Source organism: Micromonospora sp. WMMD1274 (assembly GCF_049179035.1).
In the GTDB taxonomy this organism is placed as follows: Bacteria; Actinomycetota; Actinomycetes; order Mycobacteriales; family Micromonosporaceae; genus Micromonospora; species Micromonospora tulbaghiae.
Map to the genome: position 1 here is coordinate 403700 of NZ_JBMHMG010000001.1, position 57392 is coordinate 461091.

General features: G+C 68.2%; 50 protein-coding genes, 3 pseudogenes and 5 riboswitches (2 of these 58 running past the window's edge). Of the genes and pseudogenes, 26 read left to right on the plus strand and 27 right to left on the minus strand.

Features of this window, described 5'->3' with window-relative positions; translation table 11 throughout:
- The 6 genes from ACN27D_RS01475 to ACN27D_RS01500 all read right to left on the minus strand — a co-directional run.
- Positions 1-316 carry the 5' end (the start) of an ABC transporter ATP-binding protein gene (locus ACN27D_RS01475; protein ID WP_244933291.1) on the minus strand. Its footprint begins 362 nt before the window's first position, so the window shows 316 of its 678 coding nt (coding positions 1-316); the start codon lies at positions 314-316; its stop codon lies off the left edge, out of view.
- A gap of 4 nt (positions 317-320) precedes the next feature.
- Positions 321-1124, minus strand: a complete 804-nt coding sequence (locus tag ACN27D_RS01480) for an ABC transporter ATP-binding protein (RefSeq protein WP_162959062.1) — start codon at positions 1122-1124, stop codon at positions 321-323.
- Positions 1121-2068 (minus strand): branched-chain amino acid ABC transporter permease, encoded by a 948-nt coding sequence (locus ACN27D_RS01485; protein ID WP_358177778.1) that lies wholly within the window; start codon positions 2066-2068, stop codon positions 1121-1123. The genes ACN27D_RS01480 and ACN27D_RS01485 overlap by 4 nt, the downstream gene beginning before the upstream one ends.
- A gap of 77 nt (positions 2069-2145) precedes the next feature.
- On the minus strand, positions 2146-3021 hold the full coding sequence (locus ACN27D_RS01490) for a branched-chain amino acid ABC transporter permease (protein ID WP_120569265.1): 876 nt from the start codon (positions 3019-3021) through the stop codon (positions 2146-2148).
- Between the two features lie 59 nt (positions 3022-3080).
- The gene (locus ACN27D_RS01495; protein WP_120569264.1) at positions 3081-4292 is read right to left on the minus strand and encodes an ABC transporter substrate-binding protein; all 1212 of its coding nucleotides are present in this window, start codon (positions 4290-4292) and stop codon (positions 3081-3083) included.
- 25 nt (positions 4293-4317) lie between these two features.
- Complete coding sequence (locus ACN27D_RS01500; protein WP_421498320.1) at positions 4318-4800, minus strand: hypothetical protein; 483 nt, start codon at positions 4798-4800, stop codon at positions 4318-4320.
- Between the two features lie 140 nt (positions 4801-4940).
- On the opposite strand from ACN27D_RS01500, the gene ACN27D_RS01505 reads away from it, so the two are divergent.
- Positions 4941-5531 carry a TetR/AcrR family transcriptional regulator gene (locus ACN27D_RS01505; RefSeq protein WP_120569262.1) on the plus strand — a complete coding sequence of 197 codons (591 nt, stop codon included), beginning with the start codon at positions 4941-4943 and terminating at the stop codon, positions 5529-5531.
- A 121-nt stretch (positions 5532-5652) separates the two neighbouring features.
- Here ACN27D_RS01505 and ACN27D_RS01510 read toward each other — a convergent pair whose 3' ends face one another.
- A complete protein-coding gene (locus ACN27D_RS01510) occupies positions 5653-6141 on the minus strand; it encodes a MerR family transcriptional regulator (protein ID WP_120569261.1) in 489 nt (162 codons plus the stop codon).
- Here ACN27D_RS01510 and ACN27D_RS01515 point away from each other — a divergent pair.
- Positions 6091-6879 (plus strand): MBL fold metallo-hydrolase, encoded by a 789-nt coding sequence (locus ACN27D_RS01515; RefSeq protein ID WP_421498321.1) that lies wholly within the window; start codon positions 6091-6093, stop codon positions 6877-6879. The two genes, ACN27D_RS01510 and ACN27D_RS01515, sit on opposite strands and share 51 nt — an antisense overlap.
- Here the strand turns inward: ACN27D_RS01515 and ACN27D_RS01520 are convergent.
- Positions 6874-7719 (minus strand): hypothetical protein, encoded by an 846-nt coding sequence (locus ACN27D_RS01520; RefSeq protein WP_421501087.1) that lies wholly within the window; start codon positions 7717-7719, stop codon positions 6874-6876. The two genes, ACN27D_RS01515 and ACN27D_RS01520, sit on opposite strands and share 6 nt — an antisense overlap.
- A 166-nt stretch (positions 7720-7885) precedes the next feature.
- On the opposite strand from ACN27D_RS01520, the gene ACN27D_RS01525 reads away from it, so the two are divergent.
- Positions 7886-7951, plus strand: coding sequence for a hypothetical protein (locus ACN27D_RS01525; protein WP_244933449.1), 66 nt, complete (start codon positions 7886-7888; stop codon positions 7949-7951).
- A 521-nt stretch (positions 7952-8472) separates the two neighbouring features.
- Positions 8473-8692: riboswitch (cobalamin riboswitch) on the minus strand.
- 535 nt (positions 8693-9227) lie between these two features.
- Here the strand turns inward: ACN27D_RS01525 and ACN27D_RS01530 are convergent.
- The 3 genes from ACN27D_RS01530 to ACN27D_RS01540 all read right to left on the minus strand — a co-directional run bounded on the left by ACN27D_RS01530 (position 9228) and on the right by ACN27D_RS01540 (position 11245).
- Positions 9228-9488 carry a superoxide dismutase gene (locus ACN27D_RS01530; protein WP_120569260.1) on the minus strand — a complete coding sequence of 87 codons (261 nt, stop codon included), beginning with the start codon at positions 9486-9488 and terminating at the stop codon, positions 9228-9230.
- Positions 9485-10108: a superoxide dismutase gene (locus ACN27D_RS01535; RefSeq protein ID WP_120569259.1), complete on the minus strand. Its 624-nt coding sequence runs from the start codon at positions 10106-10108 to the stop codon at positions 9485-9487. Before ACN27D_RS01535 ends, ACN27D_RS01530 begins: the two co-directional genes overlap by 4 nt.
- Positions 10109-10606: 498 nt before the next feature.
- On the minus strand, positions 10607-11245 hold the full coding sequence (locus ACN27D_RS01540) for a hypothetical protein (RefSeq protein WP_162959058.1): 639 nt from the start codon (positions 11243-11245) through the stop codon (positions 10607-10609).
- 1105 nt (positions 11246-12350) lie between these two features.
- On the opposite strand from ACN27D_RS01540, the gene ACN27D_RS01545 reads away from it, so the two are divergent.
- Positions 12351-13235, plus strand: coding sequence for a cytochrome c oxidase assembly protein (locus tag ACN27D_RS01545; protein ID WP_421498322.1), 885 nt, complete (start codon positions 12351-12353; stop codon positions 13233-13235).
- A 232-nt stretch (positions 13236-13467) separates the two neighbouring features.
- A complete protein-coding gene (locus ACN27D_RS01550) occupies positions 13468-14931 on the plus strand; it encodes a PepSY-associated TM helix domain-containing protein (RefSeq protein WP_421498323.1) in 1464 nt (487 codons plus the stop codon).
- 97 nt (positions 14932-15028) lie between these two features.
- Here the strand turns inward: ACN27D_RS01550 and ACN27D_RS01555 are convergent, their stop codons facing one another.
- A complete protein-coding gene (locus tag ACN27D_RS01555) occupies positions 15029-15922 on the minus strand; it encodes an IS5 family transposase (protein WP_120569255.1) in 894 nt (297 codons plus the stop codon).
- A gap of 340 nt (positions 15923-16262) precedes the next feature.
- Between ACN27D_RS01555 and ACN27D_RS01560 the strand changes: the two genes are divergently transcribed.
- The gene (locus tag ACN27D_RS01560; protein ID WP_421498324.1) at positions 16263-16727 is read left to right on the plus strand and encodes a hypothetical protein; all 465 of its coding nucleotides are present in this window, start codon (positions 16263-16265) and stop codon (positions 16725-16727) included.
- A gap of 489 nt (positions 16728-17216) precedes the next feature.
- On the plus strand, positions 17217-18530 hold the full coding sequence (locus ACN27D_RS01565) for an MFS transporter (RefSeq protein WP_421498325.1): 1314 nt from the start codon (positions 17217-17219) through the stop codon (positions 18528-18530).
- Between the two features lie 321 nt (positions 18531-18851).
- Here ACN27D_RS01565 and ACN27D_RS01570 read toward each other — a convergent pair whose 3' ends face one another.
- A complete protein-coding gene (locus ACN27D_RS01570) occupies positions 18852-19541 on the minus strand; it encodes a hypothetical protein (RefSeq protein ID WP_421498326.1) in 690 nt (229 codons plus the stop codon).
- Positions 19542-20231: 690 nt separating this feature from the next.
- On the opposite strand from ACN27D_RS01570, the gene ACN27D_RS01575 reads away from it, so the two are divergent.
- Positions 20232-20582, plus strand: coding sequence for a hypothetical protein (locus ACN27D_RS01575; RefSeq protein ID WP_421498327.1), 351 nt, complete (start codon positions 20232-20234; stop codon positions 20580-20582).
- A gap of 469 nt (positions 20583-21051) precedes the next feature.
- On the opposite strand, the gene ACN27D_RS01580 is transcribed toward ACN27D_RS01575, so the two are convergent.
- The 3 genes and pseudogenes from ACN27D_RS01580 to ACN27D_RS01590 form a co-directional block, all read right to left on the minus strand.
- On the minus strand, positions 21052-23616 hold the full coding sequence (locus ACN27D_RS01580; RefSeq protein WP_421498328.1) for a collagenase: 2565 nt from the start codon (positions 23614-23616) through the stop codon (positions 21052-21054).
- A 227-nt stretch (positions 23617-23843) separates the two neighbouring features.
- Positions 23844-24284: pseudogene (locus ACN27D_RS01585) on the minus strand (serine/threonine-protein kinase); the annotation flags it as partial.
- A gap of 386 nt (positions 24285-24670) precedes the next feature.
- Complete coding sequence (locus ACN27D_RS01590; RefSeq protein ID WP_421498329.1) at positions 24671-24937, minus strand: transposase; 267 nt, start codon at positions 24935-24937, stop codon at positions 24671-24673.
- Positions 24938-26105: 1168 nt separating this feature from the next.
- Between ACN27D_RS01590 and ACN27D_RS01595 the strand changes: the two genes are divergently transcribed.
- Positions 26106-27743: a hypothetical protein gene (locus ACN27D_RS01595; protein ID WP_421498330.1), complete on the plus strand. Its 1638-nt coding sequence runs from the start codon at positions 26106-26108 to the stop codon at positions 27741-27743.
- 130 nt (positions 27744-27873) lie between these two features.
- Here the strand turns inward: ACN27D_RS01595 and ACN27D_RS01600 are convergent, their stop codons facing one another.
- Both ACN27D_RS01600 and ACN27D_RS01605 read right to left on the minus strand, forming a co-directional pair.
- Positions 27874-28260 carry a DUF7144 family membrane protein gene (locus ACN27D_RS01600; protein ID WP_421498331.1) on the minus strand — a complete coding sequence of 129 codons (387 nt, stop codon included), beginning with the start codon at positions 28258-28260 and terminating at the stop codon, positions 27874-27876.
- 684 nt (positions 28261-28944) lie between these two features.
- The gene (locus ACN27D_RS01605) at positions 28945-29544 is read right to left on the minus strand and encodes a hypothetical protein (protein WP_421498332.1); all 600 of its coding nucleotides are present in this window, start codon (positions 29542-29544) and stop codon (positions 28945-28947) included.
- A 965-nt stretch (positions 29545-30509) separates the two neighbouring features.
- Between ACN27D_RS01605 and ACN27D_RS01610 the strand changes: the two genes are divergently transcribed.
- On the plus strand, positions 30510-31010 hold the full coding sequence (locus tag ACN27D_RS01610) for a hypothetical protein (protein WP_421498333.1): 501 nt from the start codon (positions 30510-30512) through the stop codon (positions 31008-31010).
- A gap of 88 nt (positions 31011-31098) precedes the next feature.
- Here ACN27D_RS01610 and ACN27D_RS01615 read toward each other — a convergent pair whose 3' ends face one another.
- From ACN27D_RS01615 to ACN27D_RS01630, 4 genes are all read right to left on the minus strand, one after another.
- The gene (locus ACN27D_RS01615; RefSeq protein ID WP_421498334.1) at positions 31099-31230 is read right to left on the minus strand and encodes a hypothetical protein; all 132 of its coding nucleotides are present in this window, start codon (positions 31228-31230) and stop codon (positions 31099-31101) included.
- Between the two features lie 686 nt (positions 31231-31916).
- Complete coding sequence (cobF, locus tag ACN27D_RS01620) at positions 31917-32681, minus strand: precorrin-6A synthase (deacetylating) (RefSeq protein ID WP_421498335.1); 765 nt, start codon at positions 32679-32681, stop codon at positions 31917-31919.
- A complete protein-coding gene (gene cobN, locus ACN27D_RS01625; protein WP_421498336.1) occupies positions 32678-36274 on the minus strand; it encodes a cobaltochelatase subunit CobN in 3597 nt (1198 codons plus the stop codon). Before cobN ends, cobF begins: the two co-directional genes overlap by 4 nt.
- Positions 36271-36915 carry a (2Fe-2S) ferredoxin domain-containing protein gene (locus ACN27D_RS01630; RefSeq protein WP_421498337.1) on the minus strand — a complete coding sequence of 215 codons (645 nt, stop codon included), beginning with the start codon at positions 36913-36915 and terminating at the stop codon, positions 36271-36273. The genes cobN and ACN27D_RS01630 overlap by 4 nt, the downstream gene beginning before the upstream one ends.
- A 123-nt stretch (positions 36916-37038) precedes the next feature.
- A riboswitch (cobalamin riboswitch) is annotated at positions 37039-37220 on the minus strand.
- 47 nt (positions 37221-37267) lie between these two features.
- Between ACN27D_RS01630 and ACN27D_RS01635 the strand changes: the two genes are divergently transcribed.
- The 3 genes from ACN27D_RS01635 to ACN27D_RS01645 are packed head-to-tail and all read left to right on the plus strand — an operon-like array spanning position 37268 to position 40307.
- Positions 37268-38146 (plus strand): sulfite reductase subunit beta, encoded by an 879-nt coding sequence (locus ACN27D_RS01635; RefSeq protein WP_421498338.1) that lies wholly within the window; start codon positions 37268-37270, stop codon positions 38144-38146.
- On the plus strand, positions 38143-38808 hold the full coding sequence (locus tag ACN27D_RS01640) for a precorrin-8X methylmutase (RefSeq protein WP_421498339.1): 666 nt from the start codon (positions 38143-38145) through the stop codon (positions 38806-38808). Before ACN27D_RS01635 ends, ACN27D_RS01640 begins: the two co-directional genes overlap by 4 nt.
- Positions 38805-40307 (plus strand): precorrin-2 C(20)-methyltransferase, encoded by a 1503-nt coding sequence (locus ACN27D_RS01645; protein WP_421498340.1) that lies wholly within the window; start codon positions 38805-38807, stop codon positions 40305-40307. Before ACN27D_RS01640 ends, ACN27D_RS01645 begins: the two co-directional genes overlap by 4 nt.
- Here ACN27D_RS01645 and cobM read toward each other — a convergent pair whose 3' ends face one another.
- On the minus strand, positions 40308-41063 hold the full coding sequence (cobM, locus tag ACN27D_RS01650; protein WP_421498341.1) for a precorrin-4 C(11)-methyltransferase: 756 nt from the start codon (positions 41061-41063) through the stop codon (positions 40308-40310).
- The gene (gene cbiE, locus ACN27D_RS01655) at positions 41060-42268 is read right to left on the minus strand and encodes a precorrin-6y C5,15-methyltransferase (decarboxylating) subunit CbiE (RefSeq protein ID WP_421498342.1); all 1209 of its coding nucleotides are present in this window, start codon (positions 42266-42268) and stop codon (positions 41060-41062) included. Before cbiE ends, cobM begins: the two co-directional genes overlap by 4 nt.
- A 70-nt stretch (positions 42269-42338) precedes the next feature.
- Positions 42339-42482, plus strand: a riboswitch (cobalamin riboswitch).
- Between the two features lie 46 nt (positions 42483-42528).
- On the opposite strand from cbiE, the gene ACN27D_RS01660 reads away from it, so the two are divergent.
- The 7 genes and pseudogenes from ACN27D_RS01660 (at position 42529) to ACN27D_RS01690 (ending at position 49804) form a co-directional block, all read left to right on the plus strand.
- A complete protein-coding gene (locus tag ACN27D_RS01660) occupies positions 42529-44532 on the plus strand; it encodes a VWA domain-containing protein (RefSeq protein WP_421498343.1) in 2004 nt (667 codons plus the stop codon).
- On the plus strand, positions 44532-45146 hold the full coding sequence (gene cobO / locus ACN27D_RS01665; RefSeq protein WP_120569212.1) for a cob(I)yrinic acid a,c-diamide adenosyltransferase: 615 nt from the start codon (positions 44532-44534) through the stop codon (positions 45144-45146). Before ACN27D_RS01660 ends, cobO begins: the two co-directional genes overlap by 1 nt.
- Positions 45140-46468, plus strand: a pseudogene (locus ACN27D_RS01670) (cobyrinate a,c-diamide synthase); the annotation flags it as partial. The gene cobO and the pseudogene ACN27D_RS01670, both read left to right, overlap by 7 nt.
- Before the next feature lie 60 nt (positions 46469-46528).
- Positions 46529-47530 (plus strand): Rv2231c family pyridoxal phosphate-dependent protein CobC, encoded by a 1002-nt coding sequence (gene cobC / locus ACN27D_RS01675; protein WP_421501088.1) that lies wholly within the window; start codon positions 46529-46531, stop codon positions 47528-47530.
- A gap of 152 nt (positions 47531-47682) precedes the next feature.
- Positions 47683-48498: a uroporphyrinogen-III C-methyltransferase gene (gene cobA / locus ACN27D_RS01680; RefSeq protein WP_421498344.1), complete on the plus strand. Its 816-nt coding sequence runs from the start codon at positions 47683-47685 to the stop codon at positions 48496-48498.
- A 72-nt stretch (positions 48499-48570) separates the two neighbouring features.
- Positions 48571-48646, plus strand: a riboswitch (adenosylcobalamin (AdoCbl) riboswitch).
- 48 nt (positions 48647-48694) lie between these two features.
- Positions 48695-48901, plus strand: coding sequence for a CbtB domain-containing protein (locus tag ACN27D_RS01685; RefSeq protein WP_120569210.1), 207 nt, complete (start codon positions 48695-48697; stop codon positions 48899-48901).
- 93 nt (positions 48902-48994) lie between these two features.
- Positions 48995-49804, plus strand: coding sequence for a CbtA family protein (locus ACN27D_RS01690; RefSeq protein ID WP_421501089.1), 810 nt, complete (start codon positions 48995-48997; stop codon positions 49802-49804).
- A 59-nt stretch (positions 49805-49863) separates the two neighbouring features.
- Here ACN27D_RS01690 and ACN27D_RS01695 read toward each other — a convergent pair whose 3' ends face one another.
- Complete coding sequence (locus ACN27D_RS01695) at positions 49864-50604, minus strand: cobalt-precorrin-6A reductase (protein WP_421498345.1); 741 nt, start codon at positions 50602-50604, stop codon at positions 49864-49866.
- Between the two features lie 160 nt (positions 50605-50764).
- Positions 50765-50947, plus strand: a riboswitch (cobalamin riboswitch).
- A gap of 31 nt (positions 50948-50978) precedes the next feature.
- Here ACN27D_RS01695 and ACN27D_RS01700 point away from each other — a divergent pair.
- The 3 genes from ACN27D_RS01700 to ACN27D_RS01710 are packed head-to-tail and all read left to right on the plus strand — an operon-like array spanning position 50979 to position 53793.
- On the plus strand, positions 50979-51977 hold the full coding sequence (locus ACN27D_RS01700; RefSeq protein ID WP_421498346.1) for an ABC transporter substrate-binding protein: 999 nt from the start codon (positions 50979-50981) through the stop codon (positions 51975-51977).
- Positions 51978-52015: 38 nt separating this feature from the next.
- Positions 52016-53035, plus strand: a complete 1020-nt coding sequence (locus ACN27D_RS01705; protein WP_421498347.1) for a FecCD family ABC transporter permease — start codon at positions 52016-52018, stop codon at positions 53033-53035.
- A complete protein-coding gene (locus tag ACN27D_RS01710) occupies positions 53035-53793 on the plus strand; it encodes an ABC transporter ATP-binding protein (RefSeq protein ID WP_421498348.1) in 759 nt (252 codons plus the stop codon). The genes ACN27D_RS01705 and ACN27D_RS01710 overlap by 1 nt, the downstream gene beginning before the upstream one ends.
- A gap of 819 nt (positions 53794-54612) precedes the next feature.
- On the opposite strand, the gene ACN27D_RS01715 is transcribed toward ACN27D_RS01710, so the two are convergent.
- Positions 54613-54957 carry a histone-like nucleoid-structuring protein Lsr2 gene (locus ACN27D_RS01715; RefSeq protein ID WP_358177301.1) on the minus strand — a complete coding sequence of 115 codons (345 nt, stop codon included), beginning with the start codon at positions 54955-54957 and terminating at the stop codon, positions 54613-54615.
- A gap of 305 nt (positions 54958-55262) precedes the next feature.
- Between ACN27D_RS01715 and ACN27D_RS01720 the strand changes: the two genes are divergently transcribed.
- Together ACN27D_RS01720 and ACN27D_RS01725 are read left to right on the plus strand one after the other, a co-directional pair.
- Complete coding sequence (locus ACN27D_RS01720) at positions 55263-55409, plus strand: BBE domain-containing protein (protein ID WP_421501090.1); 147 nt, start codon at positions 55263-55265, stop codon at positions 55407-55409.
- Between the two features lie 3 nt (positions 55410-55412).
- Positions 55413-55484: pseudogene (locus ACN27D_RS01725) on the plus strand (hypothetical protein); the annotation flags it as partial.
- Here ACN27D_RS01725 and ACN27D_RS01730 read toward each other — a convergent pair.
- A complete protein-coding gene (locus ACN27D_RS01730; protein WP_421501091.1) occupies positions 55479-55934 on the minus strand; it encodes a hypothetical protein in 456 nt (151 codons plus the stop codon). The pseudogene ACN27D_RS01725 and the gene ACN27D_RS01730 sit on opposite strands and share 6 nt — an antisense overlap.
- Positions 55935-57012: 1078 nt before the next feature.
- Here ACN27D_RS01730 and ACN27D_RS01735 point away from each other — a divergent pair.
- On the plus strand, positions 57013-57392 hold the 5' portion of the coding sequence (locus ACN27D_RS01735) for an IS1096 element passenger TnpR family protein (protein ID WP_358177145.1). It continues 163 nt past the right edge of the window; the window shows 380 of its 543 coding nt (coding positions 1-380); the start codon lies at positions 57013-57015; the stop codon falls past the right edge of the window.

The following is a 57392-nucleotide window of genomic DNA, read 5'->3' on the forward strand; positions in this document are numbered from 1 at the left end:
CATCGTCGATCCGGGACCGCTGTACGCGGCTCGCGCCGACGGTTAGGTTCTCCAGCACGGTCAGCTGGGACAGCAGGCCACGTCCCTCGTGCACGATCGCGATCCGGTGATCGGCAACTCGCCGGTGCGTAGGCGTGTCGGATATGTCGACACCGTCGACCTGTACTGCTCCCTCAGTACGGACCGCTCCTAGGATCGCCCGCAGCGTGGTGGTCTTGCCCGCACCGTTGGTTCCCACCAGCGCCACGGTCTCGCCCGGTGCGACGGTTAGGTCGACCCCGAACAGCGCCTGGGTACGCCCGTACCAGGCCTTCATGGAATCAAGCGTCAACACCGGCAGCCCTCCCGAAGTACGCGAGTTGCACCCGTCGGTCACTGAACACTTCTTCCGCAGCGCCGCCGCATAGGAAGGCGCCCGAGGCGAGGGCGATGACATAGGAGCAGAGGTTCCTGACCAGGTCCACGTCGTGCTCGACGACCACCATGGTCGACGGGTGGTTGTCATGGACCCGGGTGAGCACTGCGGCCAGCTCTTGTCGTCCTTCCTGGTCGAGGCCGGCGGCCGGCTCGTCCAGCAGGATCACCGACGGCGAGGAAACGAGGACTCTGGCGACCTCGACCAAGCGGCGGCTGGCGAACGGCAGCTCGTCTACCCGGCGGTGTGCGTGCCGACGGAGACCCAGCAGGTCCAGCACCTCGGCCGCCGCGGTGACGGCCCGGCGGTGGGCGCGCCACTGCGCGGGCAGCGCGAAAAACTGGGTAAGCGCACTGGGTTGTGCGAGCCGCTCGGTGCCGATCAGCACGTTGTCCCACACGGACTCGCGTTCCAGCAGTCGCACGGTCTGGAACCCGCGGACGACACCGGCGAGCGCCCGGCGGCGAACCCCGAACGCAGTGATGTCGCGGTCGCCGACGTGCACGCGTCCTTCGGCGATGGGGGTGTACCCGCTGATGGCGTTGAGCAGGGTGGTCTTGCCCGCCCCGTTCGGGCCGATCAGGCCGCTGATCGCGCCGGCCGGCAGGGTCACCGTGATGTCGCGTAGCGCGTGGAAGGCGCCGTAGCGGACCGTCAGGCCTTCGGTTCGGACGGCCGGTGGGGTGAGGGTGTTGGCGGACGCGCTCATCTGACTCCCTCCTGTGGGTCGCGGACGCCTTTGAAACGCCGCCAGGCGCCGCGCCCCAACCCGACGATCCCGTCGGGCACAGCAAGTGCCACGATCGCCAGCAGGGCGCCACCGACGATCGGGTAGAGGTTGGGCTGGCCGGCAAGCGTGAACAGCTCGGGCACCAACACGATGTATGCCGCGCCGAGCCATGCTCCGATGACCGTCCCTGCTCCCCCGATCACCACGGCGACGAAGAGGTACACCGATGCGAACAGGTCGAAGTCGGGCGGCGAAATAAACCCGGTGATCGCGGCGTACAGCCAGCCTGCGACGCCGGCGTACACCGCGCTGATCAGGAATGCGGTGATCTTGGTGCGGGCCACTGCCACGCCGACCGACTCCGCGGCCAGCTCGGTGTCGCGGACGGCGAGCATCCGGCGACCCAGCTGCGTGCGGCCGAGGTGCGCGGCTAGAGCGGTCGCGACCACTGCCGGAACCAGAGCGATCAGGTAGGCGTGCAACGGCTGGCTGGAGTCCAGCCGCCCGATGACCAGCGGGTCGACTGACACGCCCTGGGTGCCACCGGTGAGGTCGGCGGTGTTGCGGATCCACCAGGCGAGTAGTTCGCCGAACGCGAGCGTCACAAGCGCCAGCCGCAGGCCGGACAGTCGCAGCGTGGGCACAGCGACTACCAGCGCGGTAATCAGCGACACCGCGGCCACGGCGGAGAGCTGGACTATCGGGCCATGGCCGAACGACCCGACCAGGTAGGTGGTATAGGCGCCCACGCCCATGAAAGAGGCGTGCGCCAGCGACATCTGTCCGGTACGCCCGTACAGGACGTCTAGACCCATCGTGGCGATCGCGAACGCCAGGACCTGCGCCGCCATGAAGACCCAGTAGTCGTCGAACAGCAGTGGCGGCACTGCGGCGATCGCAATGAAGGCGACCACGCGGGTCATCAGGCGACGCGATTGCCACCCTTCGCGCCCGTGAGGGCTTTTTGCCTCGCCCCGGGGCCGTTTCAAGATGGCGCTTGTCATGCCCGCACCTCATTCCGCTCGTTGACGAACCGCTTCGGTACCAGCGCCAGGACAAGGATGATCAGCAGGAAGACAGCTGGTGTGCCCGCGCTCGCACCGAGCCAGAAGACGGTGAGCGACTCGTACACGCCGATCGTCACGGCGACCGCCAGCGGTAGCCAAAACCGGTCGAGGCCGCCGATCATCCCGGCGATGAACGCCTTGATCAGGAACGGCGTCATATAGAATGCGTCGACCGACAGCCGGCTGGCGACCAGTACTGCGACAATCGCTCCCAGCGCGCCCGCCACCGCCCAGGTGGCGGTCCGTAGAGCCCGGACGTTCACACCGGCGGATTGCGCGATGTCGGCGTCCTCTGCGCTGGCGCGCAGCGAGGTACCGAGGCTGGTCCGGTTGAGCAATAGGTTTGCCACCGCGATGATTGCGATGGTTAGGCCCACCACGATGCCGTCGTTGACACTGAATACGACGCCTGCGATCTGGGTGCGGGTGTCCGCGCCGAGCGACACGAAGGTGTGCGCGTTGGCGTCGATCAGCTGTTGCATGACGGCCGTGATGAGAAGGAAGACGCCGAGCGTGACAACGAGGTCCAGTCCTGGTCGCCCTGGCGGGATCCGGCGGATGGCGATGTAGTCGATGGCGCTGTTGACAGCTACCGCGAGAACGACGCCCACCGACAGCGCCACCGGCACCGGCAGCCCTTGCTCCGCGTAGAGGAACCACGCGCTGAAGGAGGCGATCATGCCGACCTGCCCGTAGGCAAAGTTGATGCTCTTGCTGACCTGGAAGACGATCAGCACGCCCAGCAGGAACAACGCGTAGAGGCTGCCGGTCGTGATTCCGCCGACGAGGATCTGACCGAGGTCACCCATCTGGACTCCTGGTCTCGTACGGGCTGAGGGCGGGGCGGGGCGGCCCCGCCCTCAACCGATCAGTTCTGCAAGGACTGCGTCTCTTCGAGGACGACCAGCTCGTTGCCCTTGATCTGGCCGATCCCGACCGCGTCGACGCCCGCGCGGTCGCCCTCGCCCCAGCTAACCGGCGGCAGGATGCCGGTCTCGAACTTGTCGAACGACTCCAGCGCCTTGATCACACAGCCACGGGACAGGCTCTCGGCACGCTTCAGCGCCTCGGCGGTGAGCTGCGCTTGCACCCAGCCCAACTCGTTGAACTTGCTCGGCGCCTTGCCGGCCTGCATGGTGAAGTCGGCGACGAACTTTTTCACCTGGGCGTTGTCGCTCGTCAGAGATGCGGTCTCCAGCGCCACCAGCATGTTCTGTGACAGCGCCCCGAACTCCTTGATGTAGGAGTCGTCGCTCATGCCGGCCCAGGCTGCCGTCTTCGGGGAGTACCCGATGCGGGACATGGCCTGGAGCAGACCGCCGGTGTCGGCGTTCGTGAGGATGAGGAACACGTACTCGGCGTTGGACTGCTTGAGCTGGGTGGCGATGGGGGTGAAATCGGTGGTGCCCGGCGTCTCGGGTACGTAGAGCAGTTCGACACCCTTGCCCTTGAGCGCCTTGTCCATGCCAGCCTTGGCGTTGTCCCCGACGTTGCCGGAGACACCAACCAGGGCCATCTTCTTCGGCGTGCCCTGCTGCAGTACGTAGTTGGTCAGGATTTCGAATTCCTGGATGTAGTCCACCGTCGCCATGAAGATGTGCGGGTTCTTATCGCCGCCCAACTCGTCACTCGGGGCGTACGGCGCAATGGCCGGAACCTTCTTACGTTCGAGATACGGAACGGCGCCGAGGAAGTTCGGCGTGCCCTCGCCCCCGGAGACGACGAGGATCTCCTCTTTTTCGACCAGCTGGCGCATCTGCTTTTGGGCGGTCGAGGGGTCGTATGCGTCGTCCAGGATGATCGGTTTGATCTTCCGGCCCTGGACCCCGCCCTCGGCGTTGAGCTTGGCGTAATATGCCTCCTGCCCCTCCTTGGTGCCGATGCCTCCGGCAGCACCGGAACCGGAGAGCGGCATGGTGGCACCCACCCGGATCTCCTTGTCCGTGACACCTGGACCGACTCCCTTCGGGTCGCATTCGCTCGCCGACGAGCTCGACCCACCGGTCGCATTGCCGCAGCCGGCGAACAGCATGCTGGCGCTCGCCAGCGTGGCGGCCACCATCGCCCTTTTCAACCGCATGTCTACTCCCTTGTGCTCAGCTTGCTCATGGGCACACGTCAGCTGTTCCCGGCTGATCGGTGATCTCTAAGGAAAGGACCCGCCAGGAGATGGACAGAGCCACGTCTACAGCGGACTGGGTGCTGTGAATGGCGACGCCAGCGGAGTCGGAGGACAGCAGCTGGTACTCCCCGGCGCCTGCGGCGAACTGCAGGGTGCCCCCTGGCACAGCGATCTGCGCCCAGGGCCGGACTTCGTGGTCTACGGCTGGAGTCCAGTGAAGGCCAACGGAGTAGCCCGCCAGGAGGGGCAGAATCCCCACATGCACGTCCCAGAAGGATCTTCCCGCGAAGCCCACCGCAGCCCAGTACCAGCTCGCCCCTGCGGCTCGTAGCGCAACAGCCGCGAAGGATGGGTCGCCAATGAGATTCGGGCCCCACACCGCCCGCGCGCCAGCGCTGTCCGCGAGGATCGCCCGCACGCCGTCGTAGACGGCGCGCAGGCCACCTCCTGCTTCGCTATCGGACACGAGTCTCCCACCCCCTGCCGACCGACCAGTCGGTCCGTGTGGCAGGGGACGCTACCGGACCGACCAGTCGGTCCGGTAGAGTGAGATCGAAACGTAACCCGCCTTTTTTCGGCCGGGCTAAGGCACGAAAGGGACGACGCATGCGAACGAGGAACGAAGACACGCGGGCGCGCATCCTCACCGCCAGCGCCGACCTATTCGCCCGCCAGGGCTACCACGGCACCGGCTTGTCCGAGTTACTCGATGCGGTCGGTTTGCAAAAAGGGGGCTTCTACCACCACATTGCCAGCAAGGAGCAACTGCTGCTGGAGATCATGCTCGATCCGATCGACCGCGTTCTCGCCAGCAGCGGGCACGTCCTCGGTGCGGCCACCGACGCCACCCGCAAGCTGCAACAGCTCGGCAGCGACCTTGGCCAGGCGATGGCAGCCGACCTGGCCGCCTGGACCGTCTTCCTGCGTGAGTACAGCGCGCTCGGCGAAGACGGCAAGACTCAGGTCCTTCAACGCCGGCAGCAATACCTCAACCGCTGGCGGCGCGTTCTGGAGGAGGGGATGGCCAACGGTGAATTCCGCAAGCTCAACCTCGCCTTCGTCGAGTCGATCTTGGGCCTGTTCATCTACACGTTTGTCTGGGCCCGAGCCTCCGCGCCGCCCGAGGAACTCACCGCCTCGATTATGGAGGTGCTGATGCGCGGCGTATGCGAGTCCGTACCCCTGGAGCACATGTAAATCGAAACCCGCAAGGCCGTGCCAGCCTCCCTAGTCGCCACCGCCGCCCCGACCGATGGCTGCTCGAGGCCGAGCCAAGGCGACCAGCGAGAAGGGCGCAGGCGACGCGGGGCACTGGTGGTTAGGACACTGATGACACGAAGTCTTGACAAGCTGGACACTCCCGAACTACGGGGTGGGAGCATTCCAGGACGTGATCGAGGAAGTTCACGATCCGTTCGAGATGCACACGTTGCCGGTTGATCGCATCGCGCTGCTGAGCCACAAGGTGCTTACGCTCGCGCCGTTGGCCGTTCAGCAGTCGCGCGATCGCGCTGAGCGGCATGCCGGCGTGCTGGCACTTGATCGCAATGGAGAGCGCATCCAGCAGACCCTGGTCGTACCGTCGGGCTCCGCTGGCGGTGCGGTACGGAGTGATCACCCCGATGGCCTCCCAGTGTCTGAGCAGGTGTGCGGAGACGCCGAGACGTTCCGCCGCCTCGCCGATTCTCAGTAGCTTGATGCACATGTGCCTATAGTCGTTGACTTCGTGTCGGCACGAACTTCTACTGTCCACCGAGTGCGAATTCACGAGCTCAACTGCGGCACCCTGAACGTTCCGGGCGGGCATGCCATCTTCGGGGTACCCCACTTCGTCTGCAGATGCCTCCTGATCGAGCTAGACGGCCAGCTCATCGCCGTCGACACCGGCATTGGATGCGCGGACATCGACTTCCCTCAACGTCGCCTAGGCGAAGACTGGATCGCGCAGGTCGAGCCAGCTCTCGATCGCGACGAGACGCTCAAGGCCCGGGTCATCTCGCTGGGCCGGGATCCACGGGATGTCTCGGACGTGATCTTGACTCATCATCACCGCGATCACGTTGGCGGCCTGGCTGACTTTCCGTTGGCCCGTGTTCATGCCACGACCGAATGTCGTTTGGCTGTGGAGAAGGGCGACGGACGTGTCATGTCTGTGTCTGCGCAGTGGGCGCACGATGTAACGTGGGCCTCCCCACCCGCTCCGGCGCCTCATTGGCGGGGGCAGTTCTCCTGGACATTGGAGGGCCTCCCGGCATCGATCCGTCTGGTCGCGCTGGCGGGCCACTCTCCGGGACACGCCGGCGTACTAGTCGACGAGGCAACCCAGGGGCAGAGTCTCCTGCACGTCGGCGATGCGGTCTATCACCACGCGCAGCTCACCTGCACCGCGCCGCCTGCAGTGGAGGCATTCGCCGCCTCGATACAACACGACCAAGCCGCCAGACTTCACACGCAGCGACTGCTGGCCAAGCTTGCAGTAGATGAGTCGGTACGCCTGGTCAGCTCGCATGACCCCAACCCTGTCAGCCAGCCCAGCCGCTCATGAACCTCCCGGCACCGGCGGAGGCCAGCGCTGACGGCAACGGCCGCGGCCCAAAGGCGGGGCAGCAGAGGTGGGTGTCGGGAAGGTCCGTGGGCCTACCCGGCACCCGATAGGCCGACTACTCAGCAGGCCGACCCGCTGGATCCCCGACCCGGGCCGAGATACCGAGCATATGCGCCGGTGGTGAAGAAGGCTGGCAGATCCTCCCCTAGCGCGGTGTCCTCGACGATTCGCGCGGCCTGCCCCGGCGCGCTCGCGGCCGTCGGAGTCGCGGTCGACCTTCCGGCGGGCCAGTTCCTCAGCGAGGATGGACCGGACCAGCTCGTCAGTCACGGTGCCGTCGTTGGCCAGGGGCGTGGCGTGGTCAAGCCACTGCCAGATCTGGCAGCGGGCGATCTCGGCGGTGGCGGCGTCCTCCACGACGTTCCCCAGCGCCACCGCGCCGGCGCCCAAGCCAGGCGTCGACGTAGCCCCGCGCGACGGCGATGTTGGACCGCAGTCCAGCGGTGGCGACGATGACGTCGTCGCGGAGCCGGTCGAGCTCGTCCGGCGGTCGCCCAGCAGTACGTGGAACTCCTCCCGGCAGGTGGCGACCAGGCCCGGATGGGCGACCCCCGAACCGTCGAATCCGTCGCCGGCCTTTCGCCGCTTGTCCGCCCGCACCCCGGTCGACGGCTGTCTCATTGACCTTGGGATTCCAGCTGGGGATGAACACACGGCCATCCCGCCGATCGCATGCGCGCCACGCCGGTGAGGGGTGCTGACCAGCATTCGGTGCATGCGCGCATGAACGGTGCGGTCATGGTGACCTCGGAGCGATCTAGCAGGACGAAGTCCGGCCATCGCTCGAATTTCTTCTGACGGCGGCCGGCGACGCCGGTAGAACTCGACCTGCTCGGCTACCACTTCGCCATGGGAGGGGGGACGGGATGCCACCGGCTCAGCGCCCTACAGCGCCCGCGCGCGAGGGATACAGTTCTTCTTCATCCGGGTCGACCGCGTCGACAACATGTGCAAGCGCCAGTTCGCCACCGGCTTTACCTTCTCCCACACCGGCGGAACCTGCCCGCTGTAGAACGTCTGCAAGGCGTTCAGCTCGCTCGGCCCAGTCATCACCCAGGTCGCCGCGATGCCCGACAGCCGCGCCACTTGTGGATCGCCCGCACATCACCCGCCACCACGGCGGCTATAACCAGCCCGGCAAGGTCTACGCGGTCGGCCCGGGTGGCGAGGCCCGGCCCGCCAACCGTTTGGTCTACTCCGCCGGGATGGATCTGCACGCGGCGGAAGGCGCCACGCCAAATCGGCCTGGGCTGTGTGACTTGCTAACGGAAGACCTGCCCGCAACGGGCCGCCGCAGCGATCAGCCGCAGGCTCGACGTGGACGAGAATCGCAGCACCTTCATCCCGTACCCCTCAAGGGCTGGACCGGGCTCCGCCGGGCGGAACGGCGCGGCGTTCCGCCCGGCGGCTTAACGTCCGCGCAGCTCAGCCGCAGCGGCGGCCAGTTGCTGGAGGGACGCCTCGACCTCCGGATAGCCGCGCATCTTAAGGCCGACCCGGCCCTCCCGAGCGGCTGTCGGCGGCGCACGCCGGATGGTGTGCGCGGTGCGGGCAGGTCTTCGGACTGGCGGGTACGACCGGATTCGCCCGGTCTCCTCCTGGCCGTCGCTTCCCAGACCTCACGGTCCAGTGCTTCGTTGACGGCGGTCGCTCCCACTCACTGCTGCCGCGGCAGTCCCGGACTCGCACCGGGTTCCCTCTCACGTCGCCACGCCCTTGACAGGCACGGCGAACCAGCGCCGCTGTCCATCCTCTGGGGTGCTGAGCCGACGTGCCGGTGTGTCCGTCCTGCGGGCGGCGAGCCGTCGCCGCAGCGAGGCGTACCGTGCGGCGAGAGGGTGACGCAGGGGCCCGAGCGGTGGCTTGAGCGACGAGTTTGCGGCAGGCACCAGTCCGCCTCGCGCGGATCGAGGCGATCCACGCCGAGCAGAACTACATCGGCTACGCGTGTGAGCGTCTCACCGCTGCCCTAGATGATGACGGCCAGTGCCCAGACGTTGAAAGACCTTCATCGAGCGTGACACTGCCGCTGACACCGAACTTGGCACGCGATGGCCGCGGTCGAAGACGTTCGAGAACTTGAGGCAGCCCCGGGCCTTGCCAGCGATTGGGCGGGTTTGAATGGCCTTCTCGCTGATACCACGAAGAAGGCGATATCGCCGCTTCCTCGATGGCCGCGGACGCTGGGGCCGCTGGCGTTGCCTCGTCGGGTCCAAGTCGTCGGTGACGACTTGGAGGATGCGCCGCGAGGGTGGACGGGCGCGGCCACCGGGTCGCCAGACCCGTCGTCAGTCAGGCGGGGGCGGCGATGTGGTGGCCACGAGGAGGGTGAGTTCTCGCATCAATTCGTCTGGGGACTGGCCCGTCTGCGCGCGGACCAACCCCAGGGCGAGATCGGCGAGCAGGTAGAAGCCGAGGGTCCGGGCCTGTTCGGTCTCGAACGAAGCCAGGAGGGTCTCCGCGCCGGCGAAGTCACCGCGACGGCGGGCGGCGATGACACCACCGGCGCGTTGAACGAGGTCGGCCGCTACCGAGACGGGACCTGTCACGTCGATGAGGGCTTCGTCGTTTGCGCGCGGGCGGCGTCGAAACGGGCGGTGACGTCGGTCCAGTCGACCAGGTTCCACAGCCGGTCGACATAGTCCGGGCGCACGTTGCGGTACTGCAGGTAGTATGCGTGCTCCCAGGCGTCGAAGACCAGCAGTGGCGTAGAACCCTGACCGACGTTGCCGTGGTGATCGTAGACCTGCTCCACAATCAGCCGCCGCCCCAGCGGCTCCCAGGCCAGCACACCCCACCCGGAGCCCTGCACGCTCTTCGTGGCCGCCGACAGCTGCCCGGCGAAGCCGTCGAACGAACCGAAGTGCTCCTCGATCGCCGCGGCCAGCTCGCTCTCAGGGCGGTCGCCCCCGTTCGGGGACAGGTTGTTCCAGAAAATCGAGTGCAGCACGTGTCCGGACAGGTTGAACGCGAACGTCTTCTCCAACCCCACCAACGCCCCGAAGTCGCCCTTGTCGCGGGCCTCGGCGAGCTGCTCAAGGACATCGTTGGCGCCCTTGACGTAAGCGGCGTGGTGCTTGCTGTGATGCAGCTCCAAGATCTCGCCGGACATCGCCGGTTCGAGAGCGCCATAGTCGTACGGCATGTCGGGCAGCGAGTAGACGCTCACCAGCAACTCCTCACAGGATCGACGTCGGCGGCTTGTGGGGCAGTCACCCGGGCGAAAGGTGCGGATCATCGCATGCCCGGGCGCCCGCCTCCTGATGCCAGTATTCGGTAGTTACCAGAACTTTGCAACAAGGTCGTCGTGCGGCCAGGTTCCGGGGAAGGACGCGCTCCACCGTGCGTCGAGGTGGCCGAGCCGCGGCTAGCCACGTACTGCCCGGCTGGCTCCCGGTCACTGCTGTCGCCCGCCAGCCGGCATCGGCGCGCACGTGGCAGCTCGGCATCGCCCGGCGCATGGCCTTCGTCGCCGCTGATTGCTCGGGCCTGCGCCGATGTATACGGCTGCCCGCTCGTAACGACCCGCTCCCAGCAGCCCAGGCCACAAGATCTGGCGTCCGCTGCCAGGTCGGTCGACGGCGTCTCAAGAGGTGAGGCCGCCAGTTGGCTGGCGCTGACCTGCGCGCTGGCTACAGGCGGTGGGAACCGGCCGGGCCCCTCCCCGCTACCGCACCGCCCAACGCGGCGGCACCGGCTCGCTTTTGGCTGCGTACTCCACCGCCACCGGCCGCTCTGTCGCCGGAACCGGATAGGTAATCCACCCGCGGACACACCGGCCCGGTGTCAACACTCTGGCCCTCCACGGATACTCCGGCTTCAGGAACGACTCATAACCAGTCTTCGACGGTTCGATCTGACCGGTGTCGGCGTACACCAGCACCCACGATGCATTGCTGACGCTGACCTGCCCCCCGGCGTAGTCGTCGTTGACGCACACCTTGATGTCGGCAGCCGCCCACTCGAATCCCAGCCGCCCGCCAGGGCGCGGCGCGGACCGCGCGACAGGCTGCTTGTATGCGTAAACAGTGGCGGTGACAACCTCGTCGGGGGACACATGGCTCTTCCCAAGCGGGAGCAGCCCTTCGGGACTGCTACTGGCACTGGATGTCGAGGCCGGCGTCACTGAGGGGCTGACTCCTGAGCTGGTCGGCGGCGCCTCCGGCTGGCCGCGAGATGCGATGAAGAAAGAGACGGCAGCGGCCACAAAGGCAGCAATGATCACGGCTAGGCCGAGGGTGGGCGACCGCCAGAAGGGGGCAGGCTTGCCCTCTGCCGCTGGTTGGCGCTGATCCGGTGTGGTCATGAATGCCCCCGCGCGGCGAGTTGCAGATAGTGGTCGGGCAGACACGCTACTGCCGGGTCCGCTGCCGTGCGCCCTCCTCGCGGCATTCGATATAGCGATAGGACGAGGGTCAGATCCTTGCCTGGGCCCGCCGGCCGCCCCCGGATCGCCCTCTCCACCGACCGCTGGCGCAACGCCGCTGGCAGCTACACCTACCAGCTGCGACTCATGGGTGTGGACCAGTTCCCGCCCGTCCCCCGGCCGACGATCCGGCAAGCCGAGCAGACCACGCTGAGCGAGCGCGTGAGGTTTCAGCGGATCAACATGTGTCGTTGTGTGCCATGCTTCCCTCATGGAGCGCTATGTCCACCCTGACGACACCGACGACCCGACACCTCCGACGCCTGCCCGACGGGAGCCACTGCACCAACGGCTTGCGCGCTGGCTGTCGTCACTCATGGCTGATCGCGGACCCGCAAGACAATCACCGAACCTCATCCGCCATTCGGACGGAACCAGCGGCGCCGTTGTCTGTGGCAGTGGTGACGGCGGTGGTGATGGCGGTGGTGACGCCGGCGGGGGCGGGCAGTAGAAAGATCATTCAGGAGAGGCGCAACGCTCGTGGCGCGTCGAACGGCCCGGTTGGCAGGGTGTCGGACGCCCGGGTGACATCCCGGGCAGCACCGACCAACGCGAGGCGGCCGTGACGCTCGCACCGGCCAGTACGTCAGCTGCTGCTGACCCACCTCAAGGTCGACAAGGATCGGTCCCGTGCTGGCAACTTGGAGCCGGTGTAGTAGGTCGACATCGCGGGAGCCCCGCCTACCGGGGCGGCTACCACTGCAGCTGCGACCGGGTCATCATGAACGACTACTCCGTGGTTCGAATCGTCCCGGGACCGGGCTGGCCTGAGCGGCTACGCCTCCGCCCTCGACGTCGGGCAGTTCGAGGTACGCTCTGGTCACGGACGCTGCCCGCGCTGCGGGCGGGCCGGCCGCGCGCGTTCGCCCGGCTGGCGGCAGGTGAAGTGGTCCTGTTCGCGGCGACCGTCGGGCTGGCCGTGGCGTAGTCGCGCAGCCCCACGCCGGTCGCCACGGGTCCGATCGACGCCGATCCGGGGACCGAGATGCTCGGCTTCCCGATGCCCGCCGCGCCCAGCGCTGGGAACCTGCTGGGCCAGCCGCTGCCGGACATGTTTGTGTTGGCTGTCGTTGCCTTCAGCGGTGCCGGATACCTGGCCGGTTTGCGCCGGGTGCGCAGGAGCGGCAGACCTGGCTGCTCGTCCGCGCCGCTAGTTGGCTCGCTGGCCTGGTCGTGCTCGCCGGGACCACCGGTCTTGGGGGTGGCCTGCTACGCGCACGTGCTGTTCAGCATGCACATGGCGCTGGCCACGCTGGTACCGACTCTCCTCGTCCGTGGGGCTCCGATCACGCTCGCCCTGCGCGCGCTACGCCGCCCTATCGACCCGCAGGTGCAGGGTGCGCGGGATTGGCTGCTGCCCGCCCTGCACAGCCGACCGGCGAAGCTGTTCACTTACCCGATCGTGGCGCTAAGCATCTACTCCGGCAACGTGTTCAGCCTCTACTTCGGCGACCTGCTCGGTGCGCTGACGTGCTCGCACCTGGGCCATCTGGCCATGCTCGGCGACGCGTCGTCTCCGGTCATCTGCTGTTCTGGGTGCTCATCGGCGTCGGCCCCGGCCCCCCGGGTTCCGCATCCCATCATGGTGATCATCCATCTGGTCGCGATGATGGCGCACGGCGTCTTCGGCCTTGTGCTCATGCAGACCACAAACGTCATCGCCCCCCGACTGGCATCTCGCCGTCCCTCCTGCATGGGCGCCTCCTTGTTGGATGGCCAGAAACGAGGGGCAGGCATCGCCCGGGCGTTCGGCGAGATCCCCGCCACCGCCGTCATGATCATCCGTGTTCGGCAGTGGATCCGCGCCGGCCAGCGCGAGGCGGCTCGGCGCGACCGTGCGCCGACCGCGCCGCGCCGAGGCCGATGGTGAGGAGGACGACCTCACCCGCTACGACGTCTTCCTCACCGCTGCCAGCCCGCACCGGGGCGTAAACCGTCCGGGCACCGCTAGACAGCGACCTCGAAGAGGTATGGGGGCAGCCGGGAACTTCCTGACGGTCCTGACCGACTACTCGACCGGGAGACGGCAACCGGGCAGCCCAGGGCTCGACGGGCACGAGCCACCCCGAACCAGAAACCTCCATTTCCGATCGGAGTAGTCGATGTCCGTCACCGACCTGTCCGGCGATCCCGCGCCGGATGCCCCCGCCGCTACGCAGACCGCTCGTCCCAGCCGCGAGCCCACGCCCTTCGCCGCGCTGCTGACCCGGCTGCACTTCTACGCCGGCATCCTGGTCGCCCCGTTTCTGCTGGTCGCCGCCCTGACCGGCCTGGCCTACACGATCACCCCGCAGCTGGATCAGGTCCTCTACGGCGACCAGTTGGCCGTGGCCGCCGTCGGCGGCCAGCCGAAGACCCTCGCCCACCAGGTCACCGCCGCCCGCGCCGCGCACCCCGACGGCACCATCGCCTCCGTGGCGCCCGGCGCCGGCGACCGGACCACCCGGGTGGTGTTCTCGATGCAGGAACTCGGCGAGAAGCAGCACACCGTCTACGTCGACCCGTACACCGGCGAGGTCACCGGGCAGCTCACCACCTGGTTCGGCTCCACCCCGGCCACCACCTGGCTCGACGACCTGCACCGCAACCTGCACCTCGGTGAGGTCGGCCGGCACTACTCCGAAATCGCCGCGAGTTGGCTGTGGCTGCTCGTTCTCGGCGGCGTGATCCTGTGGTGGCGCCGCCGCAACGCCACCCGCGCCCGGACGGCACACCTGCTCGTGCCGGACCTGAGCGCCCGCAAGGGAGTCCGCCGCACGCGGGGCTGGCACGCCACCACCGGCGTCTGGCTCGCGGTCGGCCTGCTGTTCCTCTCCGTCACCGGCCTGACCTGGTCCCGGTACGCCGGCGCGAATTTCGGCGCCGGCCTGGACCTCCTGCGCGCCGGCACTCCGCAACTCTCCACCACCCTCGACGGCGTGCCCCCGCCCGCGAGCGACGGCGGGCACCAGCACGGTGACGCGGCACCCGGCACGGCGGACAATCCGGCGTCCTACGACACCGTGCTGACCTCCGCGCGCAGCGCCGGACTCACGGGGCCGACGGAGATCAGCCCCGCCGCGGAGTCCGGCCTGGCATGGACCGTCGCCCAGGTCGACAACACCTGGCCGGTCGCGAGGGACCGGATCGCCGTCGACCCCACCACCGGCGCGGTCACCGCCCGCAGCGACTTCGCCGACTGGCCACTGCTCGCACAGCTCAGCAGCCTCGGCATTCAAGCCCACATGGGAATCCTGTTCGGGCCGATCAACCAGATCCTGCTCGCCGCACTCGCTCTCGGCCTGCTCTGCGTCGTCGTCTGGGGCTACCGCATGTGGTGGCAACGCCGCCCCACCCGCGCCGACCGCCGCGCACCGCTCGGCGCACCGCCCGCCCGAGGTGGGGTCCGAGGGCTTCCGTGGTGGGCGCTGCTGCTCGGCGTACCGGTCACCGTGGCACTCGGCTGGGCACTGCCCTGGTTCGGCGTCACCCTGCTCGGCTTCCTCCTCGTCGACATCGCCCTCGGCTTGCTCGCCCGCCGGCGCCGCCGGCCCGTACACGTCTCACCCGCCCCGGCCGGTAGCTGACCCGGCAACTGTCCGGCGCCGTCATGACGGAGTGGCAGGAAGCTGCTCACCTACAGTCCACCGCTACGCCGACTCTAAGGCGTGTTTCATAAGCCGGTCAGAGCCATTCGGTGATGATGGTGATGGTCAGGACGGCGTGGAACCGGACGGCCAACTTGTCATAGCGGGTGGCGACGCCGCGGTGGCGTTTGAGCCTGTTGATGCCGTTCTCGACAGCGTGGCGTAGCCGGTAGAGCTGCGGGTCGAACGCCGGTGGGCGCCCGCCGTGGGAGCCTTTGGCTTCGCGGTGGGCGTCCTGGTCTTTCTTGCTCGGGATGCACGCCCGGATCCCGCGAGAGCGCAGGTATCTGCGGGTGGCGCGGCTGGTGTAGGCCTTGTCGGCCAGCACCAGCATCGGTCTGGTCCTGGCCCGGCCGACACCGAGGCGGTTCACGCGGATGCGGCGCAGGACCGGGATGAACTGCGGGCTGTCCCCGCGATGCCCGGCGGTGACGATCAGGGACAAGACTTTCTGGCCCTGCTCACAGGCCAGATGCGTCTTGGTCGTCAGCCCGCCACGGGAGCGACCCAGCCCGTGATCGGCCGGCTCGTCATGAACCCCGCCGGGTGGTTCCTTCTGCAGATGACCGTCGGTGCGGGCACCTGCGGCGTGCTGGTGAGCGCGACTGGTCATCGAGTCCACGCTGACCGTCCAGTCGATGCGTCCCCGGGCGTCGCCCTGCGCCTGCAACGCTGACAAGATTCGGTCCCACGTGCCATCGCGCTGCCACCGACGGAACAGTCCGTAGACCGTCGGCCAGGGCGCGTACTCCACTGGCACGTCTCGCCACGGCGCACCGATCCGGATCCGCCACCGAATCCCGTCGATGAGCTGCCGTTTCTCCCACTTCGGCGGCCGACCGGTAGACGACGCAGCAGGCAGCAACGGGGCCAGGACAGCCCACTGCGCGTCAGTCAGGTCATGCCGCCTCGTCACCGCTAAGGTGGCCACGAGGTCTCCGGTGCATGGTGCTTCTTGGTCGTTGTACCAAGTACCGGAGACCTCTTCAGTTATCGATCACCGCCACGCCGTGACTTCAACCGGCCAACCCCGAGTTACGAAACACGCCTTAGCGCCCCCACCCACAGGTGAATGTCCGGCATCAACCAGGGCGAGGCCCGCACAACGCCAACAGCTACGGGGCCTCGGTGCGCGCTAGCGGCCCGCCTGAACGACAGGCAACCCGCGAAGCGCAACCTATAGCGACATCAAATAACCGCCGAGTAACAACCGGCAGTAGGGTCCTTTCCCGACCATCCCGATGCAATCATCCTGGACCGGGGGCAAAATCGTGACCACGCCCGACCAGCCGACCGGCCCTTACCTAAAATCCCCTCACGCCGGTTCGAACTCCCACCGGCCGCGGGCATCGGACCAGCCCGCGGGGCTGACTGACCGGCCCCCTGGCGCACCGGCCCGGACGTCGCGCTGCTGGCAACGGATTCTCGTCACGGCCGTCGTCGGCCTGATCGGCGCCGGCGCGGTGGCCTGCGCGCTGGTGCACCGCGACAAGAATGAGGCCATCCGGCACTGCCAGGCCGCGATCAGCAAGAAGCTGCGGGCCCCATCCACCGCCGAGTTCACTGACACCATCGTCAGTCGCGGGGACAGCGGCTTCGGCACTCACTACTACGACGTCGCTGGCACGGTCGACGCGCAGAACGGCTTCGGGGCGATGGTTCGGGGCGAGTACACGTGCGAGCTGACCCAGAGGCCCGATGGGCAGTGGCTGGTCACCTCCACGAGGGTCCTATAGCCGCAGACAGCAGGAGTACAGGATGACCAGCCCGCAGAAACGCCAGGACAGCGCACCTCCCAGCCGCCCGGCCACCCAATATGCGCTCATCCTGGGCCTGCTCGGGCTCGCCGCTGCCCTTACGATCCTCGCCGTGATCTTCTACGTGAGTCAACGTCCCGCAGGCCAGCCGGGGGCGATCCCACCCCTAGCCAGGTCGTCTTAATGTCCGACGAGACGGCCGGCCATGGTTACGATCGACTGCGCGGACATCGACCGAGGGTACAAAGGCACAAGCCTGGCACACCATGAGAGCTTTCATGCTACCAAAAAGCACCGTTTGACTAGGGCGCCGGCTGCGCCCGGACAGTTGCCGGTCTCTGGTTGATCGTACGAGTGCCCACCGACGCACCACATGCAGGCCGACCCGACCGGCCTCCACCAGCGCCCTGAGCGGGTCACCGGCCGCTATCTCTGTCGGCGCTGCACAATACCCAGATTGAGGAGACCGTGCCCGAGACAAGCCTTGCCCCCGAGACCAGTCCCGCGCCCGCACCCACAAACTGGAAACGCAACGTCGCGCTTTTCCTGTCCGGCCAAACGGTGTCGCTGCTCGGTTCAATGGTCGTCCAATACGTGGTTATGTGGTATGTCACGCTTGAGACCAGGTCCGGCTTAGCGATCGCGCTCTACGCCGTATGCGCGTTCGGCCCCCAGGGTTTAGTGTCGATCTTCGGCGGAGTGCTGGCCGACCGGATGAACCGCAAGACGCTGACGATCATTGCCGATGCGGGTATCGCAGCAGTGACCTTGATCTTGGCCCTGTTGATGGCGAACGGCATCACGGCCCTATGGGTGATCTTGCTCGCCGTCACCGTCCGCTCATTGGGAGCCGGGGTGCAGACACCGACGGTGCAAGCGATGATTCCGCAAATCGTGCCGCCACAACAGCTGATGCGGGTCAACGGCATGTTCCAGACCATCAGCTCCGCGATGGCCCTGCTGGCCCCGGCGATGGCTGCCGGCATCTACGCCGGTTTCGGTGTCGTGCCGGCCTTCTTCCTGGACGTGAGCACAGTCGTGATCGGCATCGGGCTGTTGGCCCTGGTTAGGGTGCCCACCCTCGATCGAGCGGCCGAGCCTACGACCACCTATCGACACGACCTGGTCGAGGGCATACGGTACATCTGGACCCACTCGATCGTCCGCTGGCTCCTGTTGGTCTTCGCGATCATCTTCATGCTCACCGTCGCACCGTCGTTCGTCACGCCACTGATGCTGACCCGAACCTTCGGTGGCGCGAAGTGGATGTTGGCCATACTGGAGATCGCATTCAGCGTAGGAATGCTGCTCGGCGGGGCATTGATCTCCACCTGGCTGGTCAAGCGCAGCCGGATCGGACTGGTCCTGACCTCCACCTTCGGCTTCGCGATTTTCACCGTGGCGCTGGGCCTCAGCGCCAACCTGTGGGTCTTCTACGGCTTCATGTTCATGTTCGGGCTCCTGGTTCCCCTATTCTCCACCCCGTTCATGACCTTGATCCAAGAGACGGTGGAGCCAGAAATGCACGGCCGGGTGTTCAGCTACGTCGGCATCGTCATGGCTCTGGCCACTCCGGCAGGCATGGTGGTGTTCGGCCCCCTGGCAGACGTGATCAGTGTTCAGACCCTGCTAGTCGTGGCTGGCCTAGTCACCATCGTTGTGGCCATCGTGGCGATCATGGTGCCATCCGGGCGGGCGGCGATAGCCGCCGCCCGAGCAACGTCGAGGCCGGTAGCCCAGGGATCAGCTCTTGAGAAGCCGCCGACCGCCCAGATCCAGTAGGCGCTGTCCGCTGCCTAACGTCCCCCTAAGGTCGGCGGAGTGGATTGGTTGATTCGCCGCTCGCCGCTCTTGGAGTCGAGTCGCACCGAGAAGATCTTTCCCCGAGTTTCGTCGCAAGGTCGTGACCTTCTCACGCCCAATGGCGATCGGCGAGGGCCCGCCCGGGACTTGAAGATCAGCGACCAGAGGATCTACGACTGGGTGCGGCGCGCAGGGCGGTTTGTTCCGCCAGCTTCCAGGCTCAGAGTCGAGAGCGGCAGCCTATCTCATTCCGGTGGAGGTGGTCTTCGCACGACCGTCTCCCAACCAGCAGGAAGAAGATCAGGGCGCCTCGGACCTCCGGCGCGTAGGATCGCTGCCGCCGCGGCGCGGCGGATTCAGGGGGCGCCACTGCTGGGGCGAACGAATTCCCGCGGCGCGGCGCCGCGGTCCACCACCATGGGGACCCCAGGAAGGCAGGATCGACGGAAGGTCGTTCAGCAGTGCCGACGAGCCGCGCGGCACTGCAGCGCTAGCCCTGTCGTCGGGGTGGTGACGCCCGTACTGATCGGGGAGATTACCCCAGCCGCGGTCGGGCCGAGGCGGCTGCGACGGCAGTGGCATCGCGACGGAGGCATCAGGGGGCCCGACGGTACAAAGGTGCGCCCAGTCCTCGCCGAGGTCGAACACGTACGCGAAGACCGTGCCCACGATCAGCTCGTCCAGCCGGCTACAGCGGCCGTCCCGGGTACCGGGAAACGCTGGTCCGTCCCGCCAGGGTGACCAACTCATCTCTACCCCGTCAGCCAGGACAAACATGCGCAGGTGCGCCAGGTCCCAGCGCCCGAAGGCGATGTCGATCGCCTCGGCCAATTGGGCAAAGGTGTGCTTACGGTGGGTCGTGAAAATGCGGCCAGGGCGCGGCCAGTAATCCCGGCCACGACCGGTGACCAGTTCCACACGGATGGAGAAAACGCTGTCTAGGGTAGCGGCGCGACGCGACGCCTGGCTGCACGGGCTGCCGCGATCCATGGCGTCCGGGATAGTGGCCGGGCGGTCACGCCTCACGAGAGTGACCGCCCGGCGTGCCCTGCGGCGAGCTCACCGAATCACGGTTGAAGGTGACCGGACAGTATCCCGCCGCCGGGCTGGGCTGTTGACCCTCTGAACCGGGCAGAGACCGCATGAGTCGGTAGCCGCTCCCGAGCGCGCCGGCGAAGCCGATGGCCACGGCGTACGACCATGCACCGCCGAATTGGTTGGTCAGGAATCCAACGAACGTTGACATCCCAACCCCGGCGACAGCGGCCACCACCCGTAAGTCTGCCACTACAGACGCAAAGACCCCAGCCGCGCCAGCCATGACAAGCATCCGACCCGGCGGCTCGGTCGGCGGGAACACCGCCGCTGCCAGCAAGGCCGCGGCAACCATGACAGCCAAGCCCGCCGCGAAACTGAGACCGGTCGAGGTCGGCTGACCACTAGCTGGGGGTGAGGGGTTCGGTTCGCTAACCACCAGGCGCCTCCTGCGACGATGAGGGCCCGCATCTCGGTCCCTCACCTCATGCCACCTCGGCAGCCGGATGCCGTCGACGATTTTCACGTATCCGCTACGGCCGCGCTCTGATTCTTGACGCGTGCGTAACGACAACCGCCCTGTCGTATCGATCGATGCATGCGCGCGGCCGTTACTCAGACAGCCTTCGGATCGTTTCGCCCGGTATGGACCCGGAAGACGCGCTGATCGTGGCTGCGGGAGACCGACTGGTCATGATTGCAACTGAAATCATTTTTGGCGTCATGACGGGTCAGCGAACTGACATGTGGTCGATGCTCTACGGCCATTTCCATGCAACGGAATTCCAGCACACCGCCCATGCGAGTGAATCCATAGATGAACGAGATATCTGTCAGAAAGTCTCCGCATTGATGGAGCATCACAACACGCTCGCCCTCGGCGCGACGACCCTGGTAATGGCACTGGCGCAGCTTTATGCAGGTTCCGCTTCCATTACAGAAGTGGAAGCTCTTCAGCGGGCACAGGAACTCATGCACGCCGGCTTTGAAGTCTAGGCATTGCAAGGAAGAGCACAGTAACGAGCTGGGTCGATTGCGCACCGTTGGACAGCCGGGTCCGCTCATGAATTGTCCAGGCTCACAACCAGGCGCCTGCCAGTGCAATTGTCGACATGCAGGTCTTCGAATAGCGGCCATTACTGCCGACCTCTGATGAGCGACGGCCGTGAGCTGGGTCAGAGGACCGCCGACAATCGCGAGTTCGGCTGTGACAATCGACTGAGCGGATGTCGACCAGCCGGTGGCGGCGCCGTAGGCACTCTGATTGTGGCACCAGCCTGGTCTGGTGCCACGCATGATCCTGATTCCAACCGTGGACGCGGCGGAGTTGACGTAGTTAACAGGCGCGGTTGCGCCGGTACGGGCTGTACTAGGTGGCAGACCATGGCCTTCAAGTCCGCGACCGATGACCGGCAGCGGGCCGGCTCTCCTCGCGGTGGCGCGAGGAGAGCCGGCCCGGCTGGCTTTAGTAACGCGTGCTGATTGCCACTCCGGTGCAGGCGGTCTTTCCATGGAGGCTGATGTAGTTGTATCCGGCGGCCGGGTTGGTGATGGTCAGGGATTCGGTATTGGTGGTACCGGTTGAGGATCTGGTCGCGTTGGTCGCAGTGGCCCAGGTAGTGGGGTTGTAGTAGAGATCGCAGTTGCCGGATCCGCCTTCGGCAGTAATCAAAAGCGAGGCGGTTCCGCTGGGAATGTAGATGTAGAGGTAATCGTAGTTGCCCGTTGCGGCAGAGCGGCCGCTACGTTGGCAGTTGCGATCGAGAGTGCGGGTGTCGGTTGAGGTGCATTCCGGTAGGGTGGCGCCGCCGCCGGTTCCAACCGTGACCGTTTGACTCGCGGTGTCTACACCTCCCTGGTTGTCGGTCACGGCAAGTGACACCGTGTAGGTGCCCGCCGTGCTGTAGGTCTTGGTCGGGTTGGTGGCGGTAGAGGTGGTTCCGTCGCCGAAGTTCCACCGTCGGGAGGCGATTGATCCGTCGCTGTCGCTGGAGCGGTCGGTAAAGGTTGCGGTCAGCGCGTTGGTTACGACGGTGAACGAGGCGGTCGGGGGCCGGTTGGTTGGTGGGGTAGTCGTGCTACCGCAGTCACCGGCGGCGCAGCGAGTAAGCCAGGCGTCGAAGTCGGTGTTGTAGCGGCTGCCCACGGTGCTCGTGAGGTACGTGCGGGCGCTGTTCCAGGCACCTGATCGGTAGTAGTTGAGGACGTTCATGACGTCGGAGCGGTGAGACTGCAGCATGTAGCGAACGGCGAGGTAGCCCCAGTTGTAGACTCGGGTCTGGTCGTTGCTGTATGTGGTGTCGAATAGGGTGCGCAGCGCGTAGGTGTGGTAGCCGGCCTGCGTTTCCGCATCGGTGTAGACGACGTTGCGGTACGAGTAGGAGATGTACTCGGCGAATCCCTCAATCCACCAGATGGTGGGAGTGGTGGTGTTGGCGGCGAAGTCGCCATACATGTCGAAACGACCGTCGAGGTAGTGCGTGTACTCGTGGTTGAGGTTCCAGATCTGGAAGTCAGGCCGGAGCCATTCGGCTTCGTAGGCGATGAACCGTGCCTGGTTATTCGGGTCGGACGGGTTGCCCTCCAGGTACATGCCACCGTTGTTGGTGTCGATCCCGTAGAGAGCTCCGGCGTAGGTGCGGTAGTCGGTGCTGGAGTCGAAGACGACGACTTCGATGTCGGAGTTGACGTCACCGGCGACGGGCCCGTTGTCGGCGACCACACTGTGGAAGTAGGCGTCCTGGCTTTTGAGGCTGCTACACGATTGGCTCAGTTGAGCGGCCGTCATGTCCTGCGCCAGAATGCGGATCGAGGAGCTGCAGGTGTAGTTGATGGTCAGTACCGATGAGGCGACCTGCGAGGACAGTCTGCAGGTTGAGTAAGACGAGCACTTCGCGGCGTCATACGACTGGGTCATCTCCGCGACACCCACCCACAGCGGCGCCGTTGCTCCTGTCACCTTGCTGCGTGACAGCAGCGCAGAGACCATCGGTCGCACGGTGTCCCGCAGCGCCGGGTCTTGGAGGAAACGCGCCAATTCCCTACCGGCATTGGAGGTCAGGTAGCTCATGTCCGTACCCAGCAGGCCCAGGTGAGCGTTGGCGAACTGGTACAGCGTCTTGAGCACAGTGCGGTCGGCCTGGACCGCAGCCACGAACGCCGGCACCTGGTGCCCTCGATAGAGGATGGTGTAGACGTTGTTAACCGCATTCAGCATGTACCAATGCGCGTCGAACGATGAGTTGTAGGCCTTCAACAGTCGATTGACCACGTGGATGTAGCGCGCGTTTTCCTGAGCACTGTCGATGAGAGTTACCGCCTCGGCCAGCGTCTCCCCGTTGGCGTCGGTCACGTCCCAGGCCCGAGGACTGGTGAAGAACGCGTCGAGCGCCGACTGGATGGCCGTGCGCATGTCAGGACCGTAGGGCCGCACGCTTGCGTTGTGCCACTGTGCGTAGTACCCCGCCCGCAGGTACTGCACCAGCTGCGTCATTCCCTGAGAGGGGTTACCCGGATAAGCGGTCGCGTCGTCGCGGACAGCGCGCGCGACCATGATCATCTGCGCCTCACGGAAAGCCTTGTGGGCCTCATCGCCGGAGAGGTCGAACAGCCCATTGATGCAGTTTACCGAGGACGCCTTGATGTGATGGACGAGGGCAGCGCCGGCACGACTCGTGAAGTCCGCAGTCCTGCACGCTTGAGCCGCCCTTGACGTGCGCTCTGATGGGCGCGCCCGGTGCGTAACCACGGTGGGATTGTCGTAGTCGACGCGAGCCGCGTCCTTTGCCGCTGGCTCCGGAGGGCGTCTGCTGACTGGCAGCCGGGCCTGACCGACATGCTCGTTGATCTCGCCCTCTCGCCCACCGGCGTCCGCCGCTGCGGGAGGCGCCGAGCTGGCCGATGCCACTGGAGAGCCAGATGACGGCGGCGCCTTGGCCCCCGCCGTGGCAGGCGTGGCCCCAACGCCCAGCGTCAGCGCGAATGCCGCGCCACACACTGCCATCCTTCGACTGACCGATCTTCTTGACATGCGACCTCCTTAGGGCGGAAACCGAAGCCGTGACGCTCCGGCGATCACGAGCTTCGATGCGTGCCTGGCGCAGGACGCTAGCCAGACCACACGCAGCGCCACAACCGGAACACAGGCCTGGGAAAGGCTTCCGGGATCCAAACTTTCGGTTCGATAAGCCATCAGTAACGACGACGCTCAATCCCAAAGATCCACACACAGCGGTGGCTGCCCGGCCCAATCGATACGCGCAGCATCTGGGTGGTGGTGCTGGCCTGCCACGGCAGGCGGCCGGTCAGCATCCGGTAGAGCAGCAGCCCGACCGCGTACACGTCGGTGGCCGGCGAGACGTGACCGTTGTCCAGCCGCTCCGGCGCCAGGTACGCGGGCGTGCCGAGCAGCGCGCCGTCCGGCCCCTTGTCGCTCTCCCCCACCAGCGCCGAGATGCCGAAGTCGACGACCTTCACCCCGGTCGGAGTCAGCATCACGTTGCCCGGCGTCACGTCCCGATGCACCACGCCACGGGCGTGCGCGGCGGCCAGCGCCGAGGCGACCTCCGCGCCGATCGTCATGGCCTCCCGCCAGGGAAGCTGCCCGTCGCGGCCGAGCCGCCCGCTCAGCGGACCGCCGTCGACCAGCTCCATGACCACGTACGGCACGGTCAAGCCGACCTGCACCGACTCGCCGTAGACCTATACGGCGTCGTGCTGGTGCAGGCGAACCCTTTTCCAGCTCCGGTTGCAGGCGGCGCCACCTGCCGTTTCAGCACGAACTGCATCGCCACAGCCGTCAGTCGCAAACGGTGATAGGAAACGCCCCCCATCGAAGCAGTGGGGGGCGTTTCCACATCACCCGACATACGACCATCGGATGGAGGGGGCAGCGGCCTTGACCGATGCCTGACCTAAGCCGCTAGGCCCGTGCGATCCTCAGTCAGGATATCCAGGTAGATGGCATCCGTGCGGCAGCTATGGACAGGTACTATGAGTGATCTTTTTCGACCACCGGCAGCGTTCGGATCGATCATCAGTGTCGATCGGCGGTCGTGACGGCGCTAGGTCGTGTCTTCAAAGGTTCACAGCCATTGGAGTAGCGCGGCGATGGTGACGGTCGCCTGGTACGACGTGGCTGTCTTGTCGTAGCGGGTGGCGACGCTGCGGCGGTGCTTGAGCCGGTTGAAGCAGCGCTCGACGACGTTGCGCCGCTTGTAGAGCTGTTTGTCGAAGGCCGGTGGTCGGCCGCCTCGGCTGCCGCGCCTGCGGCGGTTGGCCTGCTGGTCGACGCGTTCGGGAATGGCCGGCCACGCACCCCACCGCTGTCGCGGCGGCCAACCTGTCCGCAACCTGGCGATGGACCTCGGCAACACCGGCTGTTGGGGTCAGTATCTCTCACAGAGAGGGACAGCAGGCCCTCGACCAGATTCAACATGAGGCCTAAGCACCCTTAATTGGATAATGTTGGACATATCCTCGGCGCAGAGGATCGTTCTGCCTGAAATGATGAGAGTGGGCAGCCCCGCAGATCGTTTCGAACGAAATCTGGGCCGAGGTCGCACCGCTGCTGCCACCCGTCCGCCCAGGCTGCACGGTTCCCGGGCGGTAAGCCCTGCAAGACCGCAACGTATCAGCCCGCGGTCCCCAGCGTCCGACCGCGTCCGCGGCCCCCGCTGCGTCCCGGCCAGCCCCCGGACCCGCCGAGCAAGTCCTGACGGATCGGGCCTACGCATCTATGGCCAACCGCGCCTACCTGAGCCGACGAGGAATCAAGGCTGCATCCCGAGCAAGAGCGATCAAGTCCCCCACCGCCGAATGAAGTGCTCCCGCGGCGGCCGGCCACCCGCCTGGCCGCCGCACCGATACTGGCCGAGCTGGCTTCGACGCCCGCTCGGCCATCGGCGGTACACGGCGGCGTGCCCGCAGCGGTCGTCCCTTCGTCAGCGGGAAGGCACGAGTCCGGCCGGACGTCGGAGCAGCTCTGACGCCTCACCGCGCCGACCGGCACGGCGACGGCGACCGCACCGGCAGCAGCAGACGGCGCAGCACGTCGCGCGGATTCATCGCCGAGCGTCTCGGTCTGCTACCTCAGTATCTCGACGACAGCCGCAGCGAGCACCAGCAGCACCGCGACCAGACCGTGCGCCGAGCTGTGGGGAGCAGACCCAGCAGCAGACGCTGCCAGTGAGGATGCGGCTGGGGTCGCCGAGACGGAGTGCGCAAAGCCAATCGTCGTCGGGCTGAGCCGACGCCGCGCAGCGGTGCGGCGCCTGCCACGTCGGCTCATCGTCGGCGCGCCGGGCCGCAGGGGTGCGGGACCTCGGGATATGCCCGAAGAAGTACAGCCACGCGGGTGACGTCGTTCCGTATCGGCGGCACAGCCGTCGGCATCGCGTTCATGGCTTGTCGGGTCCCGGCGCTGCTCGTTCCTACCGGGTAGCGATGTTGCGGGATACGCCTCCGTTGGGGCCTGGTGTGCGGAAATCTTCATGCAGAGAGCAACAGCGAGGAGGCGGCGTGCTGCTCGCGGAGCGCAGACTGGTGGGCCTGCTGCTGCTGACCGCGGTGTCTCCGACGGTCGAGGCCGTCGTCTTGGTCTCGCTGGGTTTCGTCGCGGCGCGGGGCCTCGCGCCGCAGGCGGCGGCGGTGTGGCCGTACGACACCTACCACGACCTGCGGTGGCTGTATGTCTACCACGACTCGTGGCCGTCATTCGTGTTCTGGCTCAGTTTGCTGGTGGTGGCCCGAGGGCTCTTTCACACGCTGCTGGTGATGTTGGCATGGCCGGCTGAGGTGCCTCGGCCATCGGCGCGGTGGCTGTTGAAACGGAATGTCGGGCTCGCCGCGTTGGTGGCGGTCTTCGTCGCCCCGTGGGCCTTGATCTCGGTGGCCGCGTCGGTGGTGCCGCTGTCCTGGGTGCTGCTGGCCTCCCTGATGCCGTTGTTCCTGCTGGCGCCATTCCTGCAACGGGCAGCTGTGGTAGGCCCGTGGTGGCGAGGCCTGCCATCGGTCTCGCTGGTGGGATGGTCGATGCTGAACTTCGTAGTGCTGACCGTGGCCGGCGCGTTGTGCTGGAGTCTGCCGGGCTGGTGGTCGGTGCCGGTGGCCGCCGCGGCCGGGGTGGTCAACGGGCTGCTGTGGAACCGGACGGTCCGTACCGCGCTGATCAATCCATCGACACGGTGGGTGAGGTTGCCGGCGACTCCCGTCGCGGCGGTTCTTGCCCTCGCGGTGCCGTTGCTCATCCCCCCGATGGTGGACGCCGTGCCGGACAAGAGCCTGCGGGCCGAGGCGGTGGCCCTTGACCATCCGCTGCCGCCCGACGTGCCGCAGGCAGTCATCGTCCTCGCAGGTTACGGGTCGTCGTACGAAGGCGAGCAACCACTCGACAATCGTGTCGAGAGGTTCTCCTACCGAGGGTTGAGCCGGGACGGCGCACCCCTGCCCTACCAGCCGCACGACACCACGATCTCGGTGACGGACAGCGTGGGCCTCCTCGACGAACAGGTGCGACGACTACACCAGCGCACCGGCCGGCCGATCGCCCTCATCGGGGAAAGCGAAGGGGCCATCGTCGCCCGAACCTACCTTCAGCAGCGAGCGCACCCCGCCGTCGACACACTGGCTATGTTCAGTCCCCTGATCAACGCGGGCCGCGCCTACTACCCACCTCCGCGCGAGAACCACGGCTGGGGCGTGGCGACTGGATCGCAGCTACGGATCGTGTTCGGCGTGATTCGCCTGTTCGGTGGCCTGCATGCCGGTCCCGACGAACCGTTCATCCGCTCCCTGGTCGACGACGCGCCGTTCTACCGCAACCAACTCATGTGTCCGGTGCCCGGGGTCCGGATGGTGGCTTTCATTCCCACCACCACGGCCGCAGAGGCACCGCCCGGCGAGTACAGCCGGATCCCCGTCTTCCAGATGCCCGGCGTGCACGGAGGTCTTCTCAACCGCAACCTGGTCGAAAACCGGCTCCTGGCCTTCCTCTCCGGCGAACCGATCCAGCAGGAACGCGAAGAGTACCCCTTCCTGCAACGTCTCGGCGCCGCCTGGCAGGCCCCGCCCCTGCCCATCGCTGCCAATCCGGCATGGTCCGCATTCCGACAGCCCGATCCCGCCTTCACGGGAAAAGTGTGCCAGCCAACCGACTGATCCGCCCTCGTATGTCGACAGCCCACCGCGGAGCCGGCGGAACCCCAGTCACTCGCCCGGACAGACGGTGCTGGTGCTGGGTCGAGCGCGAACCTTACGTGTGCATGCGGGTACCGTCGCCCGGATGCTCTCAAGCGACAGCGCGAGGTCGATTGATGATCAGCAAGCGGGCGGCAGTCAGTGCCAGTCCAAGCACCAGCACCGCACGGACCGGGTGATAGGTGAGGAAGAACAGGTGGAGCCCGACGAAGATCACCACCGCGGCCAGAGCCAGGAAGGTCGACCAGCGGCGGCGGAGCGGTCCGAGGGCTCCGGCCAGCGCCGTGAAGACCCCGACGGCCAGATGCAGCCAAGCCCAGCCGGTGAGGTCGTGCTCATGCACAGCACCGTCCGCGAGGGAGACGTAGCGGGCGCCACTCAGGTCGGCCGCACCAGCTACCGCGTCGAAGATCCCGGCCAGGCCCAGCAAGACAGCCGCCAGCCGCCGGCCTGTGTCACCTGCGTTCCCGTCGGCCACCACCCCTCCCCTCGGAACTCGCCCCTGGCGGAGCGTCGATGTGGCGTGTAGACCCGCATTCGGGCCCATTGCTGCGCCTGCCCCGCCCTCCAATCTTTGCCGAGCCGAACCCATCTCAGGCACCGAAGTGAGAGCGTCACCGCTGCGGGTGCCCTCCGGCGGGCCTAGGACGGTCAGTGCATGACCACATCACCGACCGGGTTTGCGCGCCGGACACTCCGTATGGCAGTGGCTTCGGACAGCCGGCTCGTCAGCGAGCTTCCGATCAGGAATCCGGAGTTCCGTACCTGCCGCAACGGAGAACTACGTGTGCGAGCGCGGGCATTACCCAAACGGATGAGCCACCCGGCGGTCGGGCCGAGCATGCGTCGTGACGAGGCGCTCGCCACGCCGGGTACGTCCGGCAAGACGCTGTTCCTCTGCATCACCGATCCCTGGCGTCCTGTCCGGCAACCTACGCCTGCTGCTTCGCTGACCGCCCAGACCATCGGACGCCTGGTAAATCCCTTCACGTCGACTCCTCAAACGAACGGCTCAACCGTCTGGCCGCGCGCGGCTACAATCGTGTTCAGCCGCGCCCGGACTGCTGCGAGCCGCAGAGACGCGGATTCGAAGACAGGTGCGAGTGACACGAAGAAGCCGCCCATCCGCCGACCGGGATGGGCGGCTTCGTCCATGGTCCGGCTACTTCTGGTTCAAGTTGACGATCACGCCCTGGTCGGCGCACGCCGTCTGCAGGCCTGCCATGTGGGTGCCCATCGCGCTCACGAACGCCAGCGCACCCATCTCCTGACCTTCTGGCAGGTTGGACACCTGCCATGTGATGTCGATAAGCGCGGTGCCATGCTCGCGTAGCTTGTCATGCCGGGAGTCCTCGAACAGCTTCCGCGCATTCCGGTACTCGGTTTCGGTAAGCTTGTCGTCATCGTCGCTACCTTTTTCGCTGCCGTCGGCTTTCTTGCCGTCGCGGAGGGCTTTGCAGGCGGCGACTCCGGAGTCTTCTTTGATGAAGCCCTCGTAGACGCCGATGGCGACGGCGGCGAGTAGCAGCATCACGAGGGAGGCGCCGATGGCGATGAGTAGTGGCTTGCGCCGGCTTGGTTCGGAGCGGCTATGTCTGGCCTGTTTGGCCGGGGCGACCGGAGCTGTCAGCTCTGTCGGGTCGACGCCGTTGACGTGTGTTTGCTCGGGTGCTGTGGATTGGTGTTGCGGGGTTGTGGTGTAGCCGGAGTTGCCCTGCTGGTAGGGCTGCTGCGGCTGGTGGGCCGCGTACGGGTCGCTCATGCGGTGCTCTCTCCCCACGTGGTGTTGGCGTGTCGATGCTGGTCGTGTCCGGTGGGGCGAGCTAGGGACTGTCGGGCAGGCGACAGGGAATATGACCGGCTGGCGGTATTGGCTGATTCAATGCCTTTTTCCTATGGGCGCTGTCGGGGGCGTAGTTGTCCAGCCGCTCCCGACAGCGAAAGCCATCTGGTCAGGCAGCTCTGCCGTTGTCGCGGCGTAGCGCACCCGCTTTCGGCGCCTCTCGCGCTTGAACAGCGGGGGGCAGTCGACTTCGGGGGCGTCGAGATGTCGGGCTTCCCGGCCGACGACGTCGATGTTCGGCATGGCGTACTCGGTGGCCTCGTGCTTTTCGCGTGTAATCAACTGCTCCTTCCATCGTTTGGCTGGCCTTCTGTGACCCCGCGTGGGCTAGGCTTGCTCACTTGAGCCGCCAGAACCGGAAACTGCGCGGTATGCGGCCAACCCGCAGCGCCGGACGCTGTCGCGCTCCGTCTAGCCAAAGCAGCGCGCATGCCCTGGCGATTCGGCTTCAGCTCATGGTGAAGCAGCCCTTCCGGCACGTTATTGGAAGCGGCCATAGTCTTGACGTGCGATCGGCCGGTGTCATGAGTGTGACCTAGTCCAATCGACGGGAGTCGCGACACTGCCGTCACTCCGCGTTCATCATCTGTTAGAACAGGCCGCAAAATTTGCGATGAGAAGTACCCGCCGGAGCACACTGCGTTACATAGAAGTGTCGCCGAGCCGCGTGGCACCCAAAGCCCACTACCCGGCCGAACCGCGAGTTTTGAGACATACCCAGTCGTCCCATAGAACCATGCAATGCCCCCCAAAAAAGGGGTCACCGAAAGGCCATAGATTCAGACGCCCACCGTGACAAAGAGCCACCTTTTTTCCGGCCCCGCCAGCTGCCGGCAAAGGGACGGCAGCCGAGCAGCCTGTCTCTACGGAAGGACACCGACGCTATGAAGAACTCCACTCGCACCACCAACAAGCCCTTCCGGGACCGATACCTGGAAGAAGAGGAAGCAGTCGGCGCGGTCCTGAAGAGGAGGCACCGCAACACCGCCCACGCGGCGCTCGGGGCCATCGCCGCACTCCTCGGCGGCATCACGTTCCTGGTGTGGGGGCGTATTTACTCCGACGCCCGACACGACCCCAGCGGGGTGCTCACAAAAGGCTTCGCGACGTTCGCGGCGCTTGGAATCGCTCTCGTGATCGTTGCGGGGGGCCTTGCGTTCACGTGGCTGCTCGCCCGGGAAGGACGGGTACGAACCGCCGAGGGAGACTTCCTCCGGGAGTACTGGCAGCGTCAGCAGATGGCCGCGATCCGCGACGCGATCCGTGTGTTCCTGCAGGAGGGTGACGAGTCGACGGCACGGGCGATAGCGCAGACTCGCGGTCTACTGGACACCGGAACGGACCCGGCGAGCGGGTCGGCGCGGGGGCCGTTAGGGCGCAGCTAGATCACAGTGTCGATGTTGCGGTTCCTCATCGCTGTGGACCTGCTGATTCACAGTTAGGTGATCCTCCACGGGTCAGGACGGACCCTCGCTAAATGTCAGTCACAGCGAAGAAGGCTGGTACCGATCCCTCAGGCTGAACGATCACGGCGTTCTCGCCATCCTCAGGCTCCCAGGTGCCATCGACGTACTCGTCGCCGCCAGTCAAGAACAGGTAGGCCATGCGGAGCTCCGCCATCGACATCGAGGCGGAACTGGCCGATGCACGTCATTAGCTCGCCGAGCAATCGCGACACCGGCCACTGCGGAGCTTGCAGCCACACCGGTTGTCCGCTCATCTTGGTGACCGGCATGCCGGTCACCTCGCTGCTTCACTCGAATCGAACCGTACGACGCATGCTCGGAACTCCGCGTACAGCGGCGGTAGGTGTGCGCGAGCTTGTGGGACCTCTACGACAGACAGGAACCGGTGCAAGCCCGCGGACGTTGCTAGCGCGCGATCGGCGGCATGAGAGCGCCTCCGTGGCATCTCACGTCGTCGGGTGAGTACGGGTGCGGCAGACCGCTGAGAAATTCGCTCGAAATCCGCCGTGATGGGCTTCCTGGTGAAGCGATGCGGTCGGTGACCACCACCGCCAACCGGTCGTAATGAGGTTTACAGGGGAGGCGCTGATGACGGAGTGGCCGGAGAGCCTGGCGCCGGGCCGCCGCCCGGGGTTCTCACTCCCGCGATGGTGCGCACCGTCCTCGGTGTTGCCCCGCGTCATGCCACGCCCCGTCACGGGGCAACCCCGGCTGCTGCTATCCGCGCCGGGCGTATATAGAGCCCGCCGGTGCAGCGCCGATGGGCAGTTGGAAGGTCGGCCCAGCTGAGACAACCACTGGTTGCCTCAGCTCGGTCGACCGGTTTCACGCTTCTCCTCGGCGCAGCAGATAGGTGTCCATTACCCAGCCGCAGGCGCGCTTGGCGATGGCGCGTCGTGCCCAGATGTCATCGACGACCCGGTCGAGGTGGCCTGCGCCAAGCTGCTCGTGCGCCGAACCGAGATTCGCCCCCCACCAAATCCGCCACCCGGCCGGGTCGGGTAGACGGCGACAGGTCAGCGCCCCGTCGAGCATGACGACCAGGTTGTCGCCGCTGGCCGCGTCCTCGAGCAGGCGTCGGCCAGTCGTGATCGTAATCGGCCCGCCGATCGTGTTGAGGACCACGCCGTGCCGCGCCGCCAGCAGCTGGACGCTGCTGAGTCCCGGCACGATCTCCACCTCGACATCTACGACTCCCCGTTCGACGATCCGGTGGGCCAGCCTGATCGACGAGTCGTACAGCGCGGGGTCGCCCCACACCAGGACGGCGGTGTCACCGGGGTTGTCCAGCAGCGTCTGCTCCCAGCAGACGGCCCGGGCCTCGTGCCAGGTCCGGACGGCGCCGGTGTAGTCGGCCGGGTCGGTGCGGTCGCGTTCCGGATCGGGCACGGTAACGAGTCGCCACTTCTTCCTGACATGCCGCGCGCAGATCGCCTCTCGCATGGCGATCAGGTCCGCCGTGCCGGGATGCTGCTCACTCTTGTCGGCGACGAGGAAGTAGTCGACCTCGTTGAGCACGCGGACGGCCTGGGCGGTCACCAGGTCGGGATCTCCCGGTCCGAGCCCCACCAGGGCGAGGCGACGGGTCACGCGTTGTCCTCCAGGTCGCCCTCGATCTCGAGATATACACGTGCCATCTCGGCCATCACCGCGGCGTCCGGCTCGGCCCACAGGCCGCGGTTGGCCGCCTCGGTCAGCCGCTCCACGATGCCGCGCAGCGCCCACGGATTTGCCCGGCGCATGAACTGCTGGTTCGTCTCGTCTAGGACGTACTCCTTCGCCAGCGACTCGTACATCCAGTCGTGTACGACGCCGGCCGTGGCGTCGAAGCCGAAGAGATAGTCGACGGTCGCCGCGAGTTCGAAGGCGCCCTTGTAGCCGTGGCGCTGCATCGCGGCGATCCACCGCGGGTTGACCACCCGGGAACGGAACACGCGGTTCGTCTCCTCCTGCAGGCTGCGGGTGCGTACGGCGTCGGGAGTCGTCGAGTCGCCGACGTACGCTCGCGGTTCGGTCCCGGTCAGCGCGCGGACGGTCGCAATCATGCCTCCGTGATATTGGAAGTAGTCGTCGGAGTCGGCGATGTCGTGCTCGCGAGAGTCGATGTTCTTGGCCGCTACCGCGATGCGCCGGTAGCTGCTGCGCAGCTCGTCGCTGGCGGCGACCCCGTTCAGCCCTCGGCCGTAGGCGAAGCCGCCCCACGCGGTGTAGACCTCGGCGAGGTCGGCGTCGTCGCGCCAGGTGCCGGACTCCACCACCTGCAGGATCCCCGCGCCGTACGAGCCGGGCTTCGAGCCGAAGATCCGCGTCGTGGCGCGGCGCAGGTCGCCGTGCTCGGCCAGGTCCTGGCGGGTGTGGGCGCGGACGAAGTTGAGCTCGTCGGGTTCGTCGAGCTGTGCCACGAGCTGCACCGCGTCGTCGAGGAGCTCGATGACATGTGGGAAGGCGTCCCGGAAGAAGCCCGAGATGCGGACGGTCACGTCGATGCGAGGGCGACCCAGTTCGTTCAGGTCGATGACCTCTAGGCCGTTGACCCGTCGAGAGGCAGGATCCCACGTGGGCCGAACACCGAGCAGCGCGAGAACCTCGGCGATGTCGTCGCCGGAGGTACGCATGGCGGAGGTCCCCCAGACCGACAGGCCGACCGAGCGTGGGTGCTCACCGGTGTCCGCCAGGTGCCGGGCGACGAGCGACTCCGCCATCGCCTGGCCGGTCTCCCAGGCCAGCCGGGAGGGCACCGCTCGCGGGTCGACGGTGTAGAAGTTTCGCCCGGTGGGCAGGACGTTCACCAGGCCGCGCAACGGGGACCCGGACGGGCCAGCCGGGACGAACCCGCCGTCCAGGGCGTGCAGCACGTTGCTCAGCTCGTCGGTTGTTGCCGCCAGTCGGGGCACTACCTGCTCGGCGGCGAACCGCAGGATGTTTCGCACCACCGGGTCCTGATGCACGGACTCGACGGTCGCGACGTCCCAGCCCGCCTTCTCCAGTGCGCTTACGAGGGCTCGCGCCTGGGTCTCGACCGCGTCGACCTCGGCGAGTGGGGCGTCCTCGGTCAGGCCGAGCGCAGCGCGCAGCCCGGGAAGCGCCTTTTCCTGCCCGCCCCAGACCTGGGTCGCCCGCAGCACGGCCAGCACGAGATTGATGCGGGCCTCGCCGAGCGGCGCCTGTCCCAGGACGTGCAGCCCGTCGCGGATCTGCACGTCCTTGATCTCGCAGAGCCAGCCGTCGACGTGCAGCAGGAAGTCATCGAACTCCTCGTCGTCGGGGCGCTCCTCCAGACCCAGGTCACGATGCATCTGGGCGGACTGCATGAGGGTCCAGATCTGCTGGCGGATCGCGGGGAGCTTGGCCGGGTCCATCGCGGCGACGTTGGCGTGCTCGTCGAGCAGTTGCTCCAGCTTGGCGACGTCGCCGTATCCTTCGGCGCGTGCCATCGGCGGAATCAGGTGGTCGACGATCGTGGCGTGGGCGCGGCGCTTGGCCTGCGCTCCCTCGCCGGGGTCGTTGACCAGGAACGGGTAGATGAGCGGCATACTGCCGATGGCCGCGTCGGTGGCGCAGGCGGCCGACAGCGCCGCGTTCTTGCCCGGCAGCCACTCCATCGAGCCGTGCTTGCCGAGGTGAACGACCGCATCGGCGCCGAAGCCCTTCTCGAGCCAGCGGTAGGCGGCCAGGTAATGGTGTGAGGGCGGCATGTCCGGGTCGTGGTAGATCGCGATCGGATTCTCCCCGAAGCCACGCGGCGGCTGGATGAGGATTACCACGTTGCCCGCGCGCAGGGTCGCCAGCACAATGTCGCCGGCGTTGTCGACGAACAGCGAACCGGGCGCCGCACCCCAGGTCTCGGTCATCGCGTCGCGTAGCGCGGCGGGCAGGTCCGCGGTCCAGCGCAGGTACTCCTCGCGGCTGATGCGGACGTGGGACTCGCTCAGTTGGGCCTGGGTGAGCCACTCCTCGTCTTGGCCGCCCGCAGCGATGAGTGTGTGGATCAGCGCGATGCCCGATGTGGTGTCGGGGTCCTCGCCCTCGACCGCCGGCAGCGGATCCAAGCCCGGGATCTCGCCGGGCGCGCCGAGGTCGTAGCCGGCCGCACGCATGCGACGCAGCAGCCGGATCGCGGATACGGGCGTATCTAGGCCGACCGCGTTGCCGATCCGGCTGTGCTTGGTCGGATAGGCCGACAGCACGAGCGCGACCTTGCGCTGGGCGGGCGCCACGTGCCGCAGCCGCGCGTGGTTCACCGCGATGTTGGCGACCCGGGCGCACCGCTCAGCGTCGGTCTCGTAGCGGGGCAGGCCGTCGTCATCGACCTCCTTGAACGAGAACGGGACGGTGATCAGCCGGCCGTCGAACTCGGGAATGGCGATCTGGGTGGCCGAGTCCAGCGGGGTGACGCCGTCGTCGGAGGCCTCCCACCAGGCCTTCGTCGAGGTCAGCGCGAGTGCCTGCAGTACGGGGACGTCCAGTGTCCGGAGCCGTTCGACGTCCCACGACTCGTCGTCCCCGCCGGCGCCGACCGCGGCAGGTTTGGAGCCTCCGGCCGCGAGCACGGTGACGATGATCGCGTCGAGGGTGGCGAGTTCGTCGAACAGGTCGTCGGGGGCCGCGCGCAGCGACGATACGAAGATGGGGACGCCGGTGGCCTTACCGGTGGCGTCGACCGCATCGGCCAGGTCGCGGGCGAAGCTGTGGTTGCCGCTCACCTCATGGGCCCGGTAGTACACGATGCCGACGCGCGGCCGGTCGCCGGCCGCCTTACGGGATACCCCCCACTCGGGCAGCACTGCCGGGGGATCGAAGCCCTCGCCGGTCAGCAGCACGGTGTCGGATAGGAAGGCGTGCAGCTGCCGCAGGTTCTCCGGGCCGCCTTCGGCGAGGTAACGGTGAGCTTCGGCGCACACCCCGATCGGAGCTGTCGACAGTTCCATCAGGGCGGCGTTGGGCGTACGTTCACCGCCGAGCACCACGCAGGGACGGCCGGACGCGTGGACTAGCGCGGTGAGGTCGCGAACGTCCTCGGGTGATCCGAGCACACGCAGCACGACGAGATCCGCGTCGGCGACGAGCGCGTCGCGGCGCTCGTCGCTGGCCCGGGCGGGGTTCAGCCAGGAGTAGCCCGCGGCGCTGGCACGTGCCGAGAGCAGGTCGGTGTCCGAGGTCGACATCAGAGCGATACGGGTCATGCTTCTCCTTCCATGGGCGTAGGCATGCGCAGGTCGTGGACGGGCAGGCCAGCACCTAGGTGCTGGCGAACCAGCCGCTCGGCGCTGTCGGGGCCCACCGGGCCGTACCAGGTGCCGTCGGGATGCACCACGACCACCGGCCCGTGGTTGCACGGGAACAGGCAACCGGTCTGCGCCATGAGGACGTCGGCATCGGTGAGGCCCGCCGCCACGAGACAGCGGAGGATCTCTGAGTACGTCTTGTCCGCCCCATGGGCGCTGCACCGCGGGCCACGACAGACCAACAAGTGATGTCGGTACCGCGGCGGCCTCTCCCAGGCCGGTGACGAGAGCGGCGCCTCGCCGCCAGTGATGGTGCGCCCGCCGAGTTCGATCAGCGGCGGGTCAACCTGCTGTCGACGCCAGTGGCCGGCGACCCGCCCGATCCAGGATCGCGCATACGCACGCTCATCTGTGCTCACCGCCTCCAGCTGGATGGCGCGGACGCCGTCAGCGTGCAGTCGATTGAGCAGGTGGGTCAGCGTCGGTTCACCGCCTTGCAGAAAGGCCAGCTGAGCACCGGCGGCTTGCGCCCGCCGGTGCAACTGGTCGGTGCGGGCGGCGTCCTGCAGCAGCGTCGCAACATGGACGAGCACGCTCACGGCTGCCGCTGCCCCGTCGCACGGTCGGTGAGGTTGTACCGCTCGACGGCGGCTGAAGGTGCGCGCACGTGTTCCCCTTACGAGGTCGGGGGCTGTTTCGCGAAGCCCGGTCAGACCAGACGGCGGGTGCCGTGAGGGCCAGCAGGTCTTCGGACTCGGGATCGTCCGGACGGAGCGCCTTCCCAGACCGGTTGGTCCAGTGGCATCGTGTTCCGCCCGTCACCCACACCGCTGCGCGTCAGTCCCGGATTCGCACCGGGTTCCCTGGCTCATCGCTGAGTTCGACTGGCGAGAGGACCGTAGCAGCCCAGCCGTCGGGCAGGGAACCGCCGGATCCTGGCACCATGGCACCATGACCCCACGCACCCGACGTGACCGGTGTCCCGGCCTGCTGCGTCCGTGGATTGCCGAGGACGGCGCACTGATCCGCGTACGGTTGCCGGGGGGTACCCTTCCCACCGGCGCGCTCGTCGCTCTATCAAACGTGGCCGAGCAGCACGGCGACGGTGCGATACGTCTGACCAGCCGCGCCAACCTCCAGCTGCGGGGCTTTGACCACGACGGCGAGTTTCTGCCCGACCCGGTCGTTGGCGCGGTGATGGCCACGGGTCTGCTCCCAATGCCGTCCCACGAGCGGGTGCGCAACATCATGGTCTCGCCGCTGACCGGACGGGCCGGTGGACGGGCCGACCTGCGGCCGGTCGTGCGCCGACTGGATGAACTGGTGTGCGCCGAGGCCGGTCTCGCCGGGCTGCCCGGCCGATTCCTGTTCGTCCTCGACGACGGGCGCGGCGACGTCGCTGGACGCGACCTCGACCTCGGCCTGGTCGCCGTCGACGCCGACCGTGCCCAGATCCGCGCCAGCCGCTCGGCCTGGGGCGATGTGGTGACCCTCGACCGGGCCGCGCCGGCCCTGACGAGGCTCGCCGCTCGTTTCGTCGAGGCCGCCGGAACGCAGCGGGGGTCCCCGTGGCACGTTGACGAGCTGCCAGGAGGCGGCGAAACCCTGCTGGGCAACCGCATCGAGGCCCTCCCCGGCACCCGGGTGGCCACCGGCCCGCCGGCCCTTGGCAGGATCACTCAGGACGACGGGCGCCACGCGCTGCACCTCGCCGTGCCCGGCAGCGGCCTGGACCGGCGCCTGGTGAACGAGATTGCCGCCTGGGGCGCCCCGCACGTCGTCGTCACACCGTGGCGCACACTGATCGTGCCCGACCTGGAGAAAGCATGACCCTCGCCCCACCGACACGCCGCTACGATTACGTGACCGACGGCGCGCAGATCTACGTCGACTCGTTCGCGACCATCCGCGCCGAGGCCGACCTGTCGGGCATCCCGGTCAACGCGGAGAAGGTCGCGGTCCGGATGATCCACGCGTGCGGGCAGACCGACCTGGCTCGCGACCTGGTCATCCACCCGGCGCTGGTCGCCACGGCCCGCTCGGCGCTGCGGTCGGGCGCCCCGATCCTCACCGATGCCCACATGGTCGCCGCGGGCGTGACCCGGGCCCGACTGCCGCGCGACAACGAGGTCCGCTGCCTGCTGCGCGACCCGCGCGTCCCCGGCCTCGCCCAGGGCTGGTCGACCACGCGCTCGGCCGCCGCCGTCTCGCTGTGGGCCGAACACCTCCAAGGCGCCGTCGTCGCGTTCGGCAACGCGCCAACCGCGCTGTTCCACCTGCTGGAGATGCTGCGCGACGGCGCACCGCGGCCGGCGGCGGTCATCGGCACCCCGGTCGGCTTCATCGGGGCCGCTGAGGCCAAGCAGGCGCTGATCGACCTTGCCGGCGACGACCCGAACCTCGACGTGCCATACCTCGTCGTCACCGGCCGCCGCGGCGGCTCGGCGATGGCCGCCTCGGCCCTCAACGCCCTCGCACAGGAGCAGGAATGAGTGGCGTCCTCTACGGCGTCGGCGTCGGCCCCGGCGATCCCGAACTGATCACGCTCAAGGCCGCCCGGATCATCGGCGCGGCGGACGTGGTGGCCTACCACCAAGGCGTCGGCAAGAGCTCCAACGCCCGGCGGATCGCGGCTGGTCTGCTGCCCGACGGCGTGGTCGAGGAGGCCCTCGTCTACCCGGTCACGACGCAGGCGACCGATCATCCGGGCGGGTATGCCGGCGCGATGGCCGACTTCTACCTCGAGTGCGCCGAGCGCCTGCGTCACCACCTGATCGCCGACCGCGACGTCGTCGTGCTGTCCGAGGGGGACCCGATGCTCTACGGGTCGTTCATGTACCTGCACGACCGTCTAGCCGAGGAATTCCAGACTCACGTCATCGCCGGTGTCCCGGCGTTCGCGGCCGCCACCGCCACCACCGCGCTTCCCCTGGTGCGCCAGACCGACGTGCTCACGGTGCTGCCGGGCACCCTGCCCGAGCCCGAGCTGGCACGGCGCCTGGCCGACACCGACGGCGCGGTGATCATGAAGCTCGGCCGCACCTTCGCCAAGGTCCGCTCAGCGCTGCAGCAGGCTGGCCGCATCAAGGGTTCCTGGTACGTCGAGCGCGCCTCGATGGACGCCGAACGGGTGCTCCCCGTCGCCGACGTCGACCCTGCTACAGTCCCGTACTTCTCGATCGTCCTGGTCCCGGGCGACACGCGTCCCGGCGTCGCCCGCTACGACCGGCCCGAACGCGAGCCGTTCCGGGCGGCGCCCGGCGCGGAGGTCGTCGTGGTAGGACTGGGACCCGGACCGGAGGAGTGGCTTTCCCCCGAGGCCTCACACGTGTTGGCCGAGGTCGACTACGTCGTCGGTTACGGACCGTACGTCCAGCGTGTGCCGCAACGGCCCGGGCTGGTACGGCACGCGTCCGGCAACAGCGTCGAGGTGGACCGCGCCCGGGCGGCGCTCGATCTCGCGTTGGCCGGTGAGCGGGTCGCTGTTGTCTCCGGAGGCGACGCCGGCATCTTCGGCATGGCGTCGGCCGTATTCGAAGCTGCCGAGGACCCTCGTTACGCCGACGTCACGGTCCGCGTGGTGCCGGGCATCTCGGCGGTCCAGGCCGTCGCGGCGCGTGCGGGCGCGCCCATCGGCGCCGATTTCGCGGTGCTGAGCCTCTCCGACCGGCTCAAGCCGTGGGAGGTGGTGGAGAAGCGACTGCGTGCCGTCGCCGAGGCCGACCTGGTGCTCGCGCTGTTCAACCCGCGCTCGCGCTCACGCACCGAGCAGTTGGCACGGGCCAAGGCGGTGCTGCTGGAACAGAAGCCGTCGGCCACGGTCGTGGTTGTCGGGCGCGACGTCGGACGACCCGGCGAGAGCCTCTGCGTGACGAGTCTCGGCGAGCTGGAGCCGGAGACGATCGACATGAGGTGCCTGGTGCTCATCGGTGCCTCGGCCACCCGCGTCACCGAAAACGGCCAGGTCTGGAGTCCTCGATTCGTGCGGTGATCAGGCGTGGGCGCGCCGCTCGCGGCCGGCCGCGTACAGAAACGACTCGCCGCCGCGAACATCTGGCGCCAGCGCCGGCCCGACGAGGATGACGGCGGCCTGGCGCAGCCCTGCGGCCTCCACCTGCTCACCGATGTCAGCCAGCGTCGCGCGCAGCACGAGTTCACCGGGCTGGGTTGCCCGGGACACCACTACGGCGGGGCAGGTCGCGCCGTAGTGCTCGGCCAGCTCAGCGGCCAGCTCCCGGGTCCGGGTGACCGCCAGGTGCAGTGCCAGCGTCGCGCCGGTCGTCGCGAAGGCAGCGAGCCTCTCCCCTTCGGGCATCGCCGTCGAGCGGGCCTGGGCGCGGGTGAGCACAACAGACTGAGCCAGCTCGGGAACAGTCAGCTCGGCACCCACGATGGCGGCGGCCGCGGCGTAGGCGGGGACGCCCGGAGTGATGTCCCACGGCACCTGGGCCGCGTCGAGCCGACGAGCCTGCTCGTGGACGGCCGAGTACAGCGACGGGTCCCCGGAGCACAGTCGGACCACATTGAGGCCTTCGGCGTGCGCCCGGATCAGCTGCGCGGTGATCTCGTCGAGGTCGAGGTGCTGGGTGTCTACCAGGCGGGCACGCGGGCGGCAATGTCCGAGCACTCCCGCGTCCAGGTAGGTGCCCGCGTACAAGCAGACGTCGGCAGCGTTCAGTAGCCGAACGGCCCGTAGCGTGAGCAGGTCGGCGGCGCCGGGTCCGGCCCCGACGAAGTGGACGGTCATGACGCTCCCTTGGTGACGGACCACTGGCTGACCGCACGCCCCGGCGACCAGCCGGTGAAACGACCGAGCGGTTCGGCTCGCTCGACGTGCAGCCGTATCAGCTCGCCGCCGTGGCGGCGGTAACGCTCCAGCAGGACAGCCTCGGTCTCGGCCGTGACGCCGTGCACGACGAGCCGTCCGCCGGTATGCAACGCCGCCCAGCAGCCGTCCAGCACCCCCGGCGTCGTCGCGCCCCCACCGACGAACACCGCGTCGGGACGTCGCAGGTGGTGCAATGCGTCAGGTGCCCTTGCCTGGACGACTTCGAGCGAGGGCACCCCGTGGCGCTGCGCGTTGGCACGAACCAGGGCGGCCCGATCGGCACGTGGCTCGATCGCGACCGCATGGGCTGTCGGCCACGCGCGCATCCACTCCACCCCGATCGATCCGCTGCCGGCGCCGACATCCCAGAGCAGCTGCCCGGGGGCGGACGACAGCCGCGCCAGTGCGCTGGCGCGCAGGTCGCGCTTGGTGATCTGCCCGGTGTGCTCGAACGCCTCGTCCGGCAGCACCGCTCCGGCCGCCCACCCCTGCCCGGTCCCCCGGACCTGCACGGCCACGACGTTCAGCCTCGGCACATCGGTGACATTCCAGCTGCGCGCTACCGCCTCCACCCGTGACTCCGTCGGCGACCCCAGGTCACCGAGCACGACCAGCCGCGAGTCACCCCAGCGGTGTTCCGCGAGCAACCCCGCGACGGCCGCGGGCGTCGACTCGTCACTGGACAGCACCAGCAGCCGGCGGCCCGCGGCGAGGGCTGGCACAAGCAGCCGGATATCTCGGCCCACGAGGCTGATCACCGTCGTGGTCTCGGCTGGCCAGCCCATCTGCGCCCGCGCAAGAGCGACTGATGACACCGCCGGCACGACCGTCACCCGTTCGGCGCCGAGGATATCCAGCAACGTCGTGCCGATGCCAGACAGAAGCGGATCTCCCGAGGCGAGAGCGACGACCGGCGCACGGCGGCCTTCCAACGTGCTGGCGAGGCTCTCGCGGAGCGGGACGGGCCAGATGACCCGGTCCTGCCCCTTGACCGCAGGCACCGACTCGAGGTGCCGGCGGCCGCCCAGCAGGGTCGCCGCGCTGCGTACCAGTGCTCGGGCCGGTTCGGCCAGACTCACCCAACCATCGGCTCCGAGCCCGACGACGGTGACGTGCGCGCTCATAAAGGTGAACCTTAGCCCCGCGTATTCGGGACCGAGACCCCTGCCCGGACCGTCAGGACAGCGTCTAGGGTGGCTGGCGAAGGTTCGAGGTGCCCCACGCCGACGGCTACGGGGAGAATCTGGGAAGCCGGTGAAAGTCCGGCACAGGGCCCGCTGCGGTGACCCCGGCACAGACCGGGGAAGTCCGAAGACCGGCCTCGATCCGACCCGCGACGCGACCGCGACGCGGACCGCCATGGCAGATCGAGCGGGAGCCCTACATGCCAGCGCAGTACCCCTTCTGTGCCGTCGTCGGCTCTGACGACATGACCCTCGCCCTCACCCTGGTCGCCATCGACCCGCTCATCGGCGGTGTCCTGGTCCGTGGGGAGAAGGGCACCGCCAAGACCACCACCGTCCGGGCACTGGCCCAAGTGCTGCCCCCCGTCCGGGTCTTCGAGGGCGACCGTTTCTCCGTCGACCCGGACGACCCCGCCGCGATGTCTCCCGACGGACCGTTCGAGCCGCGTGCGCGAGTCGTCGAGCGGCGGGTTCGGCTCGTGGAGCTCCCGATCGGTGCCAGCGACGACCGGGTGACCGGCTCCCTTCACCTCGACGCCGCGCTGCGCGACAGTGTCGTCGCCTTCGAGCCGGGTCTGCTGGCTCGTGCCCACCGCGGTCTGCTTTACGTCGACGAGGTGAACCTGCTGCACGATCACCTGGTCGACCTGTTGCTCGACGCTGCAGCCACCGGACGGGTAAGCGTCGAGCGCGACGGCATCTCCGTCGAACACGCCTCCCGGTTCGTGCTGATCGGCACGATGAACCCCGAGGAGGGCGAGCTACGCCCGCAACTGCTGGACCGCTTCGGCCTGACCGTCGAGGTGGCCGCTCCGCGCGACCCGGCCTCGCGCGTGGAGGCCGTTCGCCGCCGACTTGCCTTCGACGCCGACCCCGAGACGTTCACCGCGGCCTGGGCGCCCGCGCAGGCGCAGCTGCGCGCCCGTCTGGCCGAGGCGCAACGCTCGGTGGCAGCGGTGGCGCTCGACACGGAAACGCTGACGGCGATCGCCGAGATCTGCGCCGCGTTCGACGTAGAGGGGCTCCGCGCCGACCTGGTGACCGCCCGGACGGCCGCCGCACACGCCGCCTGGCAGGGACGTGACCAGGTGACCCGCGCGGACATCCGCGTGGCAGCCCGGCTTGCCCTGCCGCACCGGCGTCGGCGCAACCCGTTCGACGAGCCGGGCTTGGACGAGGAGCGCCTCGACCAGCTACTCGGCCGCGACGATCCCGGCCCCGAGGATGACGGCCCGGGTGACGGCCCCGGCGGGACGCCGCACGACGATCGGGCCGAGCAGGCACCCGCGGGCGGCGCATCGGAGTCCCTTCCGCGCTCCGGCGCCGAGCCCGGCCGGCAGGCACCGCCGGCGAATGCGGCGAGCGAGACGGTCACCCCGGCTGGTCAGCCGGTTCGCGCCCGGCTGCTCGTCGTGCACGGCACCGGGAAGGGCCAGTCCGGACGCCGCTCGCAAGCGCGTACCCCTCAGGGCCGCGTCGCCGGGGTGAAACGCGACCGGTCCACCACCGGTCGGCTTCACCTGCCCGCCACCATCGCCGCCGCCGCACCGCACCAGGTTTCCCGTGGCGGCCGCACCACCGGATGCGGCCTCGTGCTGTCCGCCATCGACCTGCGTCGGGCCGAGACCGTCGGTCGGGAATCCAACCTCGTCCTGCTCTGCGTCGACGCGTCCGGGTCGATGGCGGCGCGCCGTCGGATGGAGCAGGTCAAGGCAGCGGTCCTCGCGCTGCTGCTGGACGCCTACCGTCGTCGTGACAAGGTGGCCCTGGTGACGTTCCGCCAGCAAACCGCGGACGTCACGTTGCCGCCGACCGGCTCGGTCGACGTCGCCGCACGCCGTCTGGCGCAGCTGCCCGCCGGCGGACGAACCCCGCTCGCCGAAGGCCTCGAGCAGTCGGCGGGGGTGCTGCGCCGGGAGGCGCTGCGCGACCCGTCGCGCCGTGCCTTGCTCGTGGTCGTCACCGACGGGCGGGCCACTGCCGGGCCTGATGCGCTCGGCCGTGCCCATCGCCACGCCCGGCACCTCGCCGTGTCCGGCGCGCAGAGCGTTGTCGTCGACTGCGAGACAGGCCGCTTCCGGCTCGGGTTGGCGGCTGAGCTCGCCGCCCACCTACGGGCCGAGTACGTGCCGCTCGGCGAGGTGACGGCCGACGGTCTCACCGGTGTGGTGCGCGCCGCGACCGCCCGTGAGGCGGTGGCCTGATGCCGCAGGGAAAGCCGCTCGTCGTGCCGGAAGACGGGCTCAGCACGCGGCAGCGTCGCAACCGCCCGCTGCTGATGGTCCACACCGGTAACGGCAAGGGAAAGTCGACCGCCGCTTTCGGCCTGGCGATGCGGGCCTGGAACCAGGGCTGGGATATCGGCGTCTTCCAGTTTGTCAAGTCCGCCAAGTGGCGCATCGGCGAGCAGACCGTGCTCGAACGCCTCGCCCGGCTACACGAGGAAACCGGCGAAGGCGGTCCGGTCGAGTGGCACAAGATGGGCTCGGGCTGGTCATGGAGCCGCAAGAGTGGCACCGACGACGACCACGCCGCCGCGGCAGCGGAGGGATGGGCCGAAGTCAAGCGACGCATCCAGGCCGAGCGGCACCGCTTGTACGTGCTCGACGAGTTCACCTACCCGATGCAGTGGGGCTGGGTGGACGTCGACGATGTCGTCGAGACGCTGGCGAACCGCCCGGGCACCCAGCACGTGGTCGTCACAGGCCGCCGCGCGGACCCACGCCTGCTGGAGGTCGCCGATCTGGTCACCGAGATGCAGCATGTGAAGCACCCGATGGACGTGGGCCAGAAGGGCCAGCGGGGCATCGAATGGTGACCCTGCCACGGGTCCTCGTGGCGGCGCCGGCCTCCGGGCACGGCAAGACGACGGTCGCGACCGGGCTGATGGCCGCGCTCGCTGCCCGCGGGCACGTCGTCTCCGGCCACAAGGTGGGGCCGGACTACATCGACCCCGGTTACCACGCCCTCGCCACCGGCCGCCCCGGCCGCAATCTCGACCCCCACCTGGTCGGCCCTTCGCTCATCGTGCCCCTGCTGCTGCACGGTGCCCGCAACGCCGGCATTGCGGTCATCGAAGGCGTGATGGGCTTGTTCGACGGTCAGATAGGCGGCGACGGGTTCGCCTCGACCGCGCACGTCGCGACGCTGACCCGAACACCGGTCGTCCTCGTCGTGGACGTCTCGCACGCCGCACGCAGCGTCGGCGCGGTCGTGCACGGCATGGCTACCTTCGAGCCCGGCGTCACGATCGCCGGCGTCGTACTCAACAAGGCCGGCTCCCCCCGCCATGCCGCCGAGGTCGCCGGGGCCGTGGAGTCCATTGGCGTCCCCATCCTGGGCATCCTCCGGCGTGACCAGGGAATCACCGCCCCCTCGCGGCACCTCGGGCTCGTTCCGGCCACCGAACGCGACACGGCGGCCGATTCGCTCGGCCGGCTCGCTGAACAGGTCGCCGCGCACGTGGACCTGGACGCCGTCTTGGAGATCTCGCGAACCGCACCGGACCTCAAGGCGGCACCCTGGGAACCCAGCCAGCAGGTGTGCCGCTCTTCCTTGGCGGCTCCGGTGGTGGCGGTCGCGGCGGGCCGCGCATTCACCTTCCGCTACACCGAGACGACCGAACTGCTCGAAGCGGCGGGATGCAGCGTCATCCCCTTCGATCCCGCGACAGACCGACATCTGCCCAGCGGCGCTCGAGGGCTATACCTGGGCGGTGGCTTCCCGGAGGTGCACGCCGCGGCGCTGAGCGCGAACACGAGCCTGCGTGCCGAGCTGCGCCAGGCTGTGCTGGACGGCGTCCCGACCGTCGCCGAATGCGCCGGCCTGCTGTACCTGTGCCACACCGTCGACGGCCACCCCATGGTCGGGGCCCTCGACGCGGACGCCGCGATGACGCCACGCCTCACCCTGGCCTACCGGCGGCCCACCCTGGTCGACGACCAGCTCCTCGGGCCGGCCGGCGCCGCCGCGACCGCGCACGAGTTCCACCGCACGACGGTCACCCCGGTGCACGGCGACCGGCCGGCCTGGACGGTCGACGCCGAGCCCGTCGGTTATGCCGGCCCCACCCTGAGCGCGTCCTACTTGCACGTGCACTGGGCCGGTCACCCTCACCTCGCCCAATCCTTCGCCGACGCCGTCGCGTCGCAAGCCCGCCCCGCCCCTCGCGCCTTGGTGCCGCCCGGGCCGGCATCGGTGGTGTGCCCGCCGCCGGCCGACACGGAGGCCGAGATCGGCAACGATCTGCTCGACCTCGCGGACGACAGGAGCCGGCGGCCTCGCCCGGACTGGCTTGACCAGTCACTTTGCGACGGTATCGCCGCCTGCACCAGCTACCCCGACACCACGGCGGCGCAGCAGACAGTGGCACGGCGCCACGACCGCCGCCCCGATGACGTCCTCGTCACCGCCGGGGCCACCGAGGCGTTCTTCCTGCTCGCCCGCGCCCGACCGTGGCAACGCCCGGTCGTCGTACATCCGCAGCTCACCATGCCGGACGTTGCCTTGCGCACCGCTGCCCACGTCCTCTGCCGGCCCGAGAACGGCTTCGCCCTGGAACCGGATTCCATCCCCACGAACGCGGACCTCGTGGTCATCAGCAACCCCACCGACCCGACGGGTCGGCTGCACCCGGCTGCGACGATCCGTGCGCTGTGCCGACCTGGGCGGGTGGTGGTAGTCGACGAATCCTTGATGGATTTCGTGCCCGGCCAGCCAGACAGTCTGGCCGAGCACCGAGTCACGGGTCTGCTGGTCATCCGTACTCTCACCAAGCTATGGTCCATGCCCGGCATCCGCGCCGGCTACGTCATCGGCGACCCGGCCTTACTCGCCGACCTGCGCGCGCAGCAGCCGCCGTGGTCGGTCAGCACCCCGGCCCTGCACGCCATCGCGGCGACCGCCAGTCCCGAGGCAACACGCGAGGCCAGACGGCAAGCACATCGAGTCGAGCAGCACCGGCGGGTCCTCGTCGATGGGCTCAACGCACTCGGCATCGAGGTCGCCGCCTCCAATGCCCCGTTCGTACTCGCGCGGCTGGGGTCCGCCGCCCGTATCCGGCTGCACGGCGACGGCATCGCCGTGCGTCGCGTCGACAGCGTTCCCGGTCTGGACGACACCTGGGTCCGCATCACCGTGCCCGAGCCCGCGGCCACCCGCCACCTGATCACCGCACTGGGAGTCCACACCGCATGGAGATGAACGTCACCGGACGCTGCGTCCTCCTCCTGGACGGCGCCGACCACGCCGTCCCGATCGTCGCGGGACTGCTGCGCGACGGTGCCGACGTGACCGTCCATGCCGCCACAGTCTGCGCCGCCCTAGAGGACCTCGCCCAACGCGGCCGCCTCAGGTTGACCGCCGAGCCCGTCGACGAGACAACCTTCGACCTGGTCATCCGCTCCGTTACGCGACCGCAACGCCAGCCTGCCACCGCACCCACGGACACCGGCCGCGTGACGCTTGTCGGCGCCGGACCGGGCGACGCCGGCCTGGTGACGGTCGCCGGACGAGCCGCGATCGAAACCGCCGACGTCGTCGTCGCCGACCGGCTCGCCCCCTGGGAGTCGCTGGCCTGGGCGCCTCCGGGCGTGCAGGTCATCGACGTGTCGAAGATCCCGTTCGGACGCTCGACCAGCCAGGAGGAGATCAACCGGCTCCTCGTCGAGCACGCGAAGTCCGGCAAGCACGTCGTGCGGCTCAAGGGCGGTGACTCGTACGTGTTCGGCCGCGGTTTTGAAGAGGTCCAGGCCTGCACCGCCGCTGACGTCCCGGTCACAGTGCTGCCCGGAGTCACCTCCAGCGTCGCGGCACCCGAGCTGGCCGGTATCCCGGTCACCCACCGCGGCCTCGCCCAGGGATTCACCGTGATATCCGGCCACGTTCCGCCCGGCCACTCGGCTTCCACGCTGGACTACGCCGCACTGGCACAATCCGGTACCACCCTGGTCGTGCTGATGGGTGTGCGGACCCTGCCAGCCATCGCCGAGGCCCTGCTGGACGGCGGGCTGGTCCCCGACACCCCGTGCGCCCTCGTGACCGACGCCAGTCTGGCCAGCCAACGGGTTGTCCGTAGCACGCTGGCCCGCGTCGCCACCGATGCCGCAGCAACCGGCGTCGGTGCCCCGGCCGTCGCCGTCATCGGTGCGGTAGCCGCCCTCGTACCGTGACCACCTGAGTACACAAGCACCGGCGCTACGCCTTCAGGTGAGCTCGCCGCTCTGCTAGCCTCGTGTCACCTTGCTGATGGAAGCCGGTGCAAATCCGGCGCAGTCGCGCTACTGTGACGCCGCTCGCGGCGAAGCCAGACCCTCCAGCCAAGGCGAACATCCGTCGATGGGACGCTGAATCCCCAAGGAGTGTCACATGCCTCAGGCCACCACGGCAGTACCGGCCCTTCCCCGCATCCCGGTCTCCGCTCTCGCTCCGTGGGCGGGCTTCTTCTCCCTACTCGCCCTCGTGGTGCTGTTCTTCGTCGGTGCCGAGCAGGGTGCTTTCTCGGTCATTGAGGGCACGATGGTTCACGAGTTTGTCCACGACGCTCGCCACGTCATGGGCTATCCCTGCCACTGACCTCCGCGCGTCATTCGGCCCGGATTCCTGTCCAGGCCCGGCACCGAATTCTCCTCTCTTCAAAGACATCGCTGACAGATTGTGTTGCCCGCGGTGCTGTCTTCACGATCGGGACCCGAGATGACCCCCCGTACCTTTCTGCTCCGAGGTTTGGTCGCCGGTGCCCTCGCCGGCTTCGCGGCCTTCCTCATCGCCTCCGCCATCGCCGAACCCGAGATCAACGCTGCCATCGCTATTGAAGAGGCCGCCTCAGTCGCAGCCGAGCACAGTCACGACGCCACGGCGGCGGGCGACCACAGCCATGGCGAGGCCGCCGACGTCTCCCGCGCCACTCAGTCCACGTGGGGCCTGGCCACCGGCACGATCCTGCTCGGCACGGCCCTGGGTGGCGCCAGTGCGCTCGCCGCGGCATTCGCGCTCGGCCGGCTGGGCTCCCTTTCGCCACGCTCCTCGACTGCCCTGGTCACAGCCACCGGGTTCGTCACGACGGCCCTCGTGCCCTTCCTCAAATACCCGTCCACCCCACCGGCGGTCGGTAGCGGCGACACCATCGGGGAGCGCACCGCCCTGTACTTCGGGTTCTGGACGATCAGCCTCACCGCCGCGATCGCGGCGGTCATGTTGGCGCGCCGTCTGCTGGCCCGGCTCGGCGCGTTCGCCAGCGTCGTGGTCGCTTGCGGCGGGTACCTCGTCGTCGTGGTCACCGCCGCCCTGATCCTGCCGACGGTCAACGAGGTCGGCAACTTCCCGGCCGACACGCTCTGGTATTTCCGCCGCGAGTCGATCCTCACCATCGCCACCCTATGGGCGGTGCTCGGCGTGGTCCTGACCGGCCTGGTCGGGCGCGACGCGGACCGGGCCGCCGAGGCTCAGCGTCGCCGCGAACTCGCCGCCTCCCTGTAGGACGTCGACCGGCCGGATCGCAGGGGCCGCGGTACCGCTGTGCCATCGCTGCGGCCCGCTTAGCGTGCCGGCTGCGCTCGAACCCAGGCGTAAGCCGTTTCCACCTCGGCAACGACACTGACGCTCGTCGGCGTGCCGGCCCGCCGCACGACAACGACAGGAAGCCCTCGCTCGGCCGCAACGTCCAGTTTGGCTACCGTATGATCCCCGCCTGAGTCCTTCGTCACCAGGACATCCACGTCGGCCATCACTCCACGCTCATGCTCGAGCGGGTAGGGCCCGCGGCTCTGCAGGACCGTCCAACGGACAGGCAGCAGGATCTCGGGTGGGTCGACCACGCGCACCAGGCACCGGTGTTCACGCAGCGGGTCGGCGAAGCGGTGCAGCGACTGGCGGCCAATGGTCAGGAACGGCCGCTCGCCCAGTTGCGCGGCCACCCCCGCGGCCTCATCGTGGTCGTCGACCCAGTGCCACGTCCCGGCGTCGGGTCGCGTCGACCACCCGGGGCGCTCTAGGCGCAGCAACGGCACCCCCGCGCGGCGGCACGCCTCCGCAGCGTTTGCGCTGATCCGCTCGGCGAACGGATGGGTGGCATCGACCACCACATCCACCGCCTCGGCGTCGAGATAGCCGACGAGTCCGTCCACCCCCCCGAACCCGCCTACCCGCACCTCACCGACGGGACGCCGCGGACGAGCCACCCGGCCGGCGAGCGACGTCACCACCTCGTCGCCGGCGAACACCAATCTATCGGCCAGCGAACGCGCCTCCCGCGTCCCACCCAGCACCAGCACCCTCACCCGTCCGCTCCGATCGTCGACACCGCCCGCACATCATCTCTCGGCGGCTGCCAACAGCGCCTCGACGTCCAGATGCTTCCCGACCAGAATCACCGAGCAGGTCGAAACCGATGTGACGACAGCAACTGCGGACGCAGTGACCGGGTCGGCACAACGGTGGTTAAGGTGTGTGCGCCGTGGTGTTCGGGAAGCCGGTGCGATGCCGGCGCGGCCCTCGCCACTGTGATCGGGAATGCCGTCGGCCCTCGTCGTTCGCGAGGTCACTGGGCTCATCGCCTGGGAAGGCCGGCCGCCGGCAGGTACACCCGTCAGCCAGGAGACCGGCCACGGCAACAGAACGACCTGTCCACGAGGTGTTGGAAGGCGGTCCCGCTGTGCGGTTCCCCATGTCCTGGCGCGTCGCCGCGCCGCTGTCTCTGCTCCCGATCCTGATCGCCGGCTGTTCCGCCGCCGAGACGAGCTCGCCGACGTCGGCTCCAAGCCCCGCTGTGGTGGCGGTCACCAACTGCGGGACCCCGGTCACGGTCACCCATCCGCCGGCCCGCGTGGTGACGATGAACCAGCCGGCCACCGAGATCATGTTGGCGCTGGGCCTGCAAGACCGGATGATCGGCACCGCCTACCTCGACGACGAGATCCTGCCGGACTATGCGGCCGCCTACGCGAAGATCCCCGTTCTGGCGAAGGAGTACCCGGGCAAGGAGAAACTCCTCGAGGCGGAGCCGGACTTCGTCTACGCCGCATTCAACAGCGCGTTCAGTGACGAGGGCGTCGGTGACCGCGCGGAATGGCAGAAGCTCGGTGTCGGCACCTACATCTCCCCCGCCGGCTGCCCGAAGGAGACCCGGCCGCCGAAGCTTGCGATCTCGGATGTCTTCACCGAGATCCGGGAGATCGCCGCGATCTTCGGGGTGACCGATCAGGCCGAGGCGTTGATCGCCGATCAGCAGGCCCGCATCGACAAGGCAGCCGGTAACGCCAACGGCAACGGCACCCGGAGCATGTGGTGGGACGGCGGCAGCGACGCGCCGAGCGTCGGCGCCTGCTGCGGCGGACCGAACATGGTCATGGCCGCGACCGGCGTGACGAATGTGTTCGCCGACGTGGGCGGCAGCTGGGCCGACACCAGCTGGGAAACAGTCGTCGAACGCGACCCCGATGTCATCGTATTAGTCGACGCGTCCTGGGATACCGCAGAAAAGAAAAAGGCGTTCTTGGCCGGGCACAGCACGCTCAAGGACCTGCCTGCGGTCAAACGCCAGCGGTACGTGGTGATCCCGTTCTCCTGCACCGTCGCCGGGGTCCGCAGCGTCCTCGGCATCGAAGCCCTGGCACAGGGCATCGGTGCCCTCCCGGCCAAGGCCGGAAACTGATCACCACAACGGACCGGGCGGCGGCGCGCACCACCCGGGTGCGCACCGCCGGCACGGCCGCCATCACGCTGACGCTCACGGCCGGTTTGCTGGCCTCGGTGACTTCGGCGATCACCATCGGCGCGGCGGACCTGTCCATCGGCACGGTATGGGCGATCATCGGCGAGCACCTCGGCCTCGCCAAGGCTGATGTATCGGTACTGCGCGGCCACATCGTCTGGAACCTGCGGCTGCCCCGAGTGCTCGCCGCCGCGACTGTCGGCGCGGGGCTAGCGGCGGTCGGTGCCGTCATGCAGACCGTCACGCGCAACCCCCTGGCCGACCCTTACCTACTGGGGGTTTCCTCCGGGGCGGCGCTCGGCGCGGTGCTGGTGATCGTCGCGGGAATCGGCAGCGGCATGGTCGCGGTCAGCGGTGGCGCATTCGCCGGCGCCCTGGCCACGTTCGCGGTCGTGGTGCTGCTGACCGCGCGGCGAGGTGCGCTCGCTCCGACCCGGGTGGTGCTGGCCGGGATCGCCATCGCCCAGCTGTGCGCCGCCTGCACCTCTTTTGTGATCATTTGGGTGGGTGACCCACGCGCCACCCAAAGCATCACCTTCTGGCTGTCGGGCTCGCTCGCCGGCTCCGGCTGGGCGAAGGTCTGCTGCGCTCTTCCGGTGCTGGCAATCGTGTTGCTGCTGGTCCTGTCGCACGCCCGGACGCTCAACGCGTTCGCCTTCGGCGAGGAGGCGGCGGCCGCGCTGGGCGTCGACGTAGGCCGCAGCCGATGGCTACTGCTGATAGGGACCGCGCTGCTGACCGCCGTATTGGTGTCCATCAGCGGGGCAATCGGTTTCGTCGGGCTGATCCTGCCGCACGCCGCACGGTTTCTGACCGGCCCAGATCATCGCCGCCTGTTGCCGGTCGTCGTCCCGGCCGGCGCGATCTTCCTGATTTGGGTGGACACCGCCGCGCGCACCGTGTTCGAACCGCGCGAGCTGCCCGTCGGTGTGCTCACCGCCGTGCTCGGCGTGCCAGCCTTCCTGTTGCTGCTGCATCGCCGGGAGGTGCGCGGCTGATGCTCGAGATCACCGGCGTGTCCTGGACGGTCCCGGCCGCCCGCATCCTCGACCACGTCACCTGCACCGTGCCGGCCGGTAGCCTAGTCGGGCTGCTCGGCCCGAACGGCTCCGGCAAGACCACCCTGCTACGGGCCGTCGCCGGCCTCGTTCGCCCCGATACCGGAGGTGTCTCGATCACCGGGGATCCGACCGCCGGGATGCGGCGGTTCACGCTCGCCCGGCGGGTCGCGCTGCTGGCTCAGCACGCCGAGACCGATCTGGACCTGACCGTGCGTGACGTGGTGCTACTCGGTCGCATCCCGCACTGTCGGTCCCGCTGGTCCGACACCGACGCCGACCATGCGGCCGTGGACCAGGCCTTGGACCGGGTGGACATGGCCGGGTTCGCCAGCCGGAAATGGCTCACCCTCTCCGGCGGGGAACGCCAGCGCGCCCAACTCGCCCGGGCCCTCGCGCAGGAACCGGAACTGCTGCTACTCGACGAGCCGATCAACCATCTGGACATCGGGCATCAACTTCAACTGCTTTCGCTGGTACGCCGCGCGAAAGTCACCACTCTCGCAGCGTTGCACGACCTGAACCTGGCCGTCATGTTCTGCAGCACGGTGGTGGTGCTGCACCACGGCCGTGTCGCCGCCGCCGGCCCACCCGGCCGGGTTCTCACCGCCGGCCTGCTCGCCGACGTGTACGGCGTCGATGCCGACGTACGGGAACACGATGGGCGCACCGTCATCTCCTTCCGCCCGCCGTCATGACCGCCACCTGCTGCTCGTGGTACTGCCGATAGCCCATCATCACGGTGGTCGGGGCCCCATCTGCCGGCTCGCCGCCACGATCGGGGACGCCGTCCTCATCGGAGGCAACGTCTAGGCCAAACACTGCGACCGCACCGTCACAGGATGTTCCGGTCGGCTGCGGACCACGGCCCGGTCGGCAGACGGTCGGTGCCGGCGGCACCGGCTGAGGGACAAACGGGTCAAGGCTCCGGTGGTTAATTGCTTGTTCAAGCGGACGGCGCGGCGCTGGTATCGCTCCATCACCCCGGAATCTGCTCGCGGAAGGTGTGGCAGCAGTCGGGCGCGGGGGCACACCAGACGCCGCACACCACCTGCCGCCCGCCCATCGGAACACCCGCGACCTTCCGCCATTGATAGCCGTGAACCGTCCCGACCAGGCCCCGCGCCCCGGGCGGACCGCGGCGTCTGGGCCCGCACCACGATCCGCTCACCCCCGTCGGCCACGTCCTCGATGACCAGCGGGGGCAACCCCGAGAACACCGCCTGTAAAAGCCTGTTGCTGCCCTCCAGATAGGAGGAGGGCCGCCACACTCTTACGGTTCCTGCCTCTGCCAGCGATGTCGGACATCGGCAGCGCTCGCGGGCGGCACCTGCGCGTGCACCAGCGTCGGCCGGACCTCTGTCAGCCGTACAGACGCGGCGCGGAGGAGCGCTGCGAATGAGCAGGCGAGGTGCAGGCCCGGGATGAGCATCGTCTGCCGAGTGCTCGCTCGCTGCCAAGGAGTCCGAAATGACGAGAACGAGGCCTGCCGGAAGCGCGCTGAGGTGCCAGTCCGGTCAGCGGTTGTTGTAGGCCTCTGCCACGGAGGTCGGGATGCGGCCACGTTCGGAGACCTGGTAGCCATTTTCGGCGGCCCATTCGCGGATCGCGCGAGTGTGAGCACGACTGCTGCTGAAGATCGCGGGACGCTTTGCGCGCCGTGCCGACCCCGCGTCGATGGCGCCGCGCCCCATCCGCCGGCCCGCGACGATGTACATGTCGAGAGCCTTACGCAGTGCACCGGCGTTCTGGTCGGACAGGTCGATGGTGTAAGCGACGCCGTCCAGGCTGAACTCGACGGTCCGGTCCGCCGCCGTGCCGTCGAGGTCGTCGGTCAAAACGGTGATCATTTTCCGCGCCATGGTGGTCACTCCTGGCGAACTCGTGGGTTTACTTGAGCCGGGGAAATCTTACGCCTATCGCCTTCGTCAGCGGCACCCGGGCCATCTCGCTATTCACCAAGTCGACGATCGACGGCCAATCGTCGGCGACGATGCTCAAGTGAACGCAACTCTCCGGCCGTTGGAGGCGACCAGCGGCCCGCGCCGAACATCAAGTTTCTACAAGATTCGGGGCGGTTCACCAGGCCACCGACGTCTACCCCCACGGGCGTACCGGTACCGGGTGAGGCCTCAGCGGCACCTACATCAACTACCCGGACGTCGACATCGCCGAGCCCGCGTGGAACCGGTCAGGAGTTCCGTGGCATGCGTTCTACTACCGCGGCAACTATCCACGGCTGCAGCCGGCTAAGCGGAGTTACGACCCGCTCGGCGTGTTCCACCATGGGCTATCCGTTCGGGTCTGGGAGTAGACGATGAAGATTCTGATCACCGGTGCGACCGGCAACGTGGGCCGGCACCTCATCGCGCATCTCCTCGCCCTACGCGTCGCGGTACGCACGCTGACCCGCTATAAACCAGCCGTCGCCACCACCTCGACGCCCAGGTCGGCGATGCCGTCCAGCAACCGGGCGACAGGTACGCTGTCCGCGCCCCATATCTGCCGGCGTGAAATTGCCATCGTGACGCATACGGGGGCACCTCCGGATCGAGTTCGGCCAGCCACGCTGGAACGCCGAGGGCCCCTTGTACTGCACGTACCGCATGCCGATGCGGGGCGATGCGGTGCCCAGGCTCAACGAGGACATCACCGGATCCATGGTCCAGTGCCCGACCATCACCTCCGCGCTGAACGTGCGGCTGTGCCTGCGCAGCACGCCGCCGAGCCACTCGCGCAGCGGATCGTCGCACGCGGACGCGGGGGCGCCCTGCGGCCGCGCGCAGGAACGTGCCGCGGGCGTGGCCAAGAATGTCCAGTCCGAGCAGCACCCGCGCATGGGCGGCGCCGCACGCCGCCGCTCGCCACCGGGCCGCCCGAAGACGGCCCCCAGCGTGTCATTGAGTGCAGGCAACCCGGCGGTGAGGACGTCGACGGGCGGGACCTGGCTCCTGTCGATGGCGCGGATGTCGCCGAGGTTGGCCACCCCGGGCCGGTGGTGGGCGCAGACGGTGGTGGCGTGCCGATCGGTTTCGGCGTACCAGGTGAGCTGGCCGCCGACACCAGCTCGACGGCCATGTCGAGGCCGCCGTATCCGGTGCACAGTGATCCGATCCGGGAGCGGGTCGGTGGTCCATCACGCATCTCCGCCACGTCGAACTGCGAGGGCTCACCGCGCGCGGCCAGCTACAGGGAGGCAGGGGCCCTTTCATCCTCCGTCTTCCACAACTCAGTAGCCTTCATGCGAGGTGTGAACCACCAGTTACGCGACGCGGGGCCGGGTGGTCAACGCACTGTGTCGGAGTAGAGCAGCTTTACACTACGACGACCGGTGGCCGGGGCCTCTGGCATCAGGAGGCGTGGGGTCTAGGCAGCAGGACCCGGGACAGGGTTGAGCGGAGGTCGGGGCCCACTCGTGGCCACTGGTTCTGCTGTCGCTGGCGAATCGGGTTGGTGGGAGGTGGCGAGTGCTGTGGGGGTTCGGTGATGTCGAGCAGCCGTGGTGGTGCTCGGGTTCTTTACCCTCGCTGGCGCAGAGGGTGGGCGGCGCGAGTATCTGCTCCCCGGCCGCCGGTGGCGAGCAGGATCAGCTGGTCCCGTCGGTGCGGGCGTCGGATGCGCAGGCATGGCCGGCTCGTTTCGCACCCGAGCGTGGCTAGGTCGGCGTGAACGACGTCGAGTCCGCGTGCGCGGAGGCGGCGACGTTTTCCACGAACACGAGGGGCGGTCGAAGTTCGTGAACAGCGTGGGTGGCGCTTGTCCACAGATTGCTATAGACACCGCTGATGGCGGCGCGTTTGCCGGCCTTGGAGATGTCTTGTCGCTCCAATGCCAAGCTTGGGCTTGTGGCCCCGGCGGCCTCGGAGGGAGGTGCTGCCGGTAGCGTTCTTTGCGCAGCTGGTGACGGAGGCGGTGCGGTGGCGCGGACGTGGTTATCGATCCGGGTTGAGTTGGTGTCCGGCCGTGGCGAGGACTTCTGGCCTCGCCCAGGGCGGATCTTCGCCGCGGCGCGGACGCATACGTTTGAGCAGTTCGGCGCGGCGATCGATGACGCTTTCGGCCGATGGGACCTGGCACACCTGCGCCTGTTTACCCTTACCGACGAGACACCGGTCTGCTCGTTCCAGGTTTGGGAAGAGGCCCCGGACGGTGCTGTCGACAGCGACAAGACCAAGCTGAGCCGGCTCACCCCAGGTGAACAGCTCGCTTACGTCTTCGACATGGGTGACGACTGGGCGCACCTGTGCACGGTCGATGAACAGCGGATCGATCCGCTGGAACAGCTCGGCTTCGTCCC

Coding starts and splice junctions, on each gene's coding strand:
- ACN27D_RS01545 (WP_421498322.1), top strand. CDS start 12,351: ATGCTCGGCTTCCCGATGCCCGCCGCGCCCAGCGCTGGGAACCTGCTG.
- ACN27D_RS01635 (WP_421498338.1), top strand. CDS start 37,268: ATGACCCCACGCACCCGACGTGACCGGTGTCCCGGCCTGCTGCGTCCG.
- ACN27D_RS01490 (WP_120569265.1), bottom strand. CDS start 3,021: ATGGGTGACCTCGGTCAGATCCTCGTCGGCGGAATCACGACCGGCAGC.
- cobM (WP_421498341.1), bottom strand. CDS start 41,063: ATGACCGTCCACTTCGTCGGGGCCGGACCCGGCGCCGCCGACCTGCTC.
- ACN27D_RS01520 (WP_421501087.1), bottom strand. CDS start 7,719: ATGGCCGGACTTCGTCCTGCTAGATCGCTCCGAGGTCACCATGACCGC.
- ACN27D_RS01730 (WP_421501091.1), bottom strand. CDS start 55,934: ATGCGCGGGTGCTGCTCGGACTGGACATTCTTGGCCACGCCCGCGGCA.
- ACN27D_RS01540 (WP_162959058.1), bottom strand. CDS start 11,245: ATGACCACACCGGATCAGCGCCAACCAGCGGCAGAGGGCAAGCCTGCC.
- ACN27D_RS01485 (WP_358177778.1), bottom strand. CDS start 2,068: ATGACCCGCGTGGTCGCCTTCATTGCGATCGCCGCAGTGCCGCCACTG.
- ACN27D_RS01660 (WP_421498343.1), top strand. CDS start 42,529: ATGCCAGCGCAGTACCCCTTCTGTGCCGTCGTCGGCTCTGACGACATG.
- ACN27D_RS01550 (WP_421498323.1), top strand. CDS start 13,468: ATGTCCGTCACCGACCTGTCCGGCGATCCCGCGCCGGATGCCCCCGCC.
- ACN27D_RS01685 (WP_120569210.1), top strand. CDS start 48,695: ATGCCTCAGGCCACCACGGCAGTACCGGCCCTTCCCCGCATCCCGGTC.
- cobO (WP_120569212.1), top strand. CDS start 44,532: ATGCCGCAGGGAAAGCCGCTCGTCGTGCCGGAAGACGGGCTCAGCACG.
- ACN27D_RS01645 (WP_421498340.1), top strand. CDS start 38,805: ATGAGTGGCGTCCTCTACGGCGTCGGCGTCGGCCCCGGCGATCCCGAA.
- ACN27D_RS01715 (WP_358177301.1), bottom strand. CDS start 54,957: ATGGCGCGGAAAATGATCACCGTTTTGACCGACGACCTCGACGGCACG.
- ACN27D_RS01570 (WP_421498326.1), bottom strand. CDS start 19,541: ATGGATCGCGGCAGCCCGTGCAGCCAGGCGTCGCGTCGCGCCGCTACC.
- ACN27D_RS01610 (WP_421498333.1), top strand. CDS start 30,510: ATGAAGAACTCCACTCGCACCACCAACAAGCCCTTCCGGGACCGATAC.
- ACN27D_RS01605 (WP_421498332.1), bottom strand. CDS start 29,544: ATGAGCGACCCGTACGCGGCCCACCAGCCGCAGCAGCCCTACCAGCAG.
- ACN27D_RS01480 (WP_162959062.1), bottom strand. CDS start 1,124: ATGAGCGCGTCCGCCAACACCCTCACCCCACCGGCCGTCCGAACCGAA.
- ACN27D_RS01510 (WP_120569261.1), bottom strand. CDS start 6,141: ATGCCCGCCCGGAACGTTCAGGGTGCCGCAGTTGAGCTCGTGAATTCG.
- ACN27D_RS01710 (WP_421498348.1), top strand. CDS start 53,035: ATGCTCGAGATCACCGGCGTGTCCTGGACGGTCCCGGCCGCCCGCATC.
- ACN27D_RS01575 (WP_421498327.1), top strand. CDS start 20,232: ATGGACCCGGAAGACGCGCTGATCGTGGCTGCGGGAGACCGACTGGTC.
- ACN27D_RS01505 (WP_120569262.1), top strand. CDS start 4,941: ATGCGAACGAGGAACGAAGACACGCGGGCGCGCATCCTCACCGCCAGC.
- ACN27D_RS01615 (WP_421498334.1), bottom strand. CDS start 31,230: ATGGCCTACCTGTTCTTGACTGGCGGCGACGAGTACGTCGATGGCACC.
- cobN (WP_421498336.1), bottom strand. CDS start 36,274: ATGACCCGTATCGCTCTGATGTCGACCTCGGACACCGACCTGCTCTCG.
- cbiE (WP_421498342.1), bottom strand. CDS start 42,268: ATGAGCGCGCACGTCACCGTCGTCGGGCTCGGAGCCGATGGTTGGGTG.
- ACN27D_RS01640 (WP_421498339.1), top strand. CDS start 38,143: ATGACCCTCGCCCCACCGACACGCCGCTACGATTACGTGACCGACGGC.
- ACN27D_RS01580 (WP_421498328.1), bottom strand. CDS start 23,616: ATGTCAAGAAGATCGGTCAGTCGAAGGATGGCAGTGTGTGGCGCGGCA.
- ACN27D_RS01495 (WP_120569264.1), bottom strand. CDS start 4,292: ATGCGGTTGAAAAGGGCGATGGTGGCCGCCACGCTGGCGAGCGCCAGC.